The following is a 55,657-nucleotide window of genomic DNA, read 5'->3' on the forward strand; positions in this document are numbered from 1 at the left end:
CTGTACGTGGCCGTGAACGACCTGGTGGAAAAGCTGGACCGCCAGGTGGTCCGCCACAAGGACCGCATCCAGAACCACCACCATGGCGCCATCAAGCGGGAGCTGGTGGCCTGATGGGTGCCGGGGCCTGAGCAGCCAGGCCCTTCGCCACGCCGCCCCCAGGGGCGGTTTTTTTTATGCCCCCCGCAAAGTGCTCAGGGTTTATGCTAGGGGGTGCATAATCGCAACCCTCCACCATGAACCGTCTTGCCTCCATCCTGCCTGCCGCTCAAGTGCTCGTGAGCGTCGATGCCACCAGCAAAAAGCGCGCTTTCGAAGAGGCAGGGTTGTTGTTCGAGAGCCAGCACGGCCTGTCGCGCGCCCTCATCACCGACAGCCTCTTCGCCCGCGAGCGGCTGGGCTCCACGGGACTGGGCCACGGTGTCGCCATCCCGCATGGCCGCATCAAGGGCCTGAAGGCGCCGATGGCCGCCGTCTTCCAGCTGGCCCACCCGATCGGTTTCGATGCGCCGGACGAGCAGCCCGTCGGGCTCCTGATCTTCCTGCTGGTGCCCGAGGCGGCCACGCAAAAGCACCTGGAGATCCTGTCCGAGATCGCCGAGCTGCTGAGCGATGGCTCGCTGCGCGAGCGCATCAAGGGCAGCACCGATGCCGCCGAGCTGCACGGCCTGATCGCCGGCTGGCAGTCCGCCCAGGCCACCGCCTGACCCCGCCGCCGCCGCTGCAAACGCTGAACCTTCCGTGAAACCCAACGTCGTCAGCGCCGATGTCCTGTTCGAGGAGTTCCGCGGCCCGCTGAAGTGGGAGTGGGTCGCCGGCCTCGGGGCCTCCGAGCGGCGTTTCGACGAGGTGGCCGTGCGCTCCGCGCGCTCCGGCGCCGACCTGGTGGGCTACCTCAATTACATCCACCCGTACCGGGTGCAGATCCTGGGCGAGCGCGAAACCGCCTACCTCACCAACGCGACGCCCGAGGACTGCAAGCGCCGCATCGCCCGCATCGTCACGCTGGAGCCGCCCGTGCTGGTGCTGGCCGACAGCCAGGTCGCGCCCGATGCGCTGCTGTCCATGTGCGAGCGTGCGCAGATCCCGATGTTCTCCACGCACGAGTCGTCGGCCTTCGTCATCGACGTGCTGCGCGCCTACCTGTCCAAGCACTTCGCCGACCGCACCACCATGCACGGCGTGTTCATGGACATCCTGGGCCTGGGCGTGCTGATCACCGGCGAGTCGGGCCTGGGCAAGAGCGAGCTGGGCCTGGAGCTGATCTCGCGCGGCAACGGCCTGGTGGCCGACGACGCGGTGGACCTGTTCCGCATCAACCAGACCACCATCGAAGGCAAGTGCCCCGACCTGCTGCAAAACCTGCTGGAGGTGCGCGGCATCGGCCTGCTGGACATCCGCGCGATCTTTGGTGAGACCGCCGTGCGGCGCAAGATGCGGCTCAAGCTCATCGTGCATCTGGTGCGCAAGGAAACGCTGGAGCGCGACTACGAACGCATGCCCTACGAGCCCCTCACGCAGGACGTGCTGGGCGTGCCGGTGCTCAAGGTGGTGATCCAGGTGGTGGCGGGCCGCAACATCGCCGTGCTGGTCGAGGCGGCCGTGCGCAACACCATCCTGAACCTGCGCGGGATCGACACCTACCAGGAATTCGTGGAGCGGCACCGCCGCGCCATGGAGCGCGACGGCTCCTGACCATCGCGCCGCGTCCCGGGCCCGCCGGGCGGCGCGCCCGCTGCTCAGCGGTGCTGCGTGGTGGCCAGCTTGGCGCAGGTGGCGCACTGGCCGTACAGCGCCATCGAGTGGTCCTGCACCACCCAGCCCTTCGACTTGGCCACCAGCTGCTGGCGCTTTTCGATCTCGGGGTCGTAGAACTCCTCGACCTTGCCGCAGACCGTGCAGATGAAGTGGTCGTGGTGCTGGCCCTCGTTGAGCTCGTACACCGCCTTGCCGCTTTCGAAGTTGCTGCGGTTCAGGATGCCCGCCTGCTCGAATTGCGTGAGCACGCGGTACACCGTGGCCAGGCCGATGTCCGAGCGCTCCTGCAGCAGCACGCGGAACACGTCTTCTGCGGTCATGTGGCGCTGCGCGCCCTTCTGGAAGATCTCGAGGATCTTCAGGCGCGGCAGGGTCGCCTTCAGGCCGGTGCTCTTGAGTTCGTCGATGTTCGTCATGACAGGGGTTTCCGTGTACCAAACCAGCGTGCCAAAGCCCGGGAGAAGCTGCCGCTACAATGGGTCGGATCATATCGCCTATGCCTAACTCCATGTCCGTTTCCGCCCGCTGCAGCGCCCGTTGGGCCCTGACCCTGTTGATCGGCGCCAGCTTGACGGCCTGCGGCAGCTTCGACAGCGCCAGCAACCGCGTCGCCAGCCTGGTCACTCCCTACAAGGTGGACGTGGTTCAAGGCAACTTCGTCTCCCGCGAGCAGGTCGAGGCGCTCAAGCCCGGCATGGGGCGCCAGCAGGTCAAGGAAATCCTTGGCACGCCGCTGGTGACCAGCCTGTTCCACGCCGACCGCTGGGAATACGTCTTCACGCTCAAGCGCCCCGGCGTCGAGGTGCAGTCGCGCAAGCTGACCGTGTTCTTCAACGGCGATGTGTTCGAGCGCGCCGAGGGCGACGAGATGCCCACCGAGGCCGAGTTCGTCGCCACCCTGGGCACCCGGACCCCCAAGAACAAGGTGCCGGTGCTGGAGGCGACCGAGGCCCAGCTGGCCAAGTTCCCCAAACCGGCCACGCTGCCCGAACCTGCCGATTCGCCCGTGCCCACGCCGCCGTCCAGCTACCCGCCGCTGGAATCGTCGACCCGCTGATTCCCGCCGGCCAGGGCCTAGTGAACACCGGCCCTGCGGCTTAGCCGCTGATCTTTCCATGACCGCCACCACTTCCCCGAACGCATCCCCCTCCACCCCTTGCCGCGTGGCCGTCGCCGGGGCCTCCGGCCGCATGGGGCGCATGCTGATCGAAGCCATCCGCGACACCGGCGGCGAATGCGTGCTGGCCGGCGCGCTCGACGTGGCGGCCAGCCCCGCCATCGGCTCCGACGCCACCGCCTTCCTGGGCCATGCCAGCGGCGTGGCCATCACGGCCGACGTGCGCGAAGGCCTGCGCCACGCCGACGTGCTGATCGACTTCACCCGCCCCGAGGGCACCATGGCCCACCTCGCGGTATGCGCCGAGACGGGCGTCAAGATGGTCATCGGCACCACGGGCCTGTCCGACGCGCAAAAGGCCGAGATCGCCGCCGCCAGCGAACGCACCGCCATCCTGCTGTCGCCCAACATGAGCGTGGGCGTGAACGTCACGCTCAAGCTGCTGGAGCTGGCCGCCAAGGCCATGTCCACCGGCTACGACATCGAGATCATCGAGTCCCACCACCGCCACAAGGTGGATGCGCCCTCGGGCACCGCGCTCAAGATGGGCGAGGTCATCGCCCAGGCCCTGGGGCGCGATCTCAAGGACTGCGCCGTCTACGCCCGCGAGGGCATCACGGGCGAGCGCGATCCGTCGAGCATCGGCTTTTCCGCCATCCGCGGCGGCGACATCGTGGGCGACCACACCGTGCTGTTCGCCGGCACCGGCGAGCGCATCGAGATCACCCACAAATCCGCCAGCCGCACGACCTATGCCCAGGGCAGCCTGCGCGCCGTCCGATTCCTCGCCGCGCACCAGACCGGCCTGTTCGACATGTTCGACGTGCTGGGCCTGAACGCCGCCTGACGGCCGGCGCGTACGCGATGGACGGCCTGCACTGGTGGCGTCAGGGCGACGCGGTCACCCAGATCAGCGCGCTGCTGCTGCTGGCCATGTCGGTCGCCAGCTGGGTCGTGATCGTCTGGAAGGCCCTGCTGATGCGCCGTGCCCGCCGCGATGCGGCCCGCGCCATCGCCGCCTTCTGGCAGGCCCCGTCGATCGCCCTGGCGGCCGAGCGCCTGCCTGCCTTCGACCGCGATGGCCTGGTGATGCCGCTGGTGCAGGCGGCCAGCGCCGTGGCCGGCGCCAATCAGGCCCCCGCCACGCTGGCTGCGCGCGGCAGCCTGTCCCAGCAGCTGACGCGCGGCCTGCGCGATGCACTGCACGGCGTGCTGGGCCGGCTGCAGTTCGGGCAGGTGCTGCTGGCCACCGTGGGCTCCACCGCGCCGTTCGTGGGCCTGCTGGGCACCGTGTGGGGCATCTACCATGCGCTCACCGCCATGGCCGGGGCCGGCCAGATCACCATCGACCGCGTGGCGGGCCCGGTGGGCGAGGCGCTGGTGATGACGGCCGCCGGCCTGACCGTGGCCATTCCCGCCGTGCTGGCCTACAACGTGTTCGGCCGCTTCATCGGCCGCACCGAGGCCGACCTGGAAGGCTTCGCGCGCGACCTGCGCGAGCTGGTGCTGGACGAATCCGGCATCGCCCCGCCCGCCGCGGCGAACGACTGACCGGCAACGGACTCCCGCCCCGCACGCGCCATGGCATTCGGCCGACTCGAACGCACCACCGGGCCGCAGCCCATGAGCGACATCAACATGACCCCGCTGGTGGACGTGATGCTGGTGCTGGTGGTCATCTTCATCCTGACCGCGCCGCTGCTGGCCAGTTCGATCCGGCTGGACCTGCCGCGCGCCGACGGCGCCACGCCCGGCGCGCCCCCGCAGTCGGTCACCGTGGTGCTCGACAAGGAGGGCCAGGCCTACCTGGACGACGTGCCGCTCGCCCCGCAGGCGCTGGCCGCGCGCCTGGCGCAGCTGGCCAGGGAGCAGCCCGACACCGAGGTGCAGTTGCGCGCCGACACCGCCGTGCCGTATGGCCGGGTGGTCGAGGTGATGGGGGCGGCCAACGCCGCGGGCCTGCGGCGCATCGGCTTCGTGGCGGACCCGGCCGCGCCGGGCATCCCTTCCGCCGCTCCGGCCTCTCCCGCTGCTGCCGCCGCTGCCCGCTGACCGGCCGGGCCCTGCGCCAGCCGGGGCCGCGCACCGTGTAACGCTTCGCGCCGCCGGCGGCCGGCATCGCGCCTAAAATCCCCGGCTGACACCCCGCTCACTTTCTTTCCTGGCCGCACCGCCGCGGCCCCGCCAACCCATGCAAGACAAATACAACCACACCGAGGTCGAGCGCGCCGCGCAGGGCCACTGGACGGCCACCGATGCCTACCGCGTGACCGAGGATGCGGACCGGAAGAAGTTCTACGCCTGCTCCATGCTGCCCTACCCCAGCGGCAAGCTGCACATGGGCCACGTGCGCAACTACACCATCAACGACATGCTCGCGCGCCAGCTGCGCATGAAGGGCATGAACGTGCTGATGCCGATGGGCTGGGACGCCTTCGGCCTGCCGGCCGAGAACGCGGCGCTCAAGAACGGCGTGCCGCCCGCGCAGTGGACGTACGACAACATCGCGTACATGAAAAAGCAGATGCAGGCGATGGGCCTGGCCATCGACTGGTCGCGCGAGGTCGCCACCTGCGACCCGAGCTACTACCGCTGGAACCAGTGGCTGTTCCTCAAGATGCTGGAAAAGGGCATCGCCTACCGCAAGACCCAGGTCGTCAACTGGGACCCGGTGGACCAGACCGTGCTGGCCAACGAGCAGGTGATCGACGGCAAGGGCTGGCGCACCGGTGCCACGGTGGAAAAGCGCGAGATTCCGGGCTACTACCTCAAGATCACCGACTACGCCGAAGAGTTGCTGGGCTTCGTCACCGGCGACCAGCTGCCCGGCTGGCCCGAGCGCGTGAAGCTCATGCAGGAGAACTGGATCGGCAAGAGCGAGGGCGTGCGCTTCGCCTTCCCGCACGACATCCGCGCGGCCGACGGCACGCTGATCGGCGACGGGCGCATGTACGTCTTCACCACGCGCGCCGACACCATCATGGGCGTGACCTTCTGCGCCGTGGCGCCCGAGCACCCGCTGGCCGTGCGCGCGGCGCAGGGCAATCCGGCCATCGCCGCCTTCATCGAGGAGTGCAAGAGCGGCGGCACCACCGAGGCCGAACTGGCCACGCAGGAAAAGAAGGGCGTGCCCACCGGGCTGGTGGTCACGCACCCGATCACCGGCGAGGAAGTGCCCGTGTGGATCGGCAACTACGTGCTCATGGGCTATGGCGACGGCGCCGTGATGGGCGTGCCCGCGCACGACGAGCGCGACTTCGCGTTCGCGCTCAAGTACGGCATCGACATCAAGCAGGTGGTGCTGGTCGATGGCGAGACCTTCGACTACCACCACTGGCAGGACTGGTACGGCGACAAGCAGCGCGGCGTCACCGTCAACTCCGACAGCTTCAGCGGCCTGTCCTACGCCGAGGCCGTGCAGGCCGTGGCGCATGCGCTCGCGCAAAAGGGCCTGGGCGAGACCAAAACGACCTGGCGCCTGCGCGACTGGGGCGTCTCGCGCCAGCGCTACTGGGGCACGCCGATCCCCATCATCCACTGCGACGAGCATGGCGCCGTGCCCGTGCCCGAGAAGGACCTGCCGGTGGTGCTGCCCACCGATTGCGTGCCGGACGGCTCGGGCAATCCGCTGCACCACCACGAAGGCTTTCACGCCGGCGTGACCTGCCCGGTCTGCGGCAAGGCCGCGCGCCGCGAGACCGACACCATGGACACGTTCGTGGACAGCTCGTGGTACTTCATGCGGTATTGCGACCCGAAGAACAGCGAGGCCATGGTGGCCGAGGGCGCCGACTACTGGATGCCGATGGACCAGTACATCGGCGGCATCGAACACGCCATCCTGCACCTGCTGTATGCGCGTTTCTGGACCAAGGTGATGCGCGACCTGGGCCTGGTGAAGATCGACGAGCCCTTCACCAAGCTGCTCACGCAGGGCATGGTGCTCAACCACATCTACTCGCGCCGCACCGAGCAGGGCGGCAAGGAGTATTTCTGGCCGCACGACGTCGAGCACGTGGTGGACGAGGGCGGCAAGATCGTGGGCGCGAAGCTCAAGAACGCCGTCGGCGGCCTGCCCGCAGGCACCGCCATCGACTACGAGGGCGTGGGCACCATGTCCAAGTCCAAGAACAACGGCGTCGATCCGCAGGACCTCATCGAGCGCTACGGCGCCGACACCGCACGCCTGTACACCATGTTCACCGCGCCGCCCGAGGCCACGCTGGAGTGGAACGACGCGGCCGTGGAGGGCAGCTACCGCTTCCTGCGCCGGGTGTGGAACTTCGGCCTCAAGCTCGCGGCCCTCGACAAGGACGCGGCGCTGGCCAGCGTGGCCGGCGCCACCACCCTGAAGGACGTGCCCTTCGGCAAGGAGGCCAAGGCCCTGCGGCTGGAGGTCCACACCGTGCTCAAGCAGGTGGACTACGACTACCAGCGCATGCAGTACAACACCGTGGTCTCGGGCGCGATGAAGATGATCAACGCGCTGGAGGACTTCAAGGCCCTGGACAGCGCCGGCGCCCCCGTGGCGCTGATCGAGGGCTTCGGCATCCTGCTGCGCGTGCTGTACCCGGCCACGCCGCACATCGCCCACAGCCTGTGGAGCGGCCTGGGCTACGCCGGCGCGCTGGGCGACCTGCTCGATGCGCCGTGGCCCCAGGCCGATGCCGATGCGCTGGTGCAGGACGAGCTGGAGCTGATGCTGCAGGTCAACGGCAAGCTGCGCGGCTCCATCCGCGTGCCCGCCTCGGCCGACAAGGCCGAGATCGAGCGCGCCGCCCTCGCGAGCGAGGCTTTCGTCAAGCAGGCGGACGGCGCCACGCCCAAGAAGATCGTGGTCGTGCCGGGCCGCCTGGTCAACGTGGTCATCTGACAATGCAAAAACGCACCCTCCTGTCGCTGCTGGCCGTGGCGCCCCTGGCCGCCTGCGGCTTTCACCTGCGCCGCGCGCCCGAGTTCCAGTTCCGCTCGCTCTACGTGGAGGCGGGCGGCGGCTCGCCCCTGGCGCGCGAGCTGCAGCGCACGCTGCAGGGCGCGGGCGGCAACCTCACGGTGCTGCGCGATCCCACGCAAAAGACCACGGCCGACGCCATTTTCGAGCTGCTGTCCGAGCAGCGTGAGCGCGTGGTGGTGGGCTACAACGCCTCGGGCCAGGTGCGCGAGTTGCAGTTGCGCCTGCGCATCCACTTTCGCCTTCGCAACCAGCAGGGCGCGGAGCTGATCCCCGACACCGAGCTGCTGCAGCAGCGCGACGTGAGCTACAACGAAAGCATCGCGCTCGCCAAGGAGGCCGAAGAGGCGCTGCTGTACCGCAACATGCAGACCGACCTCGTGCAGCAGCTGCTGCGCCGGCTCGCCGCGGCGCGCCCGGTTTGATGGTCGGCCCCCTGATTGCTATTGATTTGATAGCTGCAACCGCATGTTTTTCTAGGGCGTGCGGCCTGTTTCATTCAAAGATCCTGCCCAGGCCGCTCCCATGCAAGTCGCTCTGAACCAGCTCGCCGCGCACCTGCAAAAGGGCGTGCGGTCGCTCTACACCCTGCATGGCGACGAACCGCTCCTGCAGCAGGAGGCGGCCGACGCCATCCGCGCGGCGGCGCGGGCCCAGGGCTACACCGAGCGCAGCAGCCACACCGTGGCCGGCGCGCACTTCGACTGGAGCGCCGTGCTGGCGGCCGGCGGCTCGCTCTCCCTCTTTGCCGACAAGCAGATCGTGGAGATCCGCATTCCCTCGGGCAAGCCCGGCAAGGACGGCGGCGCCGCGCTGCAGCAGATCGCCGAGGCCGCGCAGGGCAACGACAGCACGCTCACCCTGGTGATGCTGCCGCGCCTGGACAAGGCCACCCGCACCGGGGGCTGGTTCAGCGCGCTGGACGGCAGAGGCATCTCGGTGCAGATCGACCCGGTGGAGCGCGCCGCGCTGCCGCAGTGGATCGCCCAGCGCCTGTCGCTGCAGGGCCAGCGCGTGGCCGGCGGCGACGAGGGCCAGCGCACGCTGCAGTTCTTCGCCGACCGCGTGGAAGGCAACCTGCTTGCCGCGCACCAGGAGATCGCCAAGCTCGCGCTGCTGCACCCGCCCGGCGAGCTGTCGTGGGCGCAGGTCGAGGCGGCGGTGCTCAACGTGGCGCGCTACGACGTGTTCAAGCTCTCCGAGGCGGTGCTCTCGGGCCAGGTGGCCCGGGTGCAGCGCATGCTCGATGGCCTGCAGGCCGAGGGCGAGGCCGAAGTGCTGGTGCACTGGGCGCTGGCCGAGGACATCCGCGCCTTGAAGCGCGTGAAGGACGCGCTCAACGCCGGCAAGCCCCTGCCCATCGCCCTGCGCGAAAACCGCATCTGGGGCCCCAAGGAGCGCCTGTTCGAGCGCATCGCGCCGCGCTTTTCCGACGCCGCTGCGGCCCGGCTGCTGCAGTCCGCGCACACGGTGGACGGCATCGTCAAGGGCCTCAAGGCGCCCGACTGGCCCGCCGATGGCTGGCAGGCGCTGCAGCGGCTGGCGCTGCAGCTGTGCAAGGCCTGCGGGGCGCGCTGAGCGCCCGCAGCGCCTTTCGATCGCCTTGCCGACACCGCGTCCCACTCCCTTGCGCCTGCCGGTCGACGATGCCACCAACGGCTGGTCGGCCATCCTGCCGGCGCGCGCGCCGCGTCCGGCGCTGCAGGGCCCCGTGCGGGCCGACTGGCTGGTGCTGGGCGCCGGGTGCGCGGGCCTGGCCGCGGCGCGCCGCCTGGCCGAGCTGCGCCCGCACGCGCACGTGGTGCTGGTCGATGCGGGCATGGTGGGCGACAACGCCTCGGGCCGCAACTCCGGCTTCGCCATCGACGTGCCGCACAACGTGGGCAGTTCGCTCGAAGAGCTGCGCCAGGCCGCGCACTACCAGCGCCTGCTGGCCGCGGGCATGGCCGACCTGCAGCGGCACATCGCCGCGCACGCCATCGACTGCCAGTGGCGCCGCGCGGGCAAGTACCACTGTGCCGTGTCGCCCGCGGCCGGGCGCACGCTGGACCACCATGCCCAGGAGCTGCGCGCGCTGGGCGAGCCGCACGAACGGCTGGACCGCGATGCGCTCGCCGCGCGCCTGGGCACGCGCTACTTCGCCGCCGGGCTGTACACGCCGGGCACGGTGCTGCTCAACCCGGCCGCGCTGTGCCGGGGCCTGGCCGATGCGCTGCCCGCCCAGGTCGCGCTGTACGAGAACACGCCCGTGCACGCGCTGGACATCGCCCCGCACGCGGTGGTGGCCCACACCACGCAGGGACGCATCGAGGCGCCGCAGCTCATCGTGGCCAGCAACGCCTTTGCGCAGCAGCTCGGCCTGTTCCAGGGCGAGACCTTTCCGCTGGCCACCTTCGGCTCGCTGAGCGCGCCGCTCACGCCCGCGCAGCGCGAGCGCCTGGGCGCACCGCAGGGCTGGGGCGTGACGCCGGTGAACGCCGTGGCCGGCGCCACGCTGCGCTACACCGACGACCACCGCCTGCTGGTGCGCCAGGGCTTCGAATACGCGCCGCGCTTTCGCGTGGCCGCCACCGTGCGCGAGCGCGTGCGGCGCGCGCACCGGGCCGTGTTCGATGCGCGGTTTCCGCAGCTGGCCGACGTGCCGCTCGCGCATTTCTGGGAAGGCGCCATCGCCATCACGCGCAACGGCGCGCCGCGCTGGGGGCGCTTTGCTTCCAACGTGCACGGCGTGGCGGGCTGCAACGGCGTGGGCATCGTCAAGCACACGGTGCTGGGCGCGCTCGCGGCCGATCTGGCGCTGGGCCAGGACCATCCGCTGATCGCCGACGCCCTGGCGCTGGGCACCCCTGCGCGCATGCCGCCCGCGCCGTTCCTGGGCCTGGGCGTGCGCGCCTACATCGCCCGGGAGAAGTGGGCGGGCCGCGCCGAGCGGTGACCGGGCAGTGGATGGGGCAGTGGACGGGGCGCGATGGCCGGCCCGGTCAGCCCGCCTGGCGCAGCGCGTCCCCGGCCTTGTCCACCCACTGCTGGAGGCTGTCCAGCAGGTCCTTCTGGCTGAACGAGCAGCTTTCCTCGGAAAACAGCGCGCTCGATTCGAGGCGGTCGAGCAGGCCGTGCAGCACCTCGGCATAGCGCGGGGGCAGGGCGGCCAGCAGCGCGTCCTGCGCGCGGGCCGTGGCGCTCAGCTCGGTGGCGCTGCCGCCCGGGGCGCGGCAGCGGGCCAGGGCGGAGTCCAGCGTGGCCAGTTGCACGAGGGCGGTGGTGGTGTCGGAAAAACGGGTCATGCGGCAAGGGTAGCGCGGGCCGGGATCAGAACGTGGTCAGGTGCTCGTAGAGAATCACCGAGCCGATGCCGATCAGCAGCACGCCGCCCACGGCCTCGGCCCAGCGGCCCGCGATGTTTCCCAGCACCCGGCCGACCATCACGCCGATCGTGACCATGGCAAAGGTCGCCAGGCCGATCGCGGCCGCCACGGGCAGGATGCCCACGTCGAGGAACGCCAGCCCCACGCCCACGGCCATCGCATCGATGCTGGTGGCAAAGCCGGTCACGGCCAGCAGCCAGAAGCCGTGGCGGGCAGGTTTTTCGGTTTCGGCATCGGGCGCCTGGAACGCCGCGTACACCATGCGCAGGCCGAGGATGGTCAGCAGCGTGAAAGCGATCCAGTGGTCCCACTCCTTCACGTAGCCCGAGGCGGCGTAGCCCAGTGCCCACCCGGCGATCGGGGTGAGGGCCTCGATGACGCCGAAGATGGCGCCGGTGCGCAGGGCTTCGGACCAGCGGGGTTTCTGCAGGGTGCTGCCCTTGCCGACGGCGGCGGCGAAGGCGTCGGTGGACATGGCCAGCGCGAGCAAGGCGGTGGAGGCGAAATTCATGGTGGGGACGTCGTTGTACGGCCGGGCGAGCGCAAAGGCACGCCCCCGCTGCCCGACCTTTCGTCGCGGTGGCATGCCGATGGTCTCGCCAACCGCAACGGTTGCCGGCGCCACGGCATGCAGCATGCCGAGTGTGTTGACGCAGGCGCCTTCGTACAACGCTCGAAAGACATGGCACGAAAGCCGGCTACTCCCCAAGGGAGCGCGGATTATAGAAGCCCCTGCCGGCCTGGGGCCGTGCCGGCCCTGGCGCGTGCGGGGGCTTGGCCCGCTGTCAGAATCCGCGCCACCCGACGTGCCGGATCCCGAACGTGCCAGACCCCTCCTCCTTTTCAGCGGCCCCGCCGCCCGCGCCGCGGCAGGCGCTGCGCGCCCTGGGCCTGGCCACCGCCACGGTGCTGGCGCTGGTGGCCCTCGGGCACGATGGCCGCCGCGTGGCGCAATTGATGGCGCTGGCCCTGCCCGCCCTGCTGTGGCTGGCCTGGCCGGTGCGCAGCGACGCCGTGCACCGGCTGCGCACCGCCGCCGTGTGGCTGTGGGCCATGGCCTTCGCGCTCGACGGCGTGGCACGCGCGTATCTGCTGGACGCCTACCAGGCCGCGCCCGACAGCACGCTGGTGCTCGGCGCGGCCGCCAACACCACCGGCCGCGAGAGCGCCGAATACCTGTCGATGCACTGGCGCTCGGTGGCCGTGTGGTCGGCGGCGCTGGTGGTCGCCGCGTGGCTGGTGGGCCGCAGCGCGCGCCGGGGCCTGCGCACCGCCGTGCGCTGGCCGCGAAGCCTGGTGGCGCTGCTGTGCGCACTGCTGGCGCTCAGCGCCCTGGGCTACGCCAGCAAGCCGTGGCGCCGGCTGCACCCGGTCGCCTACTGGATGCACTGGAACGCGGCGGTCCACGGCCTGCGCAGCGGCTGGGCCGACCAGGAGCGCCAGCGCAGCGCCCTGCTGGAGCGGGCGCGGCAGGCGGCGCCCGCGGTCACGCGCCCCGGCCCGTCCACCGTGGTGCTGGTGGTGACCGACAGCATCAACCGCGACAACCTGGGCCTGTACGGCTACGCGCGCTCCACCACGCCGCGCCTGGAGGCGCAGCAGCGCGTGCTGGGCGGGGAGATGGCCGTGCTGCGCCATGCGTGGTCGGTCGATGCCAGCACGCTGCCGGCACTGGCCAACATCTTCGGCTTCGGGCAGCCGGGCCGGGCCGACGGGCAGCACGTGCTGGCGCTGGCCCGCGCCGCGGGCTACAAGGTCTGGTGGATGAGCAACCACGACGATGTGGCGATCGAGCAGCAGCATGCGCGCCTGGCCGACGTGGTGGACATGGTCAACCGCACGCCGGGCCGCGCGGGCGCCTCGCTGGACGGCGAGCTGCTGGACTGCGTGCAGGAGGCGCTGGACGACCCCGCCGAGCGCAAGCTGATCGTGGTGCACCTGATGGGCGCGCACCCGCATTACCGGCTGCGCTTTCCGAGCGGCGACAACCCGTTCGACGACCACGTGGACGCGGTCGAGGCGCAACTGGCCGGCCAGGGCCGCTCGGCCTGGGTGCGGCGCTACCGCCAGCAGTACGACGCGGCCCTGCTGTACCACGACTTCGTGGTGTCCGAGACGCTGCAGCTGGCGCGCGCCGGGGCGCGGCCGGGCGAGTCCCGGGCGTGGATGTATCTGTCCGACCACGGCCAGGAGGTCGGCCACGGCAGCGACCGCGCGGGCCACAGCCCCGCGACCGCCTCGGGCTACCGCATTCCCACGGTGATCTGGCGCAGCGCGGCGGCGCAGCCGGTGTCCGCCGCAACGGCGCAGCGGCCGTTCCGCGCCGACTGGGCGGCCTGGACCCTGGCCGATCTGCTGCACATCGGCTGGGCCGGTGCCATGCCGGAGCGCAACGTGCTGGACGACCGCTACCGCTGGGTGGCGCCGACGCTGCCGGTGGCGGTGCCGTCGTTCTCGGAGTGAGGGCGGCGCAGGCGGGCATGCCTCTGGCTTTTGGATGCATGCCCCAATCGGGCTCCACCGCAATAATACCTAGGGCATGTAGCTATTAATTTAATAGCATCTACCGGGGCATCGCTTTCGCGCCCGGAATCAAGCCATCGCACGATCGACCAGCAAGGTGTCGGTGAACTGCTCGAAGCGCACGATTCGCTCGGCCTGCACCTGCCACACGTGCGCCGCCCGCACCTGCATGGCCTTGCCCGTGCGGCCATGGGTGCCCGAGTAGCTGCCGACGCCCACGATGCGGTCGCCGCCATCGATCAACGTCTCCAGATCGAAGCGGTAGCCGATCCAGTCGGCGCCCAGCACCTTGAAAACTCTGTCGATCACCTGCTGAGGCCCCACCCAGGTGCCCGCGCATGGAAAACCCGCCATTTCGGTCCACTGCACGTCGGGCGCCATGTCGGCCATCATGGCGGCGATGTCCTGGCGGGCGGAGGCGGCGTAGTGGGCGGTGATGAGTTCGAAAGGCGTGCGCATGGAGATTCCGAAAGCAGTGAAGGACAGGCCGCCATGCCGAACGGGGCAGGGCGGTGGCGAGACGGTCCGGCATGTTTAACACGGCCGGCGCCCGGCGGGGTCGCCCGGGCCGGCCGCTACGCGGGACAATGCGATCCGCAAGGCCATGGAATCGCTGCGATTTTCGGGGCTGGGCTTGCGGTGGATGTGCCAGCATCGGGGGGTTGCGCGGTTGCGCCGGTGGACCCTCAGGAAAAGTCGGCCCGCCCTTTATTTCGCTAGGAGTTGTCATGAGCTTTCCCCACCGTTTCGTTGCGGGCGCCGGCGCGCGCTGGCTGGCTGCGGCCTGTGTCGCCGTGTTGGGCGCTTTTCCCGGTGTCTCCGCCTGGGCGCAGGGCACGATCAAGATCGGCGAGATCAACAGCTACAAGGCCCAGCCGGTGTTCCTGGAGGCCTACAAGAAGGGCATGCACTTGGCGGTGGACGAGGTCAATGCGGCGGGCGGCATCGGCGGCAGGAAGCTCGAACTGGTCACGCGCGACGACAACGCCAACCCCGGCGAGGCCGTGCGGCTGGCCGACGAGCTGGTCTCGCGCGAGCGGGTGGACATCCTGGCGGGCAGCTTCCTGTCGCACATCGGCCTGGCGCTGTCCGACTACGCCAAGCAAAAGAAGCGCTTCTTCCTGGCCAGCGAAGCGCTCACCGACAAGATCACCTGGCACAACGGCAACGCCTACACGTACCGCCTGCGCTCGTCCACCCACATGCTGTCGTCGGCCCTGGTGCCCGAGGCGCTCAAGCTCCAGAAAAAGCGCTGGGCCATCGTGTACCCCAACTACGAATACGGCCAGTCGGCGGTGGACACGTTCAAGAAGCGCATGAAGGCGCAGCAGCCCGGCATCGAGTTCGTCACCGAGCAGGCCGCGCCGCTGGGCAAGCTGGACGCCGGCAGCGTGGCCCAGGCCATCGCCGATGCCAAGCCCGACGCCATCTTCAACGCGCTGTTCGGCCCCGATCTGGCCAAGTTCGTGCGCGAAGGCACCACGCGCGGCCTGTTCAAGAGCACCCCGGTGGTCAGCCTGCTGACCGGCGAGCCCGAGTACCTGGAGCCGCTGCGCGACGAGGCGCCCGTGGGCTGGATCGTCACCGGCTACCCCTGGTACAGCATCGACACGCCGGCCCACAAGGCTTTCGTCGCGGCCTACCAAGCCAAGTACGGCAAGGAAGACCTGCGCCTGGGCGCGCTGATCGGCTACGACACCATCCAGTCCCTGGCCGCGGGCGTGAAGCGCGCGGGCGGCAAGACCGATGCCGAGTCGCTGGCCAAGGCGTTCAGCGGCCTCCAGGTGTCCACGCCCGACGGCCCCATCGAATACCGCGCGATCGACCACCAGTCCACGCTGGGCGTGTACGTGGGCAAGATCGCGCTCAAGGATGGCAAGGGCGTGATGGTCGACTACCGCTACGTGCCCGGCGATACCCTGCTGCCGCCCGAGGCCGAGGTGCGCGCGCTGCGCCCCGCGCCCTGACGCGCCGGCCTGCCGATCGCCCGCGACCCCGCCGCGCCCCGTTCCGCCCGCGATGGATTTCTCCGGCTTCCTGACCCAGCTGCTCAACGGGCTGGCCGAGGCGTCGTCGCTCTTCCTGGTGGCGGCCGGCCTGTCGCTGATCTTCGGGGTGACGCGCATCGTCAACTTCGCGCACGGCTCGTTCTACATGCTGGGCCTGTACCTGGCGTATTCGCTGGTCGAGCACATGGCGGGTCTGGCGGGTCTGGCCGGCGGGCCGCTGGGCTACTGGCTCGGCCTGCTGCTGGCGGCGCTGGCGGTGGGCGCCTTCGGCGCGCTGGTGGAGGTGGTGCTGCTGCGGCGCATCTACCGCGCGCCGGAGCTGTTCCAGCTGCTGGCCACGTTCGCGCTGGTGCTGGTGGTGAGCGATGCGGTGCTGTGGCTCTGGGGCCCCGAGGAACTGCTGGGCCGGCGCGCGCCGGGCCTGGCGGGCTCGATCGAGCTGATGGGCCGGCAGTACCCGGCCTACAACCTGTTCTTGATCGCCCTGGGCCCGCTGGTGCTGGGCCTGCTGTGGCTGCTGCTCACGCGCACGCGTTGGGGCACGCTGGTGCGCGCCGCCACGCAGGACCGCGAAATGCTCGGCGCCCTGGGCGTCAACCAGGCGTGGCTCTTCACGGGCGTGTTCGCGCTGGGCGCCATGCTCGCGGGGCTGGGCGGCGCGGTGCAGCTGCCGCGCGAGCCGGCCAGCCTGGCGCTGGACCTGCGCGCCATCGGCGAGGCGTTCGTGATCGTGGTGGTGGGCGGCATGGGGTCGATCCCGGGCGCCTACGTGGCCGCGCTGCTGATCGCCGAGATCAAGGCGCTGTGCGTGGGGCTGGGCATGGTGCAGTGGTTCGGCATCGAGGTGTCGTTCTCCAAGCTCACGCTGGTGGTGGAGTTCCTGGTGATGGCCCTGGTGCTGGTGTTCCGGCCCTGGGGGCTGATGGGGCGGCCCCAGGCCGTGAGCCGCAACTCGGCGCCGGCGGAGGCGCCGCTGCGCCCGGGCACGCCGCTGTTCCGGGCCGCGGTGGTGGCCGTGCTGGCGGCCCTGGCCGCGCTGCCGCTGCTGTCGGCCTGGCTGCCGTATGCCACGGTGCTGGCGCAGGACGTGCTGGTGGCCGTGCTCTTCGCGGTGAGCCTGCACTTCATCATGGGCCCGGGCGGCCTGCATTCGTTCGGCCACGCGGCCTACTACGGGCTGGGCGCCTACGGCGCCGCGGTGCTGCTCAAGGCCTTCAGCATGCCCATGCCGCTGGCCATGGCGCTCGCGCCGCTGGTGGCCGGGGCCGGCGCGCTGGTTTTCGGCTGGTTCTGCGTGCGCCTGTCGGGCGTGTATCTGGCCATGCTGACCCTCGCGTTCTCGCAGATCGTGTGGTCGGTGGTGTTCCAGTGGGACGCCGTCACCGGCGGCTCGAACGGCCTGATCGGCGTGTGGCCCGCGCCGTGGCTGGGCGGCGCGGCCTACTACTACCTCACGCTGGCGCTGGTGGGGCTGTCGGTGTTGGCGCTGCGGCGCGTGCTGTTCGCGCCGTTCGGCTACGCGCTGCGCGCGGGGCGCGACTCGGCGCTGCGGGCCGAGGCGGTGGGCATCGACGTGCGGCGCGTGCAGTGGATGGCCTTCGTGATCGCGGGCGGGTTCGCCGGCCTGGCGGGCAGCCTGTTCGCGTTCTCCAAGGGCAGCATTTCGCCCGAGGCGGTGGCCGTGGGCCAGTCGGTGAACGGGCTGGTCATGGTGCTGCTGGGCGGCCTGCAAACCCTGCTGGGCCCCATCGTCGGCGCGGCGGCGTTCAGCGTGCTGCAGGACGCCATCCTGCGGGCCACGGAGTATTGGCGCGCGCTGTTCGGCGGGGTGATCCTGCTGCTGGTGCTGGCCTTCCCGCAGGGCATCGCGGGCTTCGCGCAGCAGATCGCGCAGCGCCGGGCCGAACGACCGGCGGTGGCGCCCGCCATCCCCGAAGGGCCGTCGCCATGACGCTGCTCCAGGTGCGCGGCCTGCGCAAATCCTATGGCGGCGTGCAGGCCGTCGATGGCATCGGCTTCGACCTGGCGGCGGGGGAATTGCTCGCGCTCATCGGGCCCAACGGGGCGGGCAAGTCCACCACCTTCGACATGGTGGGCGGGCAGACGAAGGCCACGGCCGGCTCGGTGCAGCTGCAGGGGCGCGAGCTGCTGGGCCTGCCGCCCCGCGCCATCGCGCGCCTGGGCGTGGGCCGCACCTTCCAGATCGCGGCCACGTTCGCCTCGCTCACCGTGGTCGAGAACGTGCAGATGGCGCTGCTGTCGCACCACCGGCGCGTGTTCGCGCTCTGGCGGCCTGCCGCCTCGCACTACCGCGCCGAGGCGATGGCGCTCCTGGCCCAGGTCGGCATGGACGCACAGGCCGGCCGCCCGTGCAGCGAACTGGCCTACGGCGACGTCAAGCGCGTGGAGCTGGCCCTGGCGCTGGCCAACGATCCGCAACTGCTGCTGATGGACGAGCCCACCGCCGGCATGGCGCCGCAGGAGCGCAGCGACCTCATGGCGCTCACCCGGCGGCTCGTGGCCGAGCGCCGCATGGCGGTGCTGTTCACCGAGCACAGCATGGACGTGGTGTTCGCCCATGCCGACCGCATCATCGTGCTGGCGCAGGGCCGGCTCATCGCCGAGGGCGATGCCCACGCGATCCGCAACCACCCCGGGGTGCAGGCGGTGTACCTGGGCGCCGGCACGACCTTCGGGGAAAAGAGCGGGCACCGGGAAGCGGTGCCGGAGGGCGCGGCATGACGGCCCCCGCGCCGACGCCGCCGCTGCTGCTGGAGGTCTCCGGCCTGAACGCCTGGTACGGCGCGGCGCACATCCTGTTCGACGTGTCGCTGCAGGTGCGCCGTGGCGAGGTCGTGGCGCTGATGGGCCGCAACGGCGCGGGCAAGTCCACCACCTTCAAGGCCATCATGGGGCTGCTCGCGCGGCGGCAGGGGCGGGTGGATTTTCTCGGCCGCCCGATCGCGGGCCTGCAGCCCTACGAGATCTCGCGGATGGGCCTGGGCTTCGTGCCCGAGGACCGGCGCGTGTTCGCCGACCTCACGGTCACCGAGAACCTGGAGGTCGGCCGCCAGCCGCCCCGGCGCTGGCCCGACGGCAGCGAGGCGCCGTCCTGGACGCCCGCCGCGCTGTACCGGCTCTTTCCCAACCTGGGCGCCATGCAGGACCGGCCCGGCGGGCAGATGAGCGGCGGCGAGCAGCAGATGCTCACCGTGGCGCGCACGCTCATGGGCAACCCGTACCTGGTGCTGCTGGACGAGCCCTCCGAGGGCGTGGCGCCCGTGATCGTCGAGCAGATGGCGCAGACGATCCTGCAGCTCAAGGCCCGGGGCGCGAGCATCCTGCTGTCCGAGCAGAACGTGCGCTTTGCCGAGATGGTGTCCGACCGGGCCTATGTGCTGGAAAAGGGCCAGATCCGCTACGAGGGCCCGATCGAGGCGCTGTCGCGCAACGAGGACGTGCGCCGCGCGTACCTTGCGGTGTAGGCCGCGCCATGGACACCGCCTGCGACGAAGCCCTGCCCACGGCGCCGGCCCACGGCGTGGTCGGCGTGCTGCTGGCGGCCGGCCACGCGCGGCGCTTCGGCAGCGACAAGCGCCGCGTGCCCTGGCCCGGCCATGATTCGCTGATGGAGGCCGCGCTCGCGCCGCTGCAGGCCGTGTGCCCGCGCGTCGTCGCCGTGCTGCCGCCGGGCGATGCCTGGGGGCTGATGCGGTGCCGGCGCCTGCAGGTCGAGGTGGCGTGGTCGTTCCGGCGCGGCGATGGGCTGGCGGCCTCGCTGTCGGCGGCCCTGCCGCTGGTGCGCGGCGCGCCGGCCATCGTGGTCGCGCTGGCCGACATGGGGGACGTGCGGGCGGCCACCGTACGCGCGCTCATCGCGGCCTGGCAGCGCCAGCCGGGGCAGCCCGTGCTGCCGGTGTTCGGCGGCCAGCCCGGCAATCCGCGGCTGATCCCGGCAGTGCTGTATCCCCGGCTGGAGGGACTGTTGGGCGACGACGGCGTGCGCCGTGCGCTCGACTGGGCGGCCGCGCAGCGCTGCGCGGTGGACGACCCCGGCGTGCTGCGCGATCTGGACACGCCCGCCGGGCTGGGGTGACGGCGGCGGTCCCGGAAAGGGTTTGGGGTCGAATCGGGCTCCAGTGAAATCAGTACTAGGGCATCGTGCTATCAAATTGGTAGTAATTTCGCTCTCGAGGGTGAGCGGCGCGACAGCCCTGCGTTTCCGCGGCCGCGGCAACTGCGTCAAAATCACGCCCATGAACGCGCTCCACATCGCCGAATACACCCATGGCCTCGGCATCCAGGCAAAAGCGGCTTCCGCGCAGATGGCGCGGGCGCCCTCGGCGGTCAAGAGCCGGGCCCTGCTCGCCCTGGCCCGCCTGCTGCGCGAGCAGACCGCCCCGCTGCAGGAGAGCAACGCCCGCGACCTGGAGCGCGCCCGCGCCGCCGGCCTGGCCGAGCCCATGGTCGACCGCCTGAAGCTCACCCCCAAGGTGCTGGAAACCTGCGCGCTCGGCTGCGAGCAGCTCGCCGCCATGGGCGACGTGATCGGCGAGATCACCGGCATGCGCCAGCAGCCCAGCGGCATCCGCGTCGGCCAGATGCGCGTGCCCATCGGCGTGTTCGGCATGATCTACGAGAGCCGCCCCAACGTGACCATCGAGGCCGCCAGCCTCAGCATCAAGAGCGGCAACGCCTGCATCCTGCGCGGCGGCTCCGAGGCCATCGACTCCAACAAGGCCCTGGCGACCCTGGTACAGCAGGCCCTGGCCGAGGCCGGCCTGCCCGAGGACGCGGTGCAGCTGGTGCAGACCACCGACCGCGAGGCCGTGGGCCACCTGATCGCCATGCCCGAGTACGTGGACGTCATCATCCCGCGCGGCGGCAAGGGCCTGATCGAGCGCATCAGCCGCGACGCCAAGGTGCCGGTCATCAAGCACCTGGACGGCAACTGCCACACCTATGTGGACGATCCCTGCGACATCGCCATGGCGGTGAAGGTGGCCGACAACGCCAAGACGAACAAGTACAGCCCGTGCAACGCCAGCGAGAGCCTGCTGGTGGCGCGCGGCGCGGCGGCCGCCTTTTTGCCGCAGATCGGCGCGGTCTATGCCGCCAAGGGCGTGGAGATGCGCGGCTGCCCCGAATCGCTCGCCCTGCTGGCCGGCGTGCCGGGCGCGAAGCTGGTGCCCGCCACCGAGCAGGACTGGAGCGAGGAATACCTCGCCCCGATCATCAGCGTGAAGGTGGTGGACGGCCTGGACGAGGCCATCGCCCACATCAACCGCTACTCCAGCCACCACACCGACGCCATCCTCACCACCCACCACGGCCACGCCCAGCGCTTCCTGCGCGAGGTGGATTCGGCCAGCGTGATGGTCAACGCCAGCACCCGGTTTGCCGACGGCTTCGAGTACGGGCTGGGCGCCGAGATCGGCATCAGCACCGACAAGTTCCATGCCCGCGGCCCGGTGGGCATCGAGGGCCTGACCTCGCTCAAGTACGTGGTGCTGGGCGAAGGCGAAGTGCGCGGCTGACGGTCCCCATCGAGCCTGCGGTCCGGCCCAGCCCAAAACACTGACATGAAAATCATCATCCTCGGCGCGGGCCGCGTCGGCTGCAGCGTGGCCGACAGCCTCGTGTCCGAGCAGAACGACATCACCGTCATCGACACGGACGCCCAGCGCCTGCGCGATCTGGAATCGCGCTTCGACCTGCGCGGCGTGGTGGGCAACGGCATCGACCCCGAGGTGCTGGCCGAGGCCGGCGCGCGCGACACCGACCTGCTCATCGCCTGCGCCGCGCAGGACGAGACCAACCTCGTGTGCTGCAAGGTCGCGCAGCTGCTCTTCAACGTGCCCACACGCATCGCGCGGGTGCGCTCCTCCGGCTTCGAGCACGACCGCGAGCAGGCTGCGCTGCTGCTGGGCAAGGACGGCTTCGCGGTGGACCGCATCATCTGCCCCGAGGAATCGCTGACGCGCTACATCGGCAAGCTGGTGGAGTACCCCGAGGCGCTGCAGGTGCGCGAATTCGCCGGCGGCCGGGCCTGCCTGGTGTCGGTGCGCGTGCGGGCCGGCGCGACCGTGGCGGGCGTGCGCATCGCCGACATGCGGGCCGGCATCCCGGACGTGGCCATGCGCATGGTGGCCATCTACCGCCGCTTTCCCGAAGAGCCAGACCGCTTCATCGCCTGCGACGGCGACACGCGCATCGCGGCGGGCGACGAGGTCTTCGTGCTGTCCGCGCGCGAGCACATCCCCCAGGTGCTGGCCGCCATGCACCAGCGCGACGGCCAGCCCGCTCGGGCGGTGCGCCGCATCATGATCGCCGGCGGCGGCCGCGTGGGCCTGCGTCTGGCGCGGCAGCTGGCGCAGCGGGGGCGCTTTCACATCAAGGTGATCGAGGGCGATCCGGACCGCTGCGTCGAGTTGGCCTCGACGCTGCCCTCCGAGGTGCTGGTGCTGCAGGGCGATGCCACGGACGAAGACCTGCTGGGCGACGAGAACGTCGAGGAGGTGGACCTGTTCCTCGCGCTCACCGACGACGACGAGGACAACATCATGGCCTGCCTGCTGGCCAAGCGCATGGGCGCGAGCCGCGTGCTGGCGCTGATCAACCGGCGCTCCTACGCCGACCTGATGCACGGCACGCAGATCGACATCGCGCTGTCGCCCGCGCAGGCCATGCTGGGCGAGTTGCTGGCCTACGTGCGCCGCGGCGACGTGCAGGCCGTGCACAGCCTGCGCCGGGGCGTGGCCGAGGCGCTGGAGATCGTGGCGCGCGGCGACCGCAAAAGCTCGCGCGTGGTGGGCCGCAAGGTCGGCGACCTGCACTTGCCGCCCGAGGTGCACATGGGGCTGATCGTGCGCGGGCTGTCCGGCGCGGAGCCGGGCGCGGATGCGGCGCTGGCGGAGGGCGATGGCCCGGATGCCTTCGCCGAACCCCAGGTCATCATTCCGCGCAGCCACACGGTGATCGAAAGCGGGGACCACGTGGTGTTCTTCCTGCCGAACAAGCGGCTGGTGCGCGATGTGGAAAAGGCCTTCCGCCTGGGCGCGACGTTCTTCTGAACCCGCGCCCCCGACCCTCTTCGTTTCCTTCCACACCGACACCATGGCGGACCTTCTTCCCGTTCTGCGCGTGCTGGGCGCGCTGCTCGCCCTGTTCTCGCTGGCCTTCGGCGTGCCGCTGGCGGCCTCCTGGTGGACGGGCGACGGCCTGTGGCCGCAATACGCCGGCGCCCTGGCGGCCACGCTGCTGTGCGGCGGCGGGCTGTGGGCGGGTCTGCGCCACCAGGCGCGCGAACTGCAGCCGCGCCACGGCATCATCCTCGTCGCGCTCGTGTGGGTGGTGCTGCCGCTGTTCGCCGCGCTGCCGCTGCTGCTGGCCATGCACCAGATCGGCCGGCCGATATCGTTCACGCATGCCTACTTCGAGGCCGTCTCGGGCCTGACCACCACGGGCGGCACCGTGCTGACGGGGCTGGATGCGCTGCCGCTGTCGATCAACGTGTGGCGCACCTTCATGCAGTGGCTGGGCGGCATGGGCATCCTGATCCTGGCGGTGGCCGTGCTGCCGCTGCTGGGCGTGGGCGCGAGCCAGCTCTTCAAGGCCGAGGCCGCCGGCCCGGTCAAGGACACCAAGCTCACCCCGCGCATGACCGAAACCGCCAAGGGACTGTGGGGCGTGTACGTGCTCTTTTCGCTGGCGTGTGCGCTGGCCTACTGGTTGGGCGGAATGCCGCCGGCCGATGCCGTCATGCACATGTTCACCACGGTGAGCCTGGGCGGGCTGTCGTCGCACGACAGCAGCTTCGGCCATTTCCAGTCGCCGCTGCTCGAATCCATCGCGGTGGTGTTCATGGTGGTGGCCAGCTGCAACTTCGCGCTGTATTTCGTCGCGCTGCGCAAGGGCCACTGGCGCAGCCTGTGGTGCGACCCCGAGATGCGCGCCACCGTGCTCACGCTGATGGGCGGCGGCCTGTTCGTCGCGCTGCTGCTCTGGGCCAAGGACATCTATGCGCCGCTGGCGGCGCTGCGGCACGGGTTCTTCCACGTGGTGTCGGTCGCCACGACGACGGGCTTTGCCACCACCGACTACCTGGCCTGGCCGGTGTTCGCGCCGATCTTCATGCTCATGCTGTCGGGCGTGGCCACCAGCGCGGGATCGACGGGCGGCGGCATCAAGATGGTGCGCATGCTGATCCTGCTGAAGCAGGCCCGCCGCGAGATGACGCGCCTGGCCCACCCCCGCGCCGTGCAGCCCGTGCGCCTGGGCCGCGCGGTGGTGGACCACCGCATGATCTTCTCGGTGCTGGCGTTCATGCTGGTCTATGGCGCCACGGTGACGGTGCTGAGCATGGTGCTGCTGCTGACCGACCTGGACCTGGTGAGCGCGTTCTCCGCCGTGCTGGCCAGCGTCAACTGCACGGGGCCGGGCCTGGGGCTGCTCGGGCCGTCGGCCACCTACGCGGTGCTCACCGAGTTCCAGCTCTGGGTCTGCACCCTGGCCATGCTGCTCGGGCGGCTGGAGATCCTGAGCTTCATGGTGCTGCTCACCCCGGCGTTCTGGCGGCGGTAGCCGGGGGCGGCCCGGGCGGGTTAGGGCGGCGCATCGCTGGCGAAAGCCGGCGGCCGGGGTTGCGAAGCCGGGGCGCGTCCCCATATCCCTACAATTCAACGCGTCTTTCGTCTTCCGAGGGCTTTTCATGGTTCCGCATCTCATCACCGCCCTCACGGGACCGATCAACGAGCTCGAACAGCGCATTCTCGATTCCATGCCCGCGATCGAGCGGTGGTTCCGCCTGGAGTGGATGGAGCACACGCCCCCGTTCTATACGTCGGTGGACATCCGCAATGCCGGCTTCAAGCTCGCTCCGGTGGACACCAACCTGTTTCCCGGCGGCTGGAACAACCTGACCACCGACATGCTGCCCCTGGCCGTGCAGGCGGCCATGGCGGCCATCGAGAAGATCTGCCCCGAGGCCCGCAACCTGCTCATCGTGCCGGAGAACCACAGCCGCAACACGTTCTACCTGGCGAACGTGATCCAGCTGCAGCGCATCTTCAACATGGCGGGGCTCAACGTGCGCGTGGGCTCCATCAGCCCCGAGATCAAGAAGCCCACCACGGTGACCCTGCCCAACGGCGACTCCGTCACGCTCGAGCCCGTGGTCCGCACCAAGGGGCGCCTGGGGCTCAAGAACTTCGACCCCTGCACCATCTTGCTCAACAACGACCTCTCGGCCGGCCCCCCGGGCATCCTGGAGGACATCCACGAGCAGTACCTGCTGCCGCCGCTGCACGCCGGCTGGAGCGTGCGCCGCAAGAGCCGCCATTTCCAGAGCTACGAGGAAGTGTCCAAGCGCTTTGGCAAGCTGCTGGGCATCGACCCGTGGCTCATCAACCCGCTGTTCAGCCGCTGCGAAGGCGTCGACTTCAACGAAGGCACGGGCATGGAGGGGCTGCGCGCCGCCGTCGATGCGCAGCTGGGCAAGGTGCGCCGCAAGTACAAGGAATACGGCATCAACGAAAAGCCCTTCGTCATCGTCAAGGCCGACAACGGCACCTACGGCATGGGCATCATGACCGTGCGCGACGCCAAGGACCTGGACGCGCTCAACCGCAAGACCCGGAACAAGATGGCCGTCATCAAGGACGGGCAGGCGGTGAGCGACGTGATCATCCAGGAAGGCGTGCTCACGCAGGAGCGGGTGCACGAGGCCGTGGCCGAGCCGGTCGTCTACATGATGGACCGCTACGTGGTCGGGGGCTTTTACCGCATGCATGCCGAGCGCGGCGTGGACGAGAACCTCAACGCCCCCGGCGCGAGCTTCGTGCCCCTGGCCTTCGAGCACAGCACGCACCTGCCCCAGCCCGGCGCCCGCCCCGGCGCCAGCGCGCCCAACCGCTTCTATATGTATGGCGTGGTGGCGCGCCTGGCGATGCTCGCCGCCAGCTACGAGCTGGAAGCCACCAACCCCGAGGCCGAGATCTACGACTGACGGCCCCGCGGCCACGCTCGGGCAGGGGAGGGGGCGGCCATGGCCGCCTCAGTTGCTGCATTGCAACAGCCGGGCGGGGGCCGAACCATCGGGGGCGAGCCGCGCCACAATAGCGGTCCCCCAATATCGGAATCCCGGTTGGCCCCGGTGCCAGCGGGCCAGTCTGTGCAAAGTTCCAAGTCCTCGCTCGCGGCGCTCACCCTGGGCGCCATCGGCGTCGTGTATGGCGATATCGGCACCAGCGTGCTGTATGCGGTCAAGGAGGTGTTCGGCTCGGGACACGTGGCCTTCACGCCCCAGAACGTCTACGGCATCCTGTCCATCTTCTTCTGGACGCTGACCACCATCGTCTCGCTCAAATACGTGGTGCTGGTCCTGCGGGCCGACAACAACGGGGAAGGCGGGCTCATCGCCATGCTGGCGCTGGCCTCCCAGGCGGTGAAGGACAAGCCCCGGCTGCGCAGCGTGCTGCTGTGCATCGGCATCTTCGGCACTTCGCTCTTCTATGGCGACGGGGTCATCACCCCTGCGATCTCGGTGCTGTCAGCGGTCGAGGGGCTCGAAGTGGTGTCGCCGCACTTCGGCAAGGCCGTCATCCCGCTCACCCTTGTCGTGCTGTTTTGCCTGTTCGCGGTGCAAAAACGCGGCACGGGCGGCATCGGGCGCTACTTCGGGCCCATCACCCTGGTGTGGTTCCTGAGCCTGGCCGCACTGGGAATCCCGCACATCATCGGCCACCCCGAAATCCTGGGCGCCCTGAGCCCGCACCATGCGCTGGGCTTCATCTGGAACAACCCGGGCACCAGCTTCATCGTGCTGGGCGCGGTGGTGCTGTGCGTGACCGGCGCCGAGGCGCTCTACGCCGACCTGGGCCACTTCGGCAAGAAACCCATTCGCCTGGCCTGGTTCAGCGTGGCGATGCCGGCGCTCACCATCAACTACTTTGGTCAGGGCGCGCTGCTGCTGGCCGAGCCCGAGGCGGTGAAGAACCCGTTCTACATGATGGCCCCCGACTGGGCGCTGATCCCGCTGGTCATCATGGCCACCATGGCGACCGTCATCGCCTCGCAGGCGCTCATCACCGGCGCCTTCAGCGTGACCAAGCAGGTCATCCAGCTCGGCTACCTGCCGCGCCTGAACATCCTGCACACCAGCGTGCGGGACACGGGCCAGATCTACATCCCGTTCGTCAACTGGATGCTGTTCGTCGCCATCGTGCTGGCGGTGGTCATGTTCCGCTCCAGCAGCGACCTGGCGGCGGCCTACGGCATCGCGGTCACGCTGGACATGCTCATCACCACCGTGCTCACCTTCTTCGTGATCCGGTACGGCTGGAAGTACCCGCTCGCCCTGTGCGTCGCGGCCACGGGCTCGTTCTTCGTGGTGGACCTGGCCTTCTTCAGTTCCAACCTGCTCAAGCTGTTCCAGGGCGGGTGGTTCCCGCTGCTGATCGGCGGCATCGTCTTCACCCTGATGATGACCTGGAAGCGCGGGCGCGAGCTGCTCAACGAAAAGCTGCGCGACGACTCCCTGGACCTGCGCGACTTCCTTACCGCCGTCTTCGTCAGCCCGCCCACCCGGGTGGACGGCACCGCCGTCTTCCTGACGGCCGAGACGGGCTCGGTGCCCAATGCGCTGCTGCACAACCTCAAGCACAACAAGGTGCTGCACGAGCAGAACCTGTTCGTGACCGTGCGCAGCCACGAGGTCCCCTGGATCGGGCTGGACCGGCGGCTGCAGGTCGAACCCCTGGGCGGCGACTGCTGGCAGGTGATCGTGCACTACGGCTTCAAGAACGATCCCGACCTGCCCGGCGCCCTGGCGCTGATGCGCGGGCGCGGCTGCGAGCTGGAACCCATGACCACCAGCTACTTCCTGTCGCGCGATGTCGTCATCCCCACGATCGGCAGTGGCATGGCACCGTGGCGCGAGAAGCTCTTCGCGCAGATGCACCACAACGCGAGCGGCGCCGCCGGCTTCCTGAACCTGCCGGGCAATGCGGTGGTGGAACTGGGCTCCAAGATCGAGATTTGAGAATTCATGGGCTTTTCTGCCGCATGCCGGCGGTTTGATTGCCCTTGCTGCTATTAAGTTAATAGCAATTCGACCAGATCGAGGTCGGGCCGGCGGCCGGTGACAGAATCGCGGCCCATGTCCTTCTTCAAAGACCTGAGCCTTTCGACCGCTACCGCAGGCTTCGTTTCCGTCCTGGTGGGCTTCACCAGTTCGGTGGCCATCGTGTTCCAGGCGGCCCAGGCGTTCCAGGCCACGCCGGCGCAGATCACCTCCTGGATGTGGGCCCTGGGCCTGGGGATGGGGTTGTGTTCGCTGGTGCCGTCGCTGCTGCTGCGCCAGCCCGTCATGGTGGCCTGGTCCACGCCGGGCGCGGCCGTCCTGGCCACCGCGGGGCTCGCGAGCGGGTTCAGCATGGGGGAGGCGGTCGGTGCCTTCATGGCCTGCGCGGTGCTGATCGCGCTGGCCGGCGCCACCGGCTGGTTCGAGCGCATCATGGGCCGCATTCCCATGGAAATCGCCTCGGCGCTGCTGGCCGGCGTGCTTGCCCGGTTCGGCATGCAGGCCTTTGCCTCGGCCAACACCGCCCTGCCGCTGGTGCTGCTCATGCTGGTCTGCTATCTGGTGCTGCGCCGGCTGCTGCCGCGCTATGCGGTGGTCGCGACGCTCGCGGTGGCCGTGGCTTTTTCGGCCGGCAGCGGGCAGATGGCCTGGTCCGCCGTCCACTTCGAGCTGGCCGCGCCCGTGTTCATGGCGCCGCAGTTCAGCCTGCCGGCGCTGATCAGCCTGGCGCTGCCGCTCTTCGTGGTCACCATGGCGTCGCAGAACCTGCCGGGCGTGGCGGTCATGCGCGCGACCGGCTACCGGTTGCCCGTTTCGCGTTTGGTCACCATGACCGGCCTGGCCACGCTCGTGCTCGCGCCCTTCGGGGCCTTCGCGCTCAACTTCAGCGCGATCACCGCCGCCCTGTGCATGGGTCCCGAAGCGCATGAAGACCGCACCCGCCGCTACACCGCGGCCGTCACCTGCGGGTTCCTGTACATCGTGATCGGCATCTTCGGCGCGGTCATCACCGGGTTGCTCAGCGCGTTCCCGAAGGAGCTGGTCAGCACCATCGCGGGGCTGGCGCTGCTCGGCACCATCGGCACCGGCCTGGCGTCGGCGCTCAAGGAGGATTCGCATCGGGAGGCGGCGGTTATCACCTTCCTCGTCACGCTGAGCGGTGTGGCCATTGCGGGCATCGGTTCGGCCTTCTGGGGCGTGGCGGCCGGCAGCCTCGCGCTATTTGTGCAACAGTACGGCCGCAAGCGCGCACCGGGCGCATAGCCGATCCCTTCCTTTCGCAGACCATGAACATCCTCTTCATCGCCGATCCGCTCGAACATTTCAAGATCTACAAGGACACCACCTTCGCCATGATGCGCGAGGCCCAGCGGCGCGGCCATGCGATTTCCGTGTGCCAGCCCTCGCAAATCGCGTGGCAGCGCGGCGGGCAGGTGATGGCGCGGGTGCAGGACATCGTGCTCACCGGGCAGCCCGAGGCGTGGTTTACCGTTCAGGGCCACCGCGAAGTGCCGTTGGCAGGCTTCGGTTGTGTGCTCATGCGCAAGGACCCCCCTTTCGACAGTGAGTATTTCTACGCGACCCACCTGCTGGAGCAGGCCGAAAGGGAGGGCGCACGCGTGTTCAACAAGCCCCGGGCGCTGCGCGACCATCCGGAGAAGCTGGCGATCATGGAGTTTCCGGAGTTCATCGGCCCCACGCTGGTAACGCGGGATGCGGAAGACATCCGCCGCTTTCATGCGGAACACCGGGACATCATCCTCAAGCCGCTCGACGGCATGGGGGGCATGGGCATCTTCCGCGTGAAGGAAGATGGCCTGAACCTGGGAAGCATCATCGAAACCCTCAATAAGGAGGGCTCGCAGAGCGTGATGGTGCAGAAATTCCTGCCGGAGATCGTCGACGGCGACAAACGCATCCTCATCATCGGGGGCAAGCCTGTTCCTTATTGCTTGGCGCGCATTCCCCAGGGCACGGAGGTCCGGGGCAACCTGGCGGCGGGCGGCAAGGGCGTCGCCAAGCCCTTGACGGAAAGAGACATGGAAATCGGTCGATCGCTGGGCGCTGTTCTTCAGAGCCGGGGACTGCTGCTGGCCGGCGTCGACGTGATCGGTACGTGCGTCACAGAAATCAACGTCACCAGCCCCACCTGTTTCCAGGAGATCTACGACCAAACAGGATGCGATGTGGCCGCGTTGTTCGTGGATGCGTTGGAGGCCGGAGTGAGGGGAGGGGCTTGATGACAATTTTTTGTCATCTTTTTCCTACGGGGGTGAGGAAAGTGGTCTATACTTGCGGGCTTGGCAGGTGAGATGGATGACTGAGTTGTCCGGAGAGTCTGACAAGAAAGGTTGGTTTTGAGTTGTGGCCGGGTTGAAATTCGGTATATAACACGCTGCACGGACCGGTCTGGCCGCCTCATCGGCAGTCAAACTCTACCGCGCTGGTCTGGTCTGAAACATACAAGCGCCGCCGTTCCGTCCCATCACCAATGCCGGTGCTCGCTCAGCTCGGCAAACAGATTGCTATAAATCTGATAGCGATTTGCGCTGATGGAATCTGCGCCGGTGCGTGATTCGCCTTGCAGTCCGTCCACCTGCGCCATGACCGCGCAGCCGGGCTCGTGCAAGTGCGTGCAGTTGTAGAACTTGCATCCCTGGGCATGCAGGCCGATGTCGGGCATGTAGCGCGGCAGATCGGCCGGTCCGATGTGGTGCAGGCCAAATTCCTGGAAGCCTGGCGAGTCGATCAGGGCGGTGCGGCGTTCGGCATCCACCCAGTACCAGGTCGTGGTGGTGGTGGTGTGCTTGCCGGAATTGAGCGCTTGGGAGATCTCGCCCGTGAGCGCAGTGGCGCCCGGCACCAGCAGGTTGATGAGCGTGCTCTTGCCCGAGCCCGAGGGGCCGAGCACCAGGGTCGTCTTGCCCGACAGGCGCTCCATCAGTGCGGCCTTGTCCACCTCGCCCGACTCGGACAGCGACAGCGGCATCACGCCATAGTGGTGGCCGTCCGCCGCGTTGCCGCCCATGTGGCGGTACGGCAGCAGCCGCTCCCACGCGCGGGCGAAGGGCTCGACCAGATCGCTTTTGTTCAACGCGATGATCGGCGTGATGCGCTCGGCTTCCGCCGCGATCAGCGCACGGGCCAACTGACTTTCCGAGAACACGGGTTCGGCGGCAATCAGGATCAGCACCTGGTCCAGGTTGGCGGCGAAGGACTTGGTGCGGATTTCGTCCTGCCGGTAGAACAGGTTGCGGCGCTCCTTGACCTTCTCGATGGTGCCTTCGTCCCCTTGGCCGGCCGGCGCGGCCTGCCAAAGGACGTGATCGCCCACCACGGCCTGGCTCTTTTTCCCGCGGGGATGGCAAATGCGGCGCTGGCCGTCAGGCGATTCGACCAGGCAATGGCGGCCGTGGCTGGCCACCACGATGCCGTCGAGCAGTGCGCTGCGCTCAGCCATGGCGGGGAAGGGGTGTGGTCATGCGGCGAGCAGGCCATCGAAGCGCGATGCGCATTCGATGTCGGTCGCCGAGATGCCATTCACGTCATGCGTATTCAGTCGCACCACGCAGCGGTTGTAGTGCACCGACAGGTCCGGGTGATGGTCCTGCGCGTTGGCAACGAAGGCCACGGCGTTCACGAACGAGATGGTCTCGTAGTAGTTGGCGAAGCGGTAGGTCTTTTCGATGGCCACATCTGCGCCGTCGCCTGTCAGTTTCCAGCCGTCGAGGTCGGCCAGCTTGGCGACGATTTCCGTCGCCGTCAAAGCACGCCGCGTCTGCGTGGACCAGTCTTTTTTCTTGAGCATCGAAGTCATGGTGTCGGGGCCAGGTTGGGCATGCGCGCCAGCCGTTCGGTGGCCGGCGGATGCGAGTAATAGAACTTCACGTACACGGGATCGGGCGTGAGGGTGGAGGCATTGTCTTCGTAAAGTTTCAGCAGGGCCGTGGCGAGGTCGCTGCCATTGGTCTGGGCCACGGCATAAGCGTCGGCCTCGAACTCGTGGCGGCGCGACAGCTGCGCAAACAATGGGGAAATGAAAAAGGTGAACACCGGCGCCGCCAGCAAAAACAACAGCAGCGCCAGGGCATCGTTGGGCGCAGAGCCGGCCACGCCTTCCAGCGACAGGTTGGGCAGCACGCCCAGCCCCGTGTAGAACCAGCCCTGCGTGGAAAGCCAGCCCAGCAGCGCAAAGCCCGCGAGGCTCAGCGCGAAAAGGCTCACGATGCGCTTGACGATGTGGCGGTGCTTGAAATGCCCCAGTTCATGGGCCAGCACCGCCTCGACTTCGCTGGGGGACAACTGGCGCAGCAGGGTGTCGTAGAACACGACGCGCTTGGCTGCGCCGAACCCCGTGAAATAGGCGTTGGCATGGGCGCTGCGGCGGCTGCCGTCCATCACGAAAAGCCCTTTGGCTGCAAAGCCGCAACGCTGCATGAGGGCCGTGACGCGGGCCTTGAGTGATTCGTCTTCCAGCGGCTGAAATTGGTTGAACAGCGGCGCGATGAAGATCGGATAGACCACCATGAGCAGCAGGTTGAATCCCATCCACGCGCCCCAGGCCCACAGCCACCACAGGGGGCCGGACGCACCCATAAGCCACAGGATCAGTGCCGCGATGGGCAGGCCGATGGCCGCGCCCATCAAGGTGGACTTGGCCAGGTCTGCCAGCCACAGGCGCGCCGTCATCTGGTTGAAGCCGAAGCGTTGTTCGATCACGAAGGTCTGGTAGAGCGTGGCGGGCAGGTCGATCAACCCGCTGATGGCCGCAAAGGCCGCCAGCAACGCCAATTGCTGCACCATGCCGCCACCCAGTGCATCGAGCAGGAACTGGTTCAGTGCATCCAGCCCGCCGAGCAGGGTCCAGCCCAGCAGCACCGCGGCGCCCAGTGCCATCTCCAGCAGGCCGAAGCGGGCCTTGGTGATGGTGTAGTCGGCCGCTTTCTGGTGGGCTGCGAGTGGTATCCGGCCGGCGAACGGGGCAGGCACGGCGTCGCGGTGCCGGGCCACATGGCGGATCTGGCGCGATGCCAGCCAGAACCGGAGTGCGAGCCCCGCCACCAGAAAGGCGGCGAACAGCAGGGTGAGAAGGGTGGAGGGCGCGAGCAACGCGGAAGGGGCAGGGGTGGGCATGTCCGGCGAGTTTAGGCCATCGGCGACAATGCCGGCCATGTCCGATATCGCCAACCCCACTGTGCCTGTGCTACCCAAATCCGACCAGAACCTCGTCTGGCTCGACTGCGAAATGACCGGTCTGAACCCGGACACCGACCGCGTGCTGGAGATCGCCGTCGTGGTCACGGGACCGACGCTCAGCCCTCGCGTGGAGGGCCCCGTGTTCGCCATTCATCAGTCGGATGCGCTGCTCAACGGAATGGACGCATGGAACAAGGGCACACACGGCCGCAGCGGCCTGATCGACAAGGTGCGCGCCTCCACGGTGACCGAAGCCGAGGCAGAGCAACAGATCATCGAATTCCTCTCGCGCTATGTGCCGAAGGGCACGGCGCCCATGTGCGGCAACAGCATCGGGCAGGACCGCCGTTTTCTGGTCCGGTACATGCCGCGGCTGGAAACGTTTTTCCATTACCGCAACCTGGATGTCAGCACCCTCAAGGAATTGGCCAAGCGCTGGAAGCCCGAGGCCTACACCTCCTTCAAGAAGGCGCAGAGGCACACGGCCCTGGCGGATGTGCACGAATCGATCGACGAACTTGCGCACTACCGCACCCACCTGCTGGCGCTTTGAGCGCCTAACGCGTTCTTTAACCCAAGTGCATTGCGGGAAACCCCCAGCCGTGCGATAATCGCCGGCTGCGCGGAAATATCGCGCAGTTTGTGCATCTCCCTTCACACACTGGGCCTGCGGCCTGCTGAAAACCTTCAGCCTGGATCCCGCGCTAATGCCCACCTGCCCAGCAACATGCTGGCGCTGGTTTCGTTTGATGGTTGATGTTTTTTAACCATTGACGAAGCCTCCGCAGGCCACGCCTGCGGCCGTCTTCGTGTGAGAAAAATATGACCGACACTTTGCAAGTGCAGGGCGAATTCGCGCCTGCTGAATCTTCCATGGCCGTTGAAACGCTGGAATCGTCCGCGATCGAAGCCGGCGAATCCATCGAATCCACTGAATCCGCCGCTGTGGCGGAAGACGCGGCACCCGCGTTGCCCAACGGCTTCGTGCGTCTGGGCCTGGCCCCCGAACTGGTGCAGGCTGTGGCCGACCTGGGCTACACCCAGCCCACGGGTGTGCAGGAGCGTGCCATTCCTCTGGCCATGGGCTCGGGTGATGAGTCCAGCCAGTTCATCGACCTGATGGTTTCGAGCCAGACCGGCAGCGGCAAGACCGCCGCGTTCCTGCTGCCCGTGCTGCACACGCTGATCCGCCAGCAGGCCGAAGCCGATGCCGCCGCCCGCGACGAGTTCGACCGTTCCGTTGCAGAAGCCCTGGCCCGTGGCGAGCCGGCCCCCAAGCGCAAACGCAAGGACCCGACCAACCCCCGCAATTTCAAGGCCGCCGCACCTGGTGCCCTGATTCTGTGCCCCACCCGCGAACTGGCCCAGCAAGTGGCCCATGACGCCATCGAACTGGTCAAGCATTGCCGCGGCCTGCGCGTGGCCAATGTGGTGGGCGGCATTCCGTACCAGCTGCAGATCGCCAAGCTGCAGAACGCCAACCTCGTGGTGGCCACGCCCGGCCGCCTGCTGGACCTGCAACGCTCGATGCAGATCAAGCTCGACCAAGTGCAGTTCCTGGTGGTGGACGAAGCTGATCGCATGCTCGACCTCGGTTTCTCGGACGATCTGGCCGAACTGAACCAACTGACCGCCCAGCGCCAGCAGACCATGATGTTCAGTGCCACGTTCGCACCGCGCATCCAGCAACTGGCCATGCGTGTGATGCACGACAACGGTGCTTCGGTCAAGAAGATCCAGATCGACTCCCCACAGGAGAAGCACGCCAACATCAAGCAGGTGCTGTTCTGGGCCGACAACGCCCAGCACAAGCGCAAGCTGCTGGACCACTGGCTGCGCGACACGACGATCAACCAGGCCATCGTGTTCGCCAGCACGCAAGTCGAATGCGACGGCTTGGCCAACGACCTGCAGCAGGAAGGCTTCTCGGCCGTGGCGCTGCACGGCGCCCTGAGCCAGGGCCTTCGCAACCGCCGCCTGATGGCGCTGCGCAGCGGCCAGGTGCAGGTGCTGGTGGCCACCGACGTCGCCGCCCGCGGCATCGATGTGCCCACGATCACGCACGTGTTCAACTACGGCCTGCCGATGAAGGCTGAGGATTACACCCACCGCATCGGCCGCACCGGCCGTGCAGGCCGCGACGGCCTGGCTGTGACGTTCGCCGAGTTCCGCGATCGCCGCAAGATCTTCGACATCGAAGGCTACAGCAAGCAGCAGTTCAAGTCGGAAGTGGTGCCTGGCCTGGAGCCGCAGCAACGCGCGCCGCAGGCCCGCCCCGAGTTCGGTGGCCGTGGCCGCCAGGGTGGCTACGAGAGCCGTGACGGCTTCTCGCGCGATCGCAAGCCGGCCGGCGCAGGCCGTGGCGGTTTCGGTGGCGGCTTTGCGGGCAACGACCGCAGCGGTTTCGGTGGCCGTGGCGCTCCCGCTCCCCGTGCTGCTGGTGGTGGCTACCAAGGTGCTGGCGGCCATGCCGCTCCGCGCGATGACCGCGGCTTCGGCGGCGGTGCCCGCCGCGATGGCGATGGCTATGGCCGCAAGCCCGGCTTCGGCGACGCAGCCCGTGGCAATGGCTTCGGCGGTGGCCGCAACGAAGGCGGCGCTCCGCGCGGCGACTTCGCTCCGCGTGGTGATTTCGCCCCCCGTGGCGAATTCGCTCCCCGCAAGCCGGCGTTCGCGAAGCCCGGAGCCGGCGGCGGCAAGCCTTTCGTGCCGCACGATGCACGCAAGCGCCCTGCACGCCCTGCCCGCTGATCGGCGCGCGGACTGCCGCTGACTGCAAAAGCCAACCCTTCGGGGTTGGCTTTTTTTATGGGCGGACCACACGATGGAACGGTACGGTCGGCGTCTGCCCGACAATCGTTCGCTTGATTGGAGGTTCCCGATGCCGTCTTCTTTGCCCTCGTCCTCGGACGCGGACTTCGAACACATGTTCGACCTTGCGCCCGTGTCGCTCTGGCTGGAGGACTACAGCGCGCTCAAGCAACTCTTTGCCCGCTGGCGCAGCGAAGGGGTGCAAGACATCGCCGAGCACGTCCGAAACGACCCCTCCTGCCTGTGGCAGTACAGCCATTGCCTCAAGGTCATCAAGGTGAACCAGCGGACGCTGGAACTGTTCGCCGCGCCGGACCAGGCCACGCTGGAGGCCTCTCTCGGACAGGTGTTTCGCGACGACATGCACGCGCAGGCCTTGCCCGAGATTCTGCAGCTGTGGTCCGGGGCGACCGAGTTTTCCAACCAGGCGGTCAACTACACGCTCGATGGCCGCCGGCTCGACGTGCAGATCCGCGGACGCATCCTGCCCGGGCATGAGGACGACTGGAGCCGCGTGCTGGTGTCCCTGGAGGACAACACCGCGCAGCACCAGGCAAGCCGTGCCCTGAAGGAGAGCGAGCTGTATGCGCGCGGCCTCTTCGAGAATTCGCCGGTGTCGCTGTGGGTGGAGGACTTCACCGCGGTCAAGCGGCTGCTCGACGACGTGCGGGCGCAGGGCATCCGCGATTTCAAGACCTTCCTCAAGGTGCACCCCGAGTTCGTGGTGCGATGCATGCACGAAATCCGCGTGATCGACGTCAATCAGGAAACCCTGTCGATGTTCGGGGCCGAGTCCAAGGAGATGCTGCTGCACCGGATCGGCAAGGTGTTCCGGGGGGAAATGCAGGAATCCTTTGCGGAGCAGTTGCTGGACTTGTGGGACGGCAGGCTTTTCCAGCAGCGCGAGGTGGTGAACTACTCCCTCTCCGGCGAAGCCGTGAACATCCACATGCAATTCGCCATCCTGCCCGAGCATGCGCACGACTGGAGCATGGTGCTGCTGTCGCTGGTGGACATCACCGCGCGCAAAAAGGCGGAGGCGTACCTGGAATACCTGGGCAAGCACGACGTGCTGACCCAGCTGCGCAACCGGGCTTTCTATGTCGAGGAACTGAACCGGCTCACGCGCAAGGGCCCCTGGCCGGTGGCCGTTCTCGTGATCGACATGAACGGTCTGAAGTCGATCAACGATGAAGAAGGCCATGCGGCCGGCGATGCCATGCTGCGCCGCGTGGGCGAGGTGCTGGCCAAGGCCGTGGATGCGCCGGCATGCGCCGCGCGCATCGGCGGCGACGAGTTCACCGTGCTGATGCCTGCGACCGACGAACGGGGTGCGCATTCCCTCATGGAACGCATCAACTCGCTGCTGGACCTGAACAACCAGTTCTATCCCGGCCGGCCGCTGAGCCTGTCCATGGGAATCTCGAGTGCCTCTTCGGGCGATCAGCTGGAGGCCGCGGTGAACCGGGCGGACCAGGCCATGTACGCCGAGAAGATGCGCTACTACCAGGCCCGCGAGACGGATCGCCGCCGGGGCAGCAATTGAGGCGAAGGCTGGCGCCGCGCTGGGGCGGCGCGTGAACGATCCGGGGTCAGCCCGCCGATGCGGTGCGGCCGACGTCCGGCCAACGGTGGTGCAGGTAAACCCAGGCTCCCAGCCCCACGCACATCATTCCCAGTGAGGCACCGGCCAGCCACAGCGTGGAATGCATGACCAGGGGGGCGACCACCCCGGCCACCAGCCCGTTGGCAGACGACCCCACGAAGGCCTGCAGCGAAGAGGCCATGCCGCGCCGCTCCGGATGCAGGTCCAGCACCAGCAGGGTGACCACGGGCACCATGAGCGCCCAGCCGAACGCGAACACGGCGATGGGCAGCAATGCCCAGGAAACGTGTGCCTTGAACAGCCAGTTCGCCAGCAGGTTCAGGATGGACATCGAGAACATGATCAGAAAGCCGTGGCGGATCTGCCGCTTGGGCGCGATGCGCCCTGCCAGCCTCCCGCTGAGCCAGGCGCCGCCCATGATGCCCGAGATCGTCAGCACGAAGAACCAGAAGAAATGCGTGGGAGCCAGCCCCAGGTGGTCGCCCAGGAAGGCAGGCGCGGCCAGCACGTACAGGAACATGCCGTTGAACGGCACGCCGCTGGCCAGTGCCAGCAGCAGGAAGCGGGGGCTCGAGCCCAGCTCCCAGTAGCCGCGCAGCAAGTGCCGCGCATTGAAGGGCTGGCGCTGCTCGGCATGCAGCGTTTCCGGCAGCAGGCGGTAGTTGGCCAGCCAGAGCGTCGCGCCGACGCCGGTCAGGAACCAGAACACGCTGTGCCACCCCGCGTGCACGAACAGCCAGCCGCCGATGATGGGCGCGATGGCCGGTGCCACGCCGAAATAGATGGTGACCTGGCTCATCACCTGCTGCGCCTGGGCGGGCGGGAACATGTCGCGGATCACCGCACGCGATACCACGATGCCGGCACCTGCCGAGAGGCCCTGCAGCGCGCGGAAGATGACCAACTGGCCGATGCTCTCCGACAGGGCGCAGCCGGCCGACGCCAGGGTGAACACGGCAATGCCCCACAACACCACGGGCCTGCGCCCGAAGCTGTCCGACAGCGCTCCGTGGAACAGCGTCATGAAGGCGAAGCCGAACAGGTAGGCCGACAGCGTCTGCTGCATCTCCACCGGCGATGCGCCCAGCGCGGCGGCGATCCCCGAGAACGCGGGGATGTAGGTGTCGATCGAAAATGGGCCCAGCATGCCCAGCAGCGCCAGCAGGACGGCCAGGGCCCAGCGCGGTGCGCGCCAGATGTTGTGGGCTTCAGGGTTCATGGATTCGGTGTGGAGCAGGGGACGGGCGAAAGGGCCGTGCCGCCGGGGGGCGGGGAGCGGTCCGCATGCCTGTTGGCACGCCCCGTCGCCGCAGGGCACAGGGTCACGATTATGGTGCAGGCTCCACTTTGGGAGGTGTGCAGGCCGCGCCGCCTGTCCCGCGGGAGACGGTTCGGCCGATTCCCGGATAATTCCGCAGTCACGCCGTCTGCGGCACCGAAAGAACCGATATGCAAACGTCCAAGATTCCCGCCACCATCGTCACCGGTTTCCTGGGCAGCGGCAAGACCACGCTGCTGCGCCACATCCTCGACAACGCCGACGGCCGCCGCATCGCGGTGATCGTCAACGAGTTCGGTGAACTCGGCATCGACGGCGAGATCCTCAAGGGCTGCGGCATCGGCTGCGACGACGCGGGCAACGAGCGCGAAGGCGCGCTCTACGAATTGGCCAACGGCTGCATGTGCTGCACGGTGCAGGAAGAGTTTTTCCCGGTGATGAAGCTGCTGGCCGAGCGGCGCGACCAGATCGATGCGGTGCTCATCGAGACCTCGGGCCTGGCCCTTCCCAAGCCGCTGGTGCAGGCCTTCCAGTGGCCGGAGATCGCCAACGTGTTCACCGTGGATGCGGTGGTGACGGTGGTGGACACGCCGGCCGCCGCCAGCGGCCAGTTCGCCGCCAACCCGCAGGCCGTGGACGCCCTGCGCCGCGCCGACCCCAACCTCGACCACGAGTCGCCGCTGCATGAATTGTTCGAGGACCAGCTCTCCGCCGCGGACCTGGTCGTGCTCAACAAGACCGACCTGGTGGACGCCGATGCGTTGGCCCGCGTGCAGGCGCTGGTGCGCGAGGAGATTCCCTCGTCCGTGAAGGTGGTGCAGTCCGAGCAGGGCCGCCTGCCACTGGATGTGCTGCTGGGCCTGTCCAAGGCGTCCGAGGCCTCCATCGACCAGCGCCAGAGCCACCATGACCATGAAGAAGACCACGACCACGACGAGTTCGACGCGCACGTGATCGACCTGCCGGCCGTGGACCGCGACCGCCTGTTGACCGCCTTGGCGGGCCTCGTGGAGCAGCACGCCATCCTGCGCGTGAAGGGCTTCGCCGCCATTCCGGGCAAGCCCATGCGTTGGCTGCTGCAGGGCGTGGGCCAGCGCCTGGATCACCACTTCGACCGCGCATGGCGCGAGGGCGAGGACCGCCGCACGCGGCTGGTGTTCATCGGCCAGGCGCTGGATGCCACCGCGCTGCGTGCCGGGCTCGACGGCGTGGCCGCCTGATGCGGGCGCGATAGTCCGGCCCGGCCCGCCCGCATGCACCTGCTGAGCACCCGCCCGGGCGGCTTCGTCGAGGACGAGACCGTCATCACCCGCCTGGACCAGAGCCCGGCGGACATCGTCGTGCTCAGTTCGGCCGACACCACGCTCGCGCTGCTTTCGGCCGCCTGTGCCGAACTGGCGCGCACGCAGCCGGGCTTTCCCTCGGTGCGGGTGGCCAATCTGCTGTACCTGCGCCAGCCCGCGTCGCTGGACCTGTATCTGGACGAAGTGCTGCGCCACGCGCGCGTGGTGATCGTGGACCACCTGGGTTCCGAATCGGCCTGGCCCTACGGCATCCAGCAGATCGGCGCGCTCGCGCGCCGGCAGGGGCAGCGACTGGCCATGTTCTCGGGCGACCTGCAGGAGGACCCGCACCTGGTGGAGCGCAGCACGCTGCCCCCTTCGGTGTGCCATGGGCTGTGGCAGTACCTGCGCGCCGGCGGCGCGGGCAATGCGCTGCAGTTCCTGCGCGCGGTGGCCTTCCACGGGCTGGATCATGGCGATGCGCCGCTGCCGCCGCGCAGCCTGCCGCAGGCCGCCGTGCATGTGCCGCCGGCGCTGGGCGTGGCGCGTCCGGCGGGGCATACCGTGCCCGGCATCGACGATCTGCGCGCGGCCTGGGTGCCGGGCGCGCCGGTGGTGGCGCTGGTGTTCTACCGCTCGCACCTCATGGCGGGCAATACCGCGGCGTTCGACGCGCTGGCGCTGGCGCTGGCCGGCCAGGGGCTCAACCCCTTGCCGGTGGCGCTCGATTCGCTCAAGGACCCGCTGTGCCTGTCCACCCTGCAGGACCTGTGCCGCCAGCATGCGGTGCAGCTCGTGCTGAACACCACGGCCTTCGCGGCGCTGGAGGAGGGGGCCGCGCTCGCGGGCGATGCACCGGTGCTGCAGGTGATCGCCAGCGGCGGAAACCGCGAGGACTGGTGGGCGGACAGCCAGGGCCTGCGTCCGCGCGACATCGCCATGCAGGTGGTGCTGCCCGAGATGGACGGGCGCATCGTCACCCGCGCCATCAGCTTCAAGGGGCTGTCGCACCGCTGCGCCTTCACGCAGGCCGACGTGGTGGCCTACCAGCCCGAGCCCGATCGGGTGGCGTTCGTCGCTGCGCTGGCCCAGCGCTGGTGCCGGCTGCGGGGCCTTCCCAACCCGGACAAACGGCTGGCGCTGGTGCTGGCCAACTACCCCGGCAGCGAGGGGCGCCTGGGCAGCGGCGTGGGCCTGGACACACCCGCGTCGGTGATCGGCATCCTGCAGCACCTGCGCGCCGAGGGTTACGCCCTGGGCGATGCCGTGGCCGTGCCGGCCGATGGCGACGTGCTCATGCGCGTGCTGCAGCAGGGCATTGCGAACGACCCCGCGCAGTGGCCGCTGCGTCCCGCCTGGCAGAGCTACGCCCTGGCCGATTACCGCGCGCGGCTGGACGCGTTGCCGGAGGGCATGGCGCAAGCCATCCAGGACCGCTGGGGCCCGCCCGAGGCCGACCCGCTGCTGCGCCAGGGCCGCTTCATGATCGCGGGCCTGCGGCTGGGCAACGTGTTCATCGGCATCCAGCCGGCGCGCGCCAATGCGGCGGCGCCAGGGCAGGGCACTGCCGGTGCGCAGGACTACGCAAGCTACCACGATGCCGAGCTGGTGCCGCCGCATGGCTACCTGGCCTTTTACTTCTGGCTGCGCGATGTGTTCGCCATCGACGCGGTGGTGCACGTGGGCAAGCACGGCAACCTCGAATGGCTGCCCGGCAAGAGCCTGGCGCTGTCGCAGGTGTGCTGGCCTGATGCGATCCTGGGGCCGCTGCCCCACCTGTACCCCTTCATCGTGAACGACCCGGGCGAGGGCGCGCAGGCCAAGCGCCGCAGCCAGGCGGTCATCATCGACCACCTGATGCCGCCGCTCACCCGCGCCGAAAACCACGGCCCGCTGCAGGACCTGGAGCGCCTGGTGGACGAGTACTACGACGCGCTGCTGGTGGACGCGCGCCGCGCCACGCTGCTGCGCCGGCAGATCCTGGATGCGGTGCGCCGCCAGCACCTGCTCGAGGAGCTGGACCTGGCCGCGCCGGCCGGCGGCGCGCCGGACGACGATGCCATCCTCGCGCGCATCGACGCCTACCTGTGCGAGCTGAAGGAAACGCAGATCCGCGATGGCCTGCATGTCTTCGGCGCCTCGCCGGCGGGTCGCCAGCGGCGCGACACGCTGCTGGCGCTGGCCCGCTACCCGGCCGGCGACGGGCAGGGCGCTCAGGCCGGGCTGCTGCAGGCCCTGGCCGACGACCTGCTGCCCGGCGATCCCTTCGACCCGCTGCAGATCGAGGCGGCGCAGCCCTGGCAGGGCCCGCGGCCCCAAGCGCTGCAGGCAGTGGACGCCAGCCCCTGGCGGCACCACGGCGACACGCGCGAGCGGCTGGAGCTGCTCGCCCAGCAACTGCTGGAGGACGGCGCGCCGGCCGCAGCCTGGCCGCGCACGCAGGCCGTGCTGGCGCGGGTGCAGGGCACGCTGGCGCCCGCGCTGGACGCCTGCGGTGGCCAAGAACTGGGGCAGCTGCTGCGCGGCCTGCGCGGGCTGTTCGTGCCGCCGGGCCCGAGCGGCTCGCCGTCGCGCGGCCGGCCCGACGTACTGCCCACGGGGCGCAACTTCTACACCCTGGACACGCGCGCCATTCCCACCCGCACCGCCTGGGAGCTGGGCCAGCAGTCCGCCCAGCGCATCCTGGAGCGCTACCTGCAGGAGCACGGCGAGTACCCGCGCACGCTGGGCCTTTCGGTCTGGGGCACGGCCACCATGCGCACGGGCGGCGACGACATCGCCCAGGCCTTCGCGCTGATCGGCGTGCGGCCCCGCTGGGCGGCGGGCAGCCAGCGCGTGGTCGATTTCGAGGTGGTGCCGCGTGTGGGGCTGGGCCGCCCGCGCATCGACGTCACCCTGCGCATCTCCGGCTTTTTCCGCGATGCCTTCCCCGGCACGGTCCAGATGTTCGATGCGGCCGTGCAGGCCGTGGCGGCGCTGGAGGCCGAGGACGCCGAGGAAAACCCCATCCGCGCCCGCATCCTCGAAGAATGCGCCGCGCTGCAGCAGCGGGGCGTGGACGCGGCCGCTGCACGCCGCCAGGCCGGCTGGCGCGTGTTCGGCGCACCGCCCGGCCATTACGGCTCGGGCCTGAACGGCCTGTTCCAGACCGGCGACTGGCAGGACGACGGCGATCTGGCCCGCGCCTACGTGGGCTGGAGCGCCCATGCCTACGGGCAGGATGCCGCGGGCGAGCCCGCGGGCGATGCGCTCGCGCGCCGCCTGCAGGGCCTGGACGTGGTGGCGCAGAACCAGGACAGCCGCGAACACGACCTGCTCGACTCCAGCGACTACTACCAGTTCCAGGGCGGCATGGCCGCCGCCGTGCGGCACCTGTCGGGGCGGCAGCCCGCCCTGTACCACGGCGACCATGCCAACCCGCAGGCGCCCCGCATCCGCACCCTGAAGGAAGAGATCGGCCGGGTGGTGCGCGCGCGCGTCACCAACCCCAAGTGGATCGACGGCGCCAAGCGCCACGGCTACAAGGGCGCCTTCGAAATGGCGGCCACGGTGGACTACCTGTTCGGCTTCGATGCCACCACGCGCCAGGTGAGCGACCACCATTACGCTCTGGTGGCCGATGCCTATGTGCTGGACGCCGGCACCCGCGACTTCGTGCGCACCCACAACCCCGCCGCCTTGCGCGACATGCTCGAGCGCCTTTTGGAGGCCATGCAGCGCGGCCTGTGGCAGGCGCCGGGCGACTACCGCCAGGCGCTGCAAGACCTGCTGCTGGAGCACGAGCAATCGCAGGAGGGCGCCCGCGGATGACACCCCACGCCCCCCGATCTGCACAACGGGCCGCAACACGGCCCGCAACACCGCCCCTGGCAGCCGGACCGCATCGACCGCATGGCCAAGGCCACGATCGGCGCTGACATCGCCTCCCCCACCCCTCCGCATGCAAGACGCCACTCCTTCCCTGCCCGCGCTTTTTCCCTTCGCCGCCGTTGCCGGCCAGCCGCAACTGCGCCAGGCGCTGCTGCTCGCCGCCATTGATCCGCAGCTGGGGGGCGTGCTGATCGAAGGCCCGCGCGGCACGGCCAAATCGACCGCCGCGCGCGCCCTGGCCGAGCTGATCGAAGGCGCGCCCTTCGTCACGCTGCCGCTCGGCGCCTCGCTGGAACACCTGGCCGGCACGCTGGACCTGGAACAGGCCATGGCCGGCAACGCGGTGCGCTTTGCGCCCGGCCTGCTGGCGCGCGCGCACGGCGGCGTGCTCTACGTGGACGAGATCAACCTGCTGCCCGATGCGCTGGTCGACGTGCTGCTGGACGCGGCCGCCAGCGGCGTCAACGTGGTGGAGCGCGACGGCATCTCGCACCGCCACGCCGCGCGCTTCGTGCTCGTGGGCACCATGAATCCGGAAGAGGGCCAGTTGCGCCCGCAGCTGCTGGACCGGCTGGGCCTTTGCGTGCGCCTGGCGAACGTGGTGGAGCCGGCCGAGCGCCAGGCCATCGTGCGCTCGCGCCTGGCGTTCGACATGGACCCGGAAGGTTTTCGCGCGCGCTTTGCCGACGCCCAGGCCGATCTGGCGCAGCGTCTGCGCGCGGCGCGCGAGCGCATCGCCCAGCCCGGCGCGCTGCCGTGGCCGGATGCGGTGCTGGCCGATGTCGGCGAGCGCTGCATCGCCGCCCGCGTGGATGGGCTGCGCGCGGACATCGTGATGTTGCGCGCCGCCCGCGCGTTGGCTGCTTGGGAAGGCGCCTCCGCTGTGGAGGCCCGCCATGTGGCGCCGGTCGCGGAACTGGTGCTCGCGCACCGCCGCCACGCGGATGCCGGGGCGCCGCCACCGCCCCTGCCGGCCCCGGGGCCGAGCGCGGAGAAGCCCCCGGGTACGCAGCGGGAGGGCCGCCCGAGCGAAAGCGCCACACCAGGGGATGGGAGGAGCGAGGGAGATGGCCCTGCCGACAGCGGCGGCGCCCTTTCCACCGGGGCTGCGGACTGGGGCGCCTTGCCCCCCGAACCCGTGGGCACCCAGGCCTTCAAACCCGTGCGGCCGCTGGTGCCGCGCGGCGGGCAGGACAGCGCACCAAAAAAAGCCTGAGCCCCCGCCCCGGGCGTGCCGCGGCGCGCCAGGGAGAACGGGGGCGGGGCGATGGAACGCCTGACCTGCGCGGCGGCGAGCCGGGGCCCTGGGACTGGCCGCGCACCTTCATGGCGCGGGGTGCTGCTGTTCAACTGCAGCGGGAACACCTGCGCCACCAGCCCGTACAGGCCCGCACCGGGCGGCTGCATTGCTTCGTGCTGGACTGCTCGGCCTCCATGGTGGCGAGCGGCGCCCTGGCGCGCGCCAAGGGCGTGCTGCTGGCGCTGATGGGCGAGGCCTACCGTCACCGCGACGACGTGGCGCTGCTGTGCTTCGGTGGCAGCGGCGTGCAGTTGCGCGTGCCGCCCCAGCGCGCACCCGCCTGGAGCGACGGCTGGGTGTCGCCCATCGGCGGCGGGGGCGGCACGCCGCTGCACGGCGCGGTGAACCGGGCGGCCCAGGTGCTGCAGGGCGCGCGCGGGCGGCAGGGGTGGCTCTGGCTGCTCACCGACGCTCGCACGCGCGAGCAGCCGGGCCGGCCGGCGGTGGCGCGCGAGGCCTGCGTGGTGGATTTCGACGTGGCCCGCGTGCCCTTGCACCGGGCCGAGCGGCTGGCGCAGTGGTGGCAGGCGCGCTATTGGAGGGCGGATGGCGTGGAGGACCTGCCAGCCGCTATGGAAAGGTGAGCTGCCACCGCTGAATCAGCGGCGTTCTCAGTGCCAAAATGGCCTGGAGGGCAATTGATACTAGGGCATATCGCTATATTTTTAATAGCACCCCTGCATGTCCGTATCATCGCTGCCGCCACGGCCATTACGGCGGCGTGGAGCGCCGGTCCACCGATGCCAGGCAATCCAGGATTTCCCGCGCCGCCTCGTCAATGCGCGGACCCGGCCGCACCATCACGTCGAAGTGCGATTCGGCGATGCGGCAGAACCGACCGCGCTGCACCGCCTCCATGGTGCCCCAGCCGGGGCGCGCGGCGATCGGCGGCGTGCCCCGGCCTTCGTTGGTGATGAGCAGGTCGGGCTCGGCGCGCACCGCATATTCCGGGCCCAGCTTGGGAAACGCGCCCAGGCTGCCGGGCACCACGTTGCGCAGGCCCAGGCGGGCCAGCGTTTCGCCGATGAATGAGGCCTCGCTCGCCGCCGCCGAGCCGCCGTGCAGTTCGAAGTACACGCGCCGGCTTTGCCACGCGGCCGGGACCCGGGCGCGGGCTTCGTCCAGCCGCACGTCGGTGCGGTGCCACAGCGCTTCGCCCGCCCCTGGCTTGCCGATGGCCTGTGCCACCGCCTCCATGTTGCGCCGCATGTCCGCATGCGTTTTGGCGTCCAGCGCCAGCACCTTGATGCCCAGGCCCTCCAGCCGCTCGACCACGCGGTTGCGCGGGCGCACCAGCACCAGATCGGGCCGCAGCGCGATGATGCGCTCCACGTGCGCGTCCGCCAGGCTGCCCACCTGCGGCAGCTGGCGCACCGACTCGGGCCAGTTGGAGTGCCGGTCCACGCCGACGAGGCGATCGCAGGCGCCCAGGGCGCAAAGCGTCTCGGTGAGCGAGGGCTGCAGCGACACGATGCGAGCGGCCGGCCGTGGCAGCTCCACGGTCTGCTGCCGGTCGTCGGCGATGCGGATGCCTGCGTGTGCGGCGCCCGCCATCCACCAGGCCAGCAGGCACCACCACACAGCGGACGATCGAAAGGGGTGGGAAGGGCGCAAGGCGGTAGGCAAGGGGTGGGGCGGCATCGTGGGCGAGCGCGGTATTGTGCCGGTCCGCGGCCCTGGCCCGTGCCTTGGCCGAGCGCGCGAGGCCCAAAAAAGGCATGGCGTGCTGCGCGCTGCGCGCCATGCCGCTCGCCAGATCAGTGCTTGTGGTCGCCGTGGGCCGCCGGTGCCTGGCTGGCGCTCACCGCGCGCGCCTGGGCCTTCACCTCCAGGGACTCGCGCTTGCCGTCCTGGCCTTCGAAGACCAGCGTGAGCGGCACCGTGTCGCCTTCCTTCACGGGCTTGGGCAGGTCCATCAGCATGACGTGGTAGCCGCCGGGCTTGAGGTCCACGGCCTTGCCCGCGGGCAGGTCGATCGCGGGCACCTCGCGCATCTTCATCACGTCGCCTTCCATCTTCATCTCGTGGATTTCCGCCAGCGGCGCGGCGGGCGAGCTGACCGATACCAGGCGCGTGCTCTTCGCGGCATTGAGCCGCATGAAGGCGCCGGTGGCCTTCTGGTTCGGCACCGAGGCGCGCACCCAGGCGTCCTGCACGGTGACTTGGGCATGGGCGGCCGTAGCCGTCAGAAGGGCCATGGCGATGGCGAAAGCGGAAAAGGGGGTCTTGGGCATGAAAGCTCCTTGAATTCGGAAAACGGATCAACGGCCTGCGCGGGGCTGCGCGGAAAACCCGTGCCCGCAGCGGTCCGTAAACGGGGGGGCAGGTGGACGGGCCGGTCAGCACGCTGGGTGCCGGCCCCGGTGTTCATGCCGCCAGCGGCGGTGCCCGAGGAGGGAAGGGCGCACCGACCAGCGTGGCCGGCGGAGCGCGGTAGAGCGGGGTGGGAAGGTGCGTCGGCAGTGCCTGGGCATGCGCGCCCGCCTGGATCGAGGGCGGCGGCAGGACCGTCGGCAGGCACAGCGGACACTCCAGGCCATGGTGCGCAGGCACGGCGGCATCTTCGCCCGCGCCGGCCACCACCCACCGCGGCTCGCCACCCGCCGAGCACACCCATTCGATGCGCTGCGGGTGCACCAGTGGTGCAGCCACCGCCACGCCGAGCGACGCCACGAACCACGCCAGGATCAGGCGGGCGATGAAGCGGAGTTGGCGCAGGGCAGGCATGTGCGCTGCATTATCGCCGCGTGCTTTCTTGGGCCTGAAACGCGCTGGGTCCAGGGGCTGGTGCGCCCCCGAAGCGCGCACTCCGTCGATCACAAGGCCGTCCCCGAGGGACCTCCTGCATTCGGACAGCGCGTTTTCCGACGCGATCGCCTGCGCTGCGCACGCAGCCTTGGGCGTCTTCGTCGGCCGGCCCGCCCTTCAGCGGGCGCGCCGTGCCATGGTCCGCCATTCCCTCAGGAGCCTTTCATGCCCACCTCTCCCTCCTCCAAAGCCAAGACCCGCAACGGCACAACCGGTGCCACCAAAGCCCGGGGCAACGCCGGCACGGCGGAGAGCCCGGACACCGAAGCGGTCGCGCGCAAGCAGGTGCGAATCCAGCGCGAGCAGGACGCGAAGGACCAGGCCAAACCCTCTCGATCCGCCGCCCCAGCCAAGAAGGGCGCTGCGGCCAAGACCGCCGCCCCCGGCGCCGGCCGTGCAGCCCCCGTGCCGCCCATGCCGCAGCAGCACCTGGAAAAGCCGGGGCGTGAGGCCGACATGGAACTGGCGCCGCAGTTCGAGGCGCCCCAATACCGGGGCAGCGGCAAGCTCGATGGTTTCTCCGCCATCGTCACGGGCGGCGATTCCGGCATCGGCCGGGCGGTGGCCGTCCTCTTCGCCCGCGAAGGCGCCGACGTGGCCATCGTCTATCTCAACGAACACGAAGATGCCGAGGTCACGCGCCAGCATGTCGAACAGGAAGGGCGCCGCTGCATCCTGATTCCGGGCGATGTGAAGAGCGCGGCCTTCTGCCAGCGGGCGGTGCGCAAGACGGTGTCGGCGTTCGGCAAGCTGGACGTGCTGGTCAACAACGCGGCCTTCCAGGAGCATGCCGAATCCCTGGCGGACCTGACCGAAGAGCGCTTCGACGAAACCTTCAAGACCAACGTCTACGGTTACTTCCACATGGCCCAGGCGGCGCTGCCGCACCTCCAGCGCGGGGCCGCGATCATCAACACCGGCTCGGTCACCGGGCTGCGCGGCAGCAAGGAATTGCTGGACTACTCCGCCACCAAAGGCGCGATCCATGCGTTCACCAAAGCGCTGGCCAGCAACCTCGCCGAGCAAGGCATCCGCGTCAACGCCGTGGCACCTGGCCCCGTGTGGACGCCGCTGAATCCGGCGGACCGCAGCGAAGAGGGCATCGCCGAATTCGGCAGCAAGACCCAGCTGGGCCGGCCCGCGCAGCCGGAAGAGATTTCGCCGGCCTACGTGTTCCTGGCCTCGCCCGTGTGCTCCAGCTATATCACCGGCATCGTGCTGCCGATCACCGGCACCGCGGGCGACGGGGGCTGATGCCCTCCCGGGGGCCTGCACGCTGCTGGGCTGCGGGACGCGCCCTGCGTGTGCAGCGCCGCCCGGGTGCGCCAAGCGGCGCAATGGCATCAGACGGTGATGTCGCCGCCGTCTTCGCCATCCCAGTAGTGGATGCGGCAGGCTTTCACCCGGATCATGACGAGCCCCTGGGTGTCGATGCCATCCTTGAACCAGTGGTCCAGGTCAGGCGTCCAGTGATCGGCGAAGGCGGCCCGGTCGCGCACCAACTCGGCGTTCCCCTGCACGGCCACCAGGAAGGCCTTGGCGCCCTGGAAGGCGAGCGATACCTGGGGCGCACGTTCGATGTCGGCCACCATGCGGGATTGCTCCCAGGTGAAATAGCTCGACGTGCCGTCGTAATCGACCTCGCGGTTGTTGCTCATCGGCCGGCCGGCAATGGTGCCGCCGTCGGTGTGGGTGGACAGCATGGCGATGTCGATGTCGCGCATCTTCTCGGCCAGATCGGCCAGGGTCTTTTGGGTCATGGAGGGCGATCGGCGGGGTTCAGCGGTCAGCGCCGAGCTGTTCCACGCGGTCATCGTTGGTGATGCTGCGTGAACCCTTGAGGTGCATCTCCACATCGGCCGCCTTGTCGCCGACGGCTTGCACGGCCTCTTTCAGTTGCAGCTCGCTCACTGCGAGCTTGTCGGCCCATTGGGTGACGAGGGCGGCGTCGTTGACGTCGATGCGATCGGGTTGCACACCTGCGGCTTGGTTCATGTCGGTCTCCTGAAGAAAAGAAGGGGGAAGACATGAACCTAAGGCGCACGCAGCGGCGGCGGCTGTAGGCAGAACGCGCCCACTGCCGGAGGGATTGCCCGACAGGACGCCGTGGCGTGCATGGAATGCAGCGGTGCTGGGTGCTTTCCACGAAGCGGCGGCGGAAATGCAAAAAGCCGGCGCTATGTTTAGTAGCGTCGGCTTTTTTTGCCTTGCGGCTTGTATAAGTGGTGGGTCCTGAGTGACTCGAACACTCGACCTACGGATTAAGAGTCCGCTGCTCTACCAACTGAGCTAAGAACCCACTTTTTGAAAAGTTGTCTGCATCGCTGCAGAGCCTCGAATTATGCACCAAGATTTGAGGCGTCTGCAAGTCCCGCAGAAAAAATTGCCGTCATCAGGTGCTGATCGCCGGCCGTCCGGCGGTCTTTCACATGAGCAGATGCTCGCCCGCGTTGTCGCCACCCAGGATCACGTAGTTCACCTTGCGGATGTCCATGAGCTTGCGGCCGCCGGAGTAGCTGATGGAGCTTTGCACGTCCTGCTCCATCTCCACCAGCGTGCTGGCCAACGTGCCCTTGATGGGCTCGAGGATGCGCTTGCCCTCCACGTGCTTGTACTCGCCCTTGTTGAAGTCGCTGGCCGAGCCGTAGTACTCCTTGAACAGCGCGCCGTCCACTTCCACCGTCTGGCCCGGGGACTCTTCATGGCCGGCGAACAGCGAGCCGATCATGACCATGGTCGCGCCGAAGCGAATGCTCTTGGCGATGTCGCCATGGTCGCGGATGCCGCCGTCCGCGATGATGGGCCGGGTAGCCACACGCGCGCACCATTTGAGCGCCGACAGCTGCCAGCCCCCGGTACCGAACCCGGTCTTGAGCTTGGTGATGCACACCTTGCCCGGGCCGATGCCCACCTTGGTCGCATCGGCACCCCAGTTTTCCAGGTCGATGATGGCCTCGGGCGTGCCGACGTTGCCGGCGATGACGAACGCGCCGGGCAGCTTGTCCTTGAGGTAGCCGATCATGTTCTTGACCGTGTCGGCATGTCCGTGGGCGATGTCGATGGTGACGTACTCGGGCACGAGGCCGGCGGCGGCCAGTTGGTCCACGGTGTCGTAGTCGGGCTGCTTCACGCCCAGCGAGATGGAGGCGAAGCACCCCGCCGCTTGCATGTCGCGCACGAATTGCACGTTGTCCAGATCGAAGCGGTGCATGACGTAGAAGTAGCCGTTCTGCGCCATCCAGCGGCAGATTTTCTCGTCCACCACCGTTTTCATGTTGGCCGGCACCACGGGCAGGCGAAAGCTGCGCTGGCCCAGCGTCACGCTGGCGTCGCACTCGGAGCGGCTTTCCACGCGGCATTTGCGCGGCAGCAGCAGGACGTTGTCGTAGTCGAAGATTTCCATCAGATTTCCAAGCTCCATTGAAGGACGCGGCGGAAGGATTTCCGCCACGGTGGGCGCTTGGCTTGCTGACCGGCTCTGCGGGTGCCGCCGCAATGGACGGCACCGGACCCTGCTGTGCGCAGGCACAAAAAACCGGGCGTCAAGAAACTTGGGCCCGGTGACTGATTCTACCCGCCGCTCAAGACCCTGCTGCGCAGCGGGACTGCGCCGCGGCCACGATGCGGCCCTGCGCATCCTGCAGCCAGCCAGCGACGAACAGGCGCTCGGCATCGGTGCCTTCGGGGGTTCGCATGGAGCGGTTGTCGATCCAGGCGGATTGCTCTTTTTTCGATAGCGGGATGCCGGCGTTCCAATTGCCCTGGAGGGCATTTCGAACCACATACCGTTCGACCGGCGTCCCTGCGGTGCCCGCGCGCACCCGCTCCACCAGAACCAGCGTGTACGCGTAGCGGCCTGCCGGCAGCAGATTGCGGGGCGCGGGCTGGAAGGCGATGCCGGTGCCGAGGTAGTCGTTCATCGCCAGGCCGTTGGCCACGCGCAGCCGGCCGGGCAGGGGCTGCACCTCGGCGGTGTGGGTGTCTGAAAATGGCGGCACGCCGCGGCCGAGGTCCTGCAGTCGCTGCAGGGCATCGCGCGTGGCGGCGGCGGACAGGGGGGCATCGTCCGCCAACCCACCGGGCACGATCCAGTCGAGCACCAGTGCACTGGCGCCGGGCGCGTGCGCAGGCGGCCCGGCCCAGCACGATTCGCAGTCGGCGTTGATGAAGCGTTCGTACAGCGCCACGGGCTGCGCCACGCCGTCGCTGGAACAGGACGCCTGGGCTTGGGCCAGCAGCGGGGCGCCGCCGAAGGTGGCCAGCAAGGCCAGGGCGGTCAGGGAGTGAAGGGGTGGGCGCATGGGCAGCAGAGCAGCGGCAGTGGTGTTGCGCGCCATGTTCCCACAGATGCGCACGGCTTGGGAGCCGCCCGTGCATGTGGGGCCCCGGCCCCGAACCGGGGTGGGGCGGGAGGCCGGGTGTGCGGCCTACTCGGGCTTGACGTTGGCGCGGCGCACCACGTCGCCGTAGGCCACCAGGCGCTCGGCCATCATCTTCTCGAAGCCGGCCGGTGCCATGTCTTCCGGCGCGATCACGCCGCGGCCGCGCAGGTTTTCCAGCATGGAGGGTTCCGTGGCTGCCGTGCGGATGGCCTTGTGCAGCGTGGCCACGATGGCGGGCGGCGTGTTGGCGGGCGCGGCGATGCCGGTCCACGACGTCTGGTTGAGCGGGGCCTGGCCCAGTTCGGCGAAGGTGGGCACGTCGGGCAGTTGCGGCAGGCGCTGGGGCGACGCCACGGCCAGCGCGCGCAGCTTGCCGGCCTGGATGTGCGGCAGGAAGATGACCAGGTTGTCGAGCGTGAACTGCACCTCGTTGGCCAGCACGGCAGTGATGAGCGGAGAGCCGCCGCGGTAGGGCACGTGCACGGCCTGCGTGCCGATGGCCAGCTGCATCATTTCGACATTGAGCTGTCCCATGCTGCCGGCGCCGGCGCTGCAGAAGTTGAGCTGGCCCGGGCGCTGCTTGGCGTAGGCCACGAACTCGGCGAAGGTCTTCACCGGCAGGCTGGGGTGCACGACGAGCACGTTGGGCTGGCGGCCCAGGATGGCTATGTTGTCGAAGTCCTTGATGGGGTCGTAGCCCAGGTTGGGCTGCACGAGCGGATTGGCCAGGTGGCTGCTTTGCGAAGAGACCACGAGCGTGTAGCCGTCGGCCTTGGAACGGGCCACGAACTGCGCGCCGATCGATCCGCCCGCGCCGGGCTTGTTGTCGATGACCATGGGCACGCCCAGGATGCGGCCGAGCGGCTCGGCGTATTGCCGCGCCATCACGTCCACCGAGCCGCCGGGCGGGAAGGGCACGACGAGCGTGATCGGGCGCGCGGGGTAGGTCTCTGCCGCGTGGCTGGCCACGGCGGGCAGGCCGGCCAGGCCCAGCCCGAGGCTGGAGGCCAGGATCTGGCGGCGGGTCAGGTGGCAGGCGTCAGGCGAGGAAGGGGCGGTGCGAACAGGCATGGCAGAGGCAATGGCAAATGAAAAGACAAAGGTGAAAACAGGGCGCGGCCTGGCCCGCCGTCAGCCCAGCGCGAGCAGGGTGAGGGCCAGCGCCTGGGCCCGTGGCACGAAGGTGGTCAGGTCGCAGAACTCGCGCTCGCTGTGGGCGTATCCGCCCACCGGGCCCAGCGCGCACAGCGAGGGAATGCCCATCGACGAGGTGATGCCGCTGTCGGCGGCCCCGCCGGTGAATTCGCCCTCGACCGCGAAGCCAACCTGCGCCGCGCTGTGCTGGTAGGCGGCCAGCAGGTCGGCCGGGGTTTTGGCCATGGGCAGCGTGCCCGTCTGCTCCACGATGCGGCCACTGGTGCGGGGCAGCGATTCTTCTTCTATCACCGTGCGGATGCGGGCCAGCACGGCCTCGAGGTCGTTCTCGGCCGTGTAGCGCAGGTCCAGATGGGCCCGCGCCAGCGGCGCGACGACGTTGGAGGCCATGCCGCCCTGGATGAAGCCGACGTTGAGCGTCACGCCCGGCTCGCAGCCGTTGAGCGCGTGCAGGGCCACCGTCTTGCGCGCCAGGGCCTCGATGGCGCTGGCCCCCTGCGCGGGGTTGATGCCGGCATGCGCGGCCACGCCCTGCACCTCGAAATCGATGCGGTACGAGCCCTTGCGCTCGACCACCACGTTGCCCGTGATGCGGCCGGGCTCGGCGTTGAGCACGGCGCGCGCGCCCTGGGAGATTTCGCGGATCACCGTGCGGCAGGCGGGCGAGCCCACTTCTTCGTCGCACGAGAAGAACAGGTGCACGGGCGAGGCGTTGCCGCCGAACCGGGCCAGCGCCTCGGCCACGAAGACGTTCATGACCAGGCCGGATTTCATGTCCGCCACGCCGGGCCCGAAGGCCTTGCCGGCTTCCACCCGCCAGGGGCGCTCGGCGGCCGTGCCCAGGGGGAACACCGTGTCCATGTGGCCCATGAGTTGCAGGTGGCCTGCGGCCGACGGGTTGCTGCCCGGAATGCGGGCCAGCAGGCATTCGCCCCAGCCCGGCTGCGGCAGGGTCTGCACGGCGATGCCAGCCGCTTCCAGCCGCCCGCGCAGCAGGGCCGCGACCTGCTGCACGCCCGCCACATGGCCGCTGCCGCTGTCGGTGTCCACCACCTGCCGCAGCAGATCGAACATGGCACTTTCCTGCGAGGCCAGCCAGGCCAGCAGGGGTTGCGCAGCCGGCGGCAGGGCCTGGCCGGTGGCAGGGGAGTCGGCTTCGATGGTGGTGGTCATGGGCATCGCGAGTGAAATGAATATTTCAATAATCATATATTCATGAAACAGTCATTGCAATGTGCTCGCGGTGCTTCGCCATGCGGGGCTGCGCTGGATTACGCTCACCCATCCCCGTCGATTTCTCCACCCCTGCCATGCTCCTGACCGAACGGCTCGTCCTCCACGCCCCCACCCTGACGGCCAGCGAACGTGCGCTGGCGGACGACCTGCAGCGCCACTACCCCGACGGATTGCTCGACTCGGCCAGCGCCATGGCCGCGCGCGCGGGCACCAGCGCCTCCACCGTGGTGCGGCTGTTCGCCAAGCTGGGCTATGCCAGCCTGGCCGAGGTGCGCCGCGAAGCCCGCAGCGAGGTGACCGTGCTGCTGCAGACGCCCGCCCAGCGCACGCGCGCCACCATCGGCAGCGACCGCACCCTGGCCGAGTGCGTGGACGATGCGCTGCTGCACGACCAGCACAACCTCACCGCCACCCGGCAGGGCCTGGACATGGGCGTGTTCGGGGCGGTGGTGCAGGCCATCAGCGGCTGCCAGGGGCGCGTCTTCGTGATGGCCGAGAAAAACAGCGTGCCGGTGTCCTCCTACCTCACCACCCACCTGAACATGTGCCGGCCGCAGGTGCTGGAACTGGGCGCGGGCGCGCCCTTCGCGGTGGACCGGCTGCTGTGGACCGAGCCGCAGGACATGCTGCTGGTGTTCACCATCCGCCGCTATTCCAACGGCGCGCTGCTGGCCGCGCAGCATTTCCGGCAGCAGGGATGCACCGTGGTGGCGATCACCGACAGCGCGGCGGCGCCCATCGTGGCCTGCGCCCACCACAGCCTGCTGGTGGGCACGGCGAACGCGTCCCCGTTCGACTCCTACACCGCCGCGTTCTTCCTGTGCAACGCGCTGGTGTCCGCCGTGGCGCAGCAGCGGCATGGCGAAGTGGCGCAGACCCTGCAGCGCCGCGACGCGCTGTGGAAGGACTTCGAGGCCGATGCGGTG

Annotated in this window: 50 protein-coding genes, 1 tRNA gene and 1 riboswitch (2 of these 52 running past the window's edge); of the genes, 33 read left to right on the forward strand and 18 right to left on the reverse strand. The window is 69.2% G+C overall.

Translation table 11 applies throughout. The features are described from left to right. From hpf to hprK, 3 genes are all read left to right on the forward strand, one after another. Nucleotides 1-114, forward strand: the end of a protein-coding gene (gene hpf, locus R1Z03_RS13250; RefSeq protein ID WP_272566746.1) for a ribosome hibernation-promoting factor, HPF/YfiA family. The gene continues 222 nt to the left of window position 1, outside the view; the window shows 114 of its 336 coding nt (coding positions 223-336); its start codon lies beyond the left edge, outside the window; its stop codon occupies nucleotides 112-114. Nucleotides 115-236: 122 nt separating this feature from the next. Next, complete coding sequence (locus R1Z03_RS13255) at nucleotides 237-707, forward strand: PTS sugar transporter subunit IIA (protein ID WP_272550568.1); 471 nt, start codon at nucleotides 237-239, stop codon at nucleotides 705-707. A 34-nt stretch (nucleotides 708-741) separates the two neighbouring features. Then, on the forward strand, nucleotides 742-1,695 hold the full coding sequence (hprK, locus tag R1Z03_RS13260) for an HPr(Ser) kinase/phosphatase (RefSeq protein ID WP_272566747.1): 954 nt from the start codon (nucleotides 742-744) through the stop codon (nucleotides 1,693-1,695). A 44-nt stretch (nucleotides 1,696-1,739) separates the two neighbouring features. On the opposite strand, the gene fur is transcribed toward hprK, so the two are convergent. Next, the gene (gene fur / locus R1Z03_RS13265) at nucleotides 1,740-2,174 is read right to left on the reverse strand and encodes a ferric iron uptake transcriptional regulator (RefSeq protein ID WP_272566748.1); all 435 of its coding nucleotides are present in this window, start codon (nucleotides 2,172-2,174) and stop codon (nucleotides 1,740-1,742) included. A 92-nt stretch (nucleotides 2,175-2,266) separates the two neighbouring features. Here fur and R1Z03_RS13270 point away from each other — a divergent pair, with 92 nt between their 5' ends. The 8 genes from R1Z03_RS13270 (at nucleotide 2,267) to R1Z03_RS13305 (ending at nucleotide 10,761) form a co-directional block, all read left to right on the forward strand. Then, complete coding sequence (locus R1Z03_RS13270; RefSeq protein WP_284407324.1) at nucleotides 2,267-2,815, forward strand: outer membrane protein assembly factor BamE; 549 nt, start codon at nucleotides 2,267-2,269, stop codon at nucleotides 2,813-2,815. A 58-nt stretch (nucleotides 2,816-2,873) separates the two neighbouring features. Then, nucleotides 2,874-3,722, forward strand: a complete 849-nt coding sequence (dapB, locus tag R1Z03_RS13275; protein ID WP_284431586.1) for a 4-hydroxy-tetrahydrodipicolinate reductase — start codon at nucleotides 2,874-2,876, stop codon at nucleotides 3,720-3,722. 17 nt (nucleotides 3,723-3,739) lie between these two features. Next, a complete protein-coding gene (locus R1Z03_RS13280; protein ID WP_284407322.1) occupies nucleotides 3,740-4,426 on the forward strand; it encodes a MotA/TolQ/ExbB proton channel family protein in 687 nt (228 codons plus the stop codon). Nucleotides 4,427-4,456: 30 nt separating this feature from the next. Further along, complete coding sequence (locus R1Z03_RS13285) at nucleotides 4,457-4,927, forward strand: biopolymer transporter ExbD (RefSeq protein WP_317351574.1); 471 nt, start codon at nucleotides 4,457-4,459, stop codon at nucleotides 4,925-4,927. Between the two features lie 139 nt (nucleotides 4,928-5,066). Then, entirely contained in the window at nucleotides 5,067-7,748 is a 2,682-nt protein-coding gene (leuS, locus tag R1Z03_RS13290) for a leucine--tRNA ligase (RefSeq protein ID WP_317351576.1), read from the forward strand. A 2-nt stretch (nucleotides 7,749-7,750) separates the two neighbouring features. Then, nucleotides 7,751-8,251: an LPS assembly lipoprotein LptE gene (lptE, locus tag R1Z03_RS13295; RefSeq protein ID WP_272566755.1), complete on the forward strand. Its 501-nt coding sequence runs from the start codon at nucleotides 7,751-7,753 to the stop codon at nucleotides 8,249-8,251. Nucleotides 8,252-8,351: 100 nt separating this feature from the next. Next, nucleotides 8,352-9,404: a DNA polymerase III subunit delta gene (gene holA, locus R1Z03_RS13300; protein ID WP_317351579.1), complete on the forward strand. Its 1,053-nt coding sequence runs from the start codon at nucleotides 8,352-8,354 to the stop codon at nucleotides 9,402-9,404. Between the two features lie 49 nt (nucleotides 9,405-9,453). Further along, nucleotides 9,454-10,761 (forward strand): FAD-binding oxidoreductase, encoded by a 1,308-nt coding sequence (locus tag R1Z03_RS13305; RefSeq protein WP_317351581.1) that lies wholly within the window; start codon nucleotides 9,454-9,456, stop codon nucleotides 10,759-10,761. A gap of 46 nt (nucleotides 10,762-10,807) precedes the next feature. Here the strand turns inward: R1Z03_RS13305 and R1Z03_RS13310 are convergent, their stop codons facing one another. Then, complete coding sequence (locus R1Z03_RS13310) at nucleotides 10,808-11,110, reverse strand: hypothetical protein (RefSeq protein ID WP_317351584.1); 303 nt, start codon at nucleotides 11,108-11,110, stop codon at nucleotides 10,808-10,810. Nucleotides 11,111-11,135: 25 nt separating this feature from the next. Continuing rightward, nucleotides 11,136-11,702 carry a manganese efflux pump MntP gene (gene mntP / locus R1Z03_RS13315; protein ID WP_317351587.1) on the reverse strand — a complete coding sequence of 189 codons (567 nt, stop codon included), beginning with the start codon at nucleotides 11,700-11,702 and terminating at the stop codon, nucleotides 11,136-11,138. A gap of 16 nt (nucleotides 11,703-11,718) precedes the next feature. Continuing rightward, nucleotides 11,719-11,900: riboswitch (yybP-ykoY riboswitch) on the reverse strand. Nucleotides 11,901-12,013: 113 nt separating this feature from the next. Here mntP and R1Z03_RS13320 point away from each other — a divergent pair. Then, complete coding sequence (locus R1Z03_RS13320) at nucleotides 12,014-13,654, forward strand: sulfatase-like hydrolase/transferase (protein ID WP_372588149.1); 1,641 nt, start codon at nucleotides 12,014-12,016, stop codon at nucleotides 13,652-13,654. Between the two features lie 129 nt (nucleotides 13,655-13,783). On the opposite strand, the gene R1Z03_RS13325 is transcribed toward R1Z03_RS13320, so the two are convergent. Further along, the gene (locus R1Z03_RS13325; protein WP_317351590.1) at nucleotides 13,784-14,173 is read right to left on the reverse strand and encodes a nuclear transport factor 2 family protein; all 390 of its coding nucleotides are present in this window, start codon (nucleotides 14,171-14,173) and stop codon (nucleotides 13,784-13,786) included. Nucleotides 14,174-14,442: 269 nt separating this feature from the next. Between R1Z03_RS13325 and R1Z03_RS13330 the strand changes: the two genes are divergently transcribed. The 12 genes from R1Z03_RS13330 (at nucleotide 14,443) to gshB (ending at nucleotide 30,045) form a co-directional block, all read left to right on the forward strand. After that, entirely contained in the window at nucleotides 14,443-15,681 is a 1,239-nt protein-coding gene (locus tag R1Z03_RS13330) for an ABC transporter substrate-binding protein (protein ID WP_317351593.1), read from the forward strand. A gap of 52 nt (nucleotides 15,682-15,733) precedes the next feature. Continuing rightward, complete coding sequence (locus R1Z03_RS13335; RefSeq protein WP_317351596.1) at nucleotides 15,734-17,674, forward strand: ABC transporter permease; 1,941 nt, start codon at nucleotides 15,734-15,736, stop codon at nucleotides 17,672-17,674. Further along, nucleotides 17,671-18,465, forward strand: coding sequence for an ABC transporter ATP-binding protein (locus R1Z03_RS13340; RefSeq protein WP_284407312.1), 795 nt, complete (start codon nucleotides 17,671-17,673; stop codon nucleotides 18,463-18,465). Before R1Z03_RS13335 ends, R1Z03_RS13340 begins: the two co-directional genes overlap by 4 nt. Then, a complete protein-coding gene (locus R1Z03_RS13345) occupies nucleotides 18,462-19,208 on the forward strand; it encodes an ABC transporter ATP-binding protein (RefSeq protein WP_317351600.1) in 747 nt (248 codons plus the stop codon). The genes R1Z03_RS13340 and R1Z03_RS13345 overlap by 4 nt, the downstream gene beginning before the upstream one ends. An 8-nt stretch (nucleotides 19,209-19,216) precedes the next feature. Then, nucleotides 19,217-19,819, forward strand: coding sequence for a nucleotidyltransferase family protein (locus R1Z03_RS13350; protein ID WP_317351603.1), 603 nt, complete (start codon nucleotides 19,217-19,219; stop codon nucleotides 19,817-19,819). Nucleotides 19,820-19,979: 160 nt separating this feature from the next. Beyond that, entirely contained in the window at nucleotides 19,980-21,260 is a 1,281-nt protein-coding gene (locus R1Z03_RS13355) for a glutamate-5-semialdehyde dehydrogenase (protein WP_317351605.1), read from the forward strand. Between the two features lie 45 nt (nucleotides 21,261-21,305). Continuing rightward, on the forward strand, nucleotides 21,306-22,796 hold the full coding sequence (gene trkA, locus R1Z03_RS13360; RefSeq protein ID WP_284424343.1) for a Trk system potassium transporter TrkA: 1,491 nt from the start codon (nucleotides 21,306-21,308) through the stop codon (nucleotides 22,794-22,796). A 43-nt stretch (nucleotides 22,797-22,839) separates the two neighbouring features. Beyond that, entirely contained in the window at nucleotides 22,840-24,306 is a 1,467-nt protein-coding gene (locus R1Z03_RS13365; protein ID WP_317351610.1) for a potassium transporter TrkG, read from the forward strand. Nucleotides 24,307-24,433: 127 nt separating this feature from the next. Then, the gene (gene gshA / locus R1Z03_RS13370; protein WP_272566777.1) at nucleotides 24,434-25,729 is read left to right on the forward strand and encodes a glutamate--cysteine ligase; all 1,296 of its coding nucleotides are present in this window, start codon (nucleotides 24,434-24,436) and stop codon (nucleotides 25,727-25,729) included. A 165-nt stretch (nucleotides 25,730-25,894) separates the two neighbouring features. Further along, entirely contained in the window at nucleotides 25,895-27,763 is a 1,869-nt protein-coding gene (locus tag R1Z03_RS13375; RefSeq protein WP_317351615.1) for a potassium transporter Kup, read from the forward strand. 117 nt (nucleotides 27,764-27,880) lie between these two features. After that, nucleotides 27,881-29,068 (forward strand): benzoate/H(+) symporter BenE family transporter, encoded by a 1,188-nt coding sequence (locus R1Z03_RS13380; RefSeq protein ID WP_317351617.1) that lies wholly within the window; start codon nucleotides 27,881-27,883, stop codon nucleotides 29,066-29,068. Between the two features lie 23 nt (nucleotides 29,069-29,091). Continuing rightward, complete coding sequence (gene gshB / locus R1Z03_RS13385; protein WP_317351621.1) at nucleotides 29,092-30,045, forward strand: glutathione synthase; 954 nt, start codon at nucleotides 29,092-29,094, stop codon at nucleotides 30,043-30,045. A 245-nt stretch (nucleotides 30,046-30,290) separates the two neighbouring features. On the opposite strand, the gene rsgA is transcribed toward gshB, so the two are convergent. The 3 genes from rsgA to R1Z03_RS13400 are packed head-to-tail and all read right to left on the reverse strand — an operon-like array spanning nucleotide 30,291 to nucleotide 32,938. After that, nucleotides 30,291-31,265, reverse strand: coding sequence for a ribosome small subunit-dependent GTPase A (rsgA, locus tag R1Z03_RS13390; protein WP_317351624.1), 975 nt, complete (start codon nucleotides 31,263-31,265; stop codon nucleotides 30,291-30,293). Nucleotides 31,266-31,283: 18 nt separating this feature from the next. After that, on the reverse strand, nucleotides 31,284-31,622 hold the full coding sequence (locus tag R1Z03_RS13395; RefSeq protein WP_284395098.1) for a 4a-hydroxytetrahydrobiopterin dehydratase: 339 nt from the start codon (nucleotides 31,620-31,622) through the stop codon (nucleotides 31,284-31,286). Continuing rightward, nucleotides 31,619-32,938, reverse strand: coding sequence for a M48 family metallopeptidase (locus R1Z03_RS13400; protein WP_317351630.1), 1,320 nt, complete (start codon nucleotides 32,936-32,938; stop codon nucleotides 31,619-31,621). Before R1Z03_RS13400 ends, R1Z03_RS13395 begins: the two co-directional genes overlap by 4 nt. A gap of 37 nt (nucleotides 32,939-32,975) precedes the next feature. Between R1Z03_RS13400 and orn the strand changes: the two genes are divergently transcribed. From orn to R1Z03_RS13415, 3 genes are all read left to right on the forward strand, one after another. Next, nucleotides 32,976-33,554 carry an oligoribonuclease gene (gene orn, locus R1Z03_RS13405; protein WP_284429067.1) on the forward strand — a complete coding sequence of 193 codons (579 nt, stop codon included), beginning with the start codon at nucleotides 32,976-32,978 and terminating at the stop codon, nucleotides 33,552-33,554. A gap of 269 nt (nucleotides 33,555-33,823) precedes the next feature. Then, nucleotides 33,824-35,752 (forward strand): DEAD/DEAH box helicase, encoded by a 1,929-nt coding sequence (locus R1Z03_RS13410; RefSeq protein WP_317351636.1) that lies wholly within the window; start codon nucleotides 33,824-33,826, stop codon nucleotides 35,750-35,752. Nucleotides 35,753-35,882: 130 nt separating this feature from the next. Continuing rightward, nucleotides 35,883-37,358 carry a sensor domain-containing diguanylate cyclase gene (locus R1Z03_RS13415; RefSeq protein WP_317351639.1) on the forward strand — a complete coding sequence of 492 codons (1,476 nt, stop codon included), beginning with the start codon at nucleotides 35,883-35,885 and terminating at the stop codon, nucleotides 37,356-37,358. A gap of 46 nt (nucleotides 37,359-37,404) precedes the next feature. Here R1Z03_RS13415 and R1Z03_RS13420 read toward each other — a convergent pair whose 3' ends face one another. Then, nucleotides 37,405-38,637, reverse strand: a complete 1,233-nt coding sequence (locus R1Z03_RS13420; RefSeq protein ID WP_284405815.1) for a multidrug effflux MFS transporter — start codon at nucleotides 38,635-38,637, stop codon at nucleotides 37,405-37,407. Nucleotides 38,638-38,867: 230 nt separating this feature from the next. Here R1Z03_RS13420 and cobW point away from each other — a divergent pair, with 230 nt between their 5' ends. The 4 genes from cobW to R1Z03_RS13440 all read left to right on the forward strand — a co-directional run bounded on the left by cobW (nucleotide 38,868) and on the right by R1Z03_RS13440 (nucleotide 45,734). Then, entirely contained in the window at nucleotides 38,868-39,917 is a 1,050-nt protein-coding gene (gene cobW / locus R1Z03_RS13425) for a cobalamin biosynthesis protein CobW (RefSeq protein WP_317351643.1), read from the forward strand. A 33-nt stretch (nucleotides 39,918-39,950) separates the two neighbouring features. Next, on the forward strand, nucleotides 39,951-43,790 hold the full coding sequence (gene cobN, locus R1Z03_RS13430) for a cobaltochelatase subunit CobN (protein ID WP_317351646.1): 3,840 nt from the start codon (nucleotides 39,951-39,953) through the stop codon (nucleotides 43,788-43,790). 130 nt (nucleotides 43,791-43,920) lie between these two features. Next, nucleotides 43,921-45,066 carry an ATP-binding protein gene (locus R1Z03_RS13435; RefSeq protein ID WP_317351649.1) on the forward strand — a complete coding sequence of 382 codons (1,146 nt, stop codon included), beginning with the start codon at nucleotides 43,921-43,923 and terminating at the stop codon, nucleotides 45,064-45,066. A 110-nt stretch (nucleotides 45,067-45,176) separates the two neighbouring features. After that, nucleotides 45,177-45,734, forward strand: a complete 558-nt coding sequence (locus R1Z03_RS13440; RefSeq protein WP_317351651.1) for a VWA domain-containing protein — start codon at nucleotides 45,177-45,179, stop codon at nucleotides 45,732-45,734. 127 nt (nucleotides 45,735-45,861) lie between these two features. Here R1Z03_RS13440 and R1Z03_RS13445 read toward each other — a convergent pair whose 3' ends face one another. From R1Z03_RS13445 to R1Z03_RS13455, 3 genes are all read right to left on the reverse strand, one after another. Next, a complete protein-coding gene (locus R1Z03_RS13445; protein ID WP_317351652.1) occupies nucleotides 45,862-46,764 on the reverse strand; it encodes a helical backbone metal receptor in 903 nt (300 codons plus the stop codon). A gap of 143 nt (nucleotides 46,765-46,907) precedes the next feature. Then, nucleotides 46,908-47,384, reverse strand: a complete 477-nt coding sequence (locus R1Z03_RS13450) for a copper chaperone PCu(A)C (RefSeq protein ID WP_284429061.1) — start codon at nucleotides 47,382-47,384, stop codon at nucleotides 46,908-46,910. Nucleotides 47,385-47,517: 133 nt separating this feature from the next. After that, on the reverse strand, nucleotides 47,518-47,877 hold the full coding sequence (locus tag R1Z03_RS13455) for a DUF2946 domain-containing protein (protein WP_317351656.1): 360 nt from the start codon (nucleotides 47,875-47,877) through the stop codon (nucleotides 47,518-47,520). Nucleotides 47,878-48,123: 246 nt separating this feature from the next. Between R1Z03_RS13455 and R1Z03_RS13460 the strand changes: the two genes are divergently transcribed. Then, nucleotides 48,124-49,212, forward strand: coding sequence for an SDR family oxidoreductase (locus R1Z03_RS13460; RefSeq protein ID WP_317351659.1), 1,089 nt, complete (start codon nucleotides 48,124-48,126; stop codon nucleotides 49,210-49,212). Nucleotides 49,213-49,301: 89 nt separating this feature from the next. Here the strand turns inward: R1Z03_RS13460 and R1Z03_RS13465 are convergent, their stop codons facing one another. The 7 genes from R1Z03_RS13465 to R1Z03_RS13495 all read right to left on the reverse strand — a co-directional run bounded on the left by R1Z03_RS13465 (nucleotide 49,302) and on the right by R1Z03_RS13495 (nucleotide 54,668). Continuing rightward, nucleotides 49,302-49,718, reverse strand: coding sequence for a pyridoxamine 5'-phosphate oxidase family protein (locus R1Z03_RS13465; protein WP_317351661.1), 417 nt, complete (start codon nucleotides 49,716-49,718; stop codon nucleotides 49,302-49,304). A 19-nt stretch (nucleotides 49,719-49,737) separates the two neighbouring features. Further along, complete coding sequence (locus R1Z03_RS13470) at nucleotides 49,738-49,953, reverse strand: DUF3606 domain-containing protein (RefSeq protein ID WP_272564590.1); 216 nt, start codon at nucleotides 49,951-49,953, stop codon at nucleotides 49,738-49,740. A gap of 228 nt (nucleotides 49,954-50,181) precedes the next feature. Beyond that, a tRNA-Lys gene (locus R1Z03_RS13475) sits at nucleotides 50,182-50,257 on the reverse strand. 126 nt (nucleotides 50,258-50,383) lie between these two features. Next, nucleotides 50,384-51,361 (reverse strand): GMP reductase, encoded by a 978-nt coding sequence (locus R1Z03_RS13480; protein WP_272564565.1) that lies wholly within the window; start codon nucleotides 51,359-51,361, stop codon nucleotides 50,384-50,386. Between the two features lie 178 nt (nucleotides 51,362-51,539). Then, nucleotides 51,540-52,259, reverse strand: a complete 720-nt coding sequence (locus R1Z03_RS13485) for a hypothetical protein (protein ID WP_317351672.1) — start codon at nucleotides 52,257-52,259, stop codon at nucleotides 51,540-51,542. Between the two features lie 126 nt (nucleotides 52,260-52,385). After that, nucleotides 52,386-53,411: a tripartite tricarboxylate transporter substrate binding protein gene (locus R1Z03_RS13490; protein WP_284408410.1), complete on the reverse strand. Its 1,026-nt coding sequence runs from the start codon at nucleotides 53,409-53,411 to the stop codon at nucleotides 52,386-52,388. A gap of 60 nt (nucleotides 53,412-53,471) precedes the next feature. Then, complete coding sequence (locus R1Z03_RS13495) at nucleotides 53,472-54,668, reverse strand: M20 family metallopeptidase (RefSeq protein WP_317351677.1); 1,197 nt, start codon at nucleotides 54,666-54,668, stop codon at nucleotides 53,472-53,474. Between the two features lie 137 nt (nucleotides 54,669-54,805). On the opposite strand from R1Z03_RS13495, the gene R1Z03_RS13500 reads away from it, so the two are divergent. Next, nucleotides 54,806-55,657: the 5' portion of a MurR/RpiR family transcriptional regulator gene (locus R1Z03_RS13500; RefSeq protein WP_284405827.1), read on the forward strand. 54 nt of this gene lie beyond the right edge of the window; only the first 852 of its 906 coding nucleotides appear in the window; it begins with the start codon at nucleotides 54,806-54,808; its stop codon lies off the right edge, out of view.

Origin of the sequence: Acidovorax sp. BLS4 (assembly GCF_032929295.1) — a bacterium.
Lineage (GTDB): Bacteria > Pseudomonadota > Gammaproteobacteria > Burkholderiales > Burkholderiaceae_C > Paracidovorax.

What these genes read in the sequence shown, in the direction of transcription:
- holA (WP_317351579.1), top strand. Translation starts at nt 8,352, where the DNA reads ATGCAAGTCGCTCTGAACCAGCTCGCCGCGCACCTGCAAAAGGGCGTG.
- R1Z03_RS13415 (WP_317351639.1), top strand. Translation starts at nt 35,883, where the DNA reads ATGCCGTCTTCTTTGCCCTCGTCCTCGGACGCGGACTTCGAACACATG.
- R1Z03_RS13465 (WP_317351661.1), bottom strand. Translation starts at nt 49,718, where the DNA reads ATGACCCAAAAGACCCTGGCCGATCTGGCCGAGAAGATGCGCGACATC.
- gshA (WP_272566777.1), top strand. Translation starts at nt 24,434, where the DNA reads ATGGTTCCGCATCTCATCACCGCCCTCACGGGACCGATCAACGAGCTC.
- R1Z03_RS13355 (WP_317351605.1), top strand. Translation starts at nt 19,980, where the DNA reads ATGAACGCGCTCCACATCGCCGAATACACCCATGGCCTCGGCATCCAG.
- R1Z03_RS13410 (WP_317351636.1), top strand. Translation starts at nt 33,824, where the DNA reads ATGACCGACACTTTGCAAGTGCAGGGCGAATTCGCGCCTGCTGAATCT.
- R1Z03_RS13485 (WP_317351672.1), bottom strand. Translation starts at nt 52,259, where the DNA reads ATGCGCCCACCCCTTCACTCCCTGACCGCCCTGGCCTTGCTGGCCACC.
- R1Z03_RS13460 (WP_317351659.1), top strand. Translation starts at nt 48,124, where the DNA reads ATGCCCACCTCTCCCTCCTCCAAAGCCAAGACCCGCAACGGCACAACC.
- rsgA (WP_317351624.1), bottom strand. Translation starts at nt 31,265, where the DNA reads ATGGCTGAGCGCAGCGCACTGCTCGACGGCATCGTGGTGGCCAGCCAC.
- leuS (WP_317351576.1), top strand. Translation starts at nt 5,067, where the DNA reads ATGCAAGACAAATACAACCACACCGAGGTCGAGCGCGCCGCGCAGGGC.
- R1Z03_RS13450 (WP_284429061.1), bottom strand. Translation starts at nt 47,384, where the DNA reads ATGCCCAAGACCCCCTTTTCCGCTTTCGCCATCGCCATGGCCCTTCTG.
- R1Z03_RS13400 (WP_317351630.1), bottom strand. Translation starts at nt 32,938, where the DNA reads ATGCCCACCCCTGCCCCTTCCGCGTTGCTCGCGCCCTCCACCCTTCTC.
- R1Z03_RS13255 (WP_272550568.1), top strand. Translation starts at nt 237, where the DNA reads ATGAACCGTCTTGCCTCCATCCTGCCTGCCGCTCAAGTGCTCGTGAGC.
- lptE (WP_272566755.1), top strand. Translation starts at nt 7,751, where the DNA reads ATGCAAAAACGCACCCTCCTGTCGCTGCTGGCCGTGGCGCCCCTGGCC.
- R1Z03_RS13350 (WP_317351603.1), top strand. Translation starts at nt 19,217, where the DNA reads ATGGACACCGCCTGCGACGAAGCCCTGCCCACGGCGCCGGCCCACGGC.
- R1Z03_RS13345 (WP_317351600.1), top strand. Translation starts at nt 18,462, where the DNA reads ATGACGGCCCCCGCGCCGACGCCGCCGCTGCTGCTGGAGGTCTCCGGC.
- R1Z03_RS13395 (WP_284395098.1), bottom strand. Translation starts at nt 31,622, where the DNA reads ATGACTTCGATGCTCAAGAAAAAAGACTGGTCCACGCAGACGCGGCGT.
- R1Z03_RS13285 (WP_317351574.1), top strand. Translation starts at nt 4,457, where the DNA reads ATGGCATTCGGCCGACTCGAACGCACCACCGGGCCGCAGCCCATGAGC.
- cobW (WP_317351643.1), top strand. Translation starts at nt 38,868, where the DNA reads ATGCAAACGTCCAAGATTCCCGCCACCATCGTCACCGGTTTCCTGGGC.
- R1Z03_RS13455 (WP_317351656.1), bottom strand. Translation starts at nt 47,877, where the DNA reads ATGCCTGCCCTGCGCCAACTCCGCTTCATCGCCCGCCTGATCCTGGCG.
- R1Z03_RS13365 (WP_317351610.1), top strand. Translation starts at nt 22,840, where the DNA reads ATGGCGGACCTTCTTCCCGTTCTGCGCGTGCTGGGCGCGCTGCTCGCC.
- R1Z03_RS13280 (WP_284407322.1), top strand. Translation starts at nt 3,740, where the DNA reads ATGGACGGCCTGCACTGGTGGCGTCAGGGCGACGCGGTCACCCAGATC.
- orn (WP_284429067.1), top strand. Translation starts at nt 32,976, where the DNA reads ATGTCCGATATCGCCAACCCCACTGTGCCTGTGCTACCCAAATCCGAC.
- R1Z03_RS13490 (WP_284408410.1), bottom strand. Translation starts at nt 53,411, where the DNA reads ATGCCTGTTCGCACCGCCCCTTCCTCGCCTGACGCCTGCCACCTGACC.
- R1Z03_RS13495 (WP_317351677.1), bottom strand. Translation starts at nt 54,668, where the DNA reads ATGACCACCACCATCGAAGCCGACTCCCCTGCCACCGGCCAGGCCCTG.
- R1Z03_RS13340 (WP_284407312.1), top strand. Translation starts at nt 17,671, where the DNA reads ATGACGCTGCTCCAGGTGCGCGGCCTGCGCAAATCCTATGGCGGCGTG.
- R1Z03_RS13325 (WP_317351590.1), bottom strand. Translation starts at nt 14,173, where the DNA reads ATGCGCACGCCTTTCGAACTCATCACCGCCCACTACGCCGCCTCCGCC.
- R1Z03_RS13480 (WP_272564565.1), bottom strand. Translation starts at nt 51,361, where the DNA reads ATGGAAATCTTCGACTACGACAACGTCCTGCTGCTGCCGCGCAAATGC.
- R1Z03_RS13420 (WP_284405815.1), bottom strand. Translation starts at nt 38,637, where the DNA reads ATGAACCCTGAAGCCCACAACATCTGGCGCGCACCGCGCTGGGCCCTG.
- R1Z03_RS13435 (WP_317351649.1), top strand. Translation starts at nt 43,921, where the DNA reads ATGCAAGACGCCACTCCTTCCCTGCCCGCGCTTTTTCCCTTCGCCGCC.
- R1Z03_RS13380 (WP_317351617.1), top strand. Translation starts at nt 27,881, where the DNA reads ATGTCCTTCTTCAAAGACCTGAGCCTTTCGACCGCTACCGCAGGCTTC.
- dapB (WP_284431586.1), top strand. Translation starts at nt 2,874, where the DNA reads ATGACCGCCACCACTTCCCCGAACGCATCCCCCTCCACCCCTTGCCGC.
- R1Z03_RS13270 (WP_284407324.1), top strand. Translation starts at nt 2,267, where the DNA reads ATGTCCGTTTCCGCCCGCTGCAGCGCCCGTTGGGCCCTGACCCTGTTG.
- cobN (WP_317351646.1), top strand. Translation starts at nt 39,951, where the DNA reads ATGCACCTGCTGAGCACCCGCCCGGGCGGCTTCGTCGAGGACGAGACC.
- fur (WP_272566748.1), bottom strand. Translation starts at nt 2,174, where the DNA reads ATGACGAACATCGACGAACTCAAGAGCACCGGCCTGAAGGCGACCCTG.
- R1Z03_RS13330 (WP_317351593.1), top strand. Translation starts at nt 14,443, where the DNA reads ATGAGCTTTCCCCACCGTTTCGTTGCGGGCGCCGGCGCGCGCTGGCTG.
- gshB (WP_317351621.1), top strand. Translation starts at nt 29,092, where the DNA reads ATGAACATCCTCTTCATCGCCGATCCGCTCGAACATTTCAAGATCTAC.
- R1Z03_RS13470 (WP_272564590.1), bottom strand. Translation starts at nt 49,953, where the DNA reads ATGAACCAAGCCGCAGGTGTGCAACCCGATCGCATCGACGTCAACGAC.
- R1Z03_RS13310 (WP_317351584.1), bottom strand. Translation starts at nt 11,110, where the DNA reads ATGACCCGTTTTTCCGACACCACCACCGCCCTCGTGCAACTGGCCACG.
- mntP (WP_317351587.1), bottom strand. Translation starts at nt 11,702, where the DNA reads ATGAATTTCGCCTCCACCGCCTTGCTCGCGCTGGCCATGTCCACCGAC.
- trkA (WP_284424343.1), top strand. Translation starts at nt 21,306, where the DNA reads ATGAAAATCATCATCCTCGGCGCGGGCCGCGTCGGCTGCAGCGTGGCC.
- R1Z03_RS13440 (WP_317351651.1), top strand. Translation starts at nt 45,177, where the DNA reads ATGGCGCGGGGTGCTGCTGTTCAACTGCAGCGGGAACACCTGCGCCAC.
- R1Z03_RS13335 (WP_317351596.1), top strand. Translation starts at nt 15,734, where the DNA reads ATGGATTTCTCCGGCTTCCTGACCCAGCTGCTCAACGGGCTGGCCGAG.